Annotated in this window: 47 protein-coding genes, 1 tRNA gene and 1 pseudogene (1 of these 49 running past the window's edge); 16 read left to right on the forward strand and 33 right to left on the reverse strand. The window is 45.7% G+C overall.

Annotated features, from left to right (window positions below; genetic code table 11):
• Positions 1 to 99 precede the first annotated feature (99 nt).
• Positions 100 to 585, reverse strand: a complete 486-nt coding sequence (locus RDN79_RS12330; RefSeq protein WP_298552987.1) for a glucosaminidase domain-containing protein — start codon at positions 583 to 585, stop codon at positions 100 to 102.
• Positions 586 to 658: 73 nt separating this feature from the next.
• Here RDN79_RS12330 and RDN79_RS12335 point away from each other — a divergent pair, with 73 nt between their 5' ends.
• Positions 659 to 883 carry a DUF4248 domain-containing protein gene (locus RDN79_RS12335; protein ID WP_298552988.1) on the forward strand — a complete coding sequence of 75 codons (225 nt, stop codon included), beginning with the start codon at positions 659 to 661 and terminating at the stop codon, positions 881 to 883.
• Here RDN79_RS12335 and RDN79_RS12340 read toward each other — a convergent pair.
• The 5 genes from RDN79_RS12340 to RDN79_RS12360 form a co-directional block, all read right to left on the reverse strand.
• Positions 880 to 1,326, reverse strand: a complete 447-nt coding sequence (locus RDN79_RS12340; protein ID WP_298552989.1) for an HU family DNA-binding protein — start codon at positions 1,324 to 1,326, stop codon at positions 880 to 882. The genes RDN79_RS12335 and RDN79_RS12340 overlap by 4 nt on opposite strands.
• Positions 1,327 to 1,470: 144 nt before the next feature.
• Positions 1,471 to 1,779 carry a helix-turn-helix domain-containing protein gene (locus RDN79_RS12345; protein WP_298552991.1) on the reverse strand — a complete coding sequence of 103 codons (309 nt, stop codon included), beginning with the start codon at positions 1,777 to 1,779 and terminating at the stop codon, positions 1,471 to 1,473.
• 390 nt (positions 1,780 to 2,169) lie between these two features.
• Positions 2,170 to 4,434 carry a DUF3987 domain-containing protein gene (locus RDN79_RS12350; protein ID WP_298552992.1) on the reverse strand — a complete coding sequence of 755 codons (2,265 nt, stop codon included), beginning with the start codon at positions 4,432 to 4,434 and terminating at the stop codon, positions 2,170 to 2,172.
• Positions 4,435 to 4,552: 118 nt separating this feature from the next.
• Positions 4,553 to 4,963, reverse strand: a complete 411-nt coding sequence (locus RDN79_RS12355) for a hypothetical protein (RefSeq protein WP_298552993.1) — start codon at positions 4,961 to 4,963, stop codon at positions 4,553 to 4,555.
• A gap of 330 nt (positions 4,964 to 5,293) precedes the next feature.
• Positions 5,294 to 8,935, reverse strand: a complete 3,642-nt coding sequence (locus tag RDN79_RS12360) for a DUF6383 domain-containing protein (protein WP_298552994.1) — start codon at positions 8,933 to 8,935, stop codon at positions 5,294 to 5,296.
• Between the two features lie 684 nt (positions 8,936 to 9,619).
• Between RDN79_RS12360 and RDN79_RS12365 the strand changes: the two genes are divergently transcribed.
• The 7 genes from RDN79_RS12365 to RDN79_RS12395 all read left to right on the forward strand — a co-directional run bounded on the left by RDN79_RS12365 (position 9,620) and on the right by RDN79_RS12395 (position 16,792).
• Positions 9,620 to 9,823, forward strand: a complete 204-nt coding sequence (locus RDN79_RS12365; RefSeq protein WP_298552995.1) for a hypothetical protein — start codon at positions 9,620 to 9,622, stop codon at positions 9,821 to 9,823.
• Positions 9,820 to 10,221: a putative toxin-antitoxin system toxin component, PIN family gene (locus tag RDN79_RS12370; RefSeq protein WP_298552996.1), complete on the forward strand. Its 402-nt coding sequence runs from the start codon at positions 9,820 to 9,822 to the stop codon at positions 10,219 to 10,221. Before RDN79_RS12365 ends, RDN79_RS12370 begins: the two co-directional genes overlap by 4 nt.
• 189 nt (positions 10,222 to 10,410) lie before the next feature.
• Entirely contained in the window at positions 10,411 to 11,175 is a 765-nt protein-coding gene (locus RDN79_RS12375) for a ParA family protein (RefSeq protein WP_298552997.1), read from the forward strand.
• A gap of 79 nt (positions 11,176 to 11,254) precedes the next feature.
• Positions 11,255 to 12,142, forward strand: coding sequence for a ParB/RepB/Spo0J family partition protein (locus tag RDN79_RS12380; RefSeq protein WP_298552998.1), 888 nt, complete (start codon positions 11,255 to 11,257; stop codon positions 12,140 to 12,142).
• Complete coding sequence (locus RDN79_RS12385) at positions 12,139 to 12,855, forward strand: DUF5683 domain-containing protein (protein ID WP_298553000.1); 717 nt, start codon at positions 12,139 to 12,141, stop codon at positions 12,853 to 12,855. Before RDN79_RS12380 ends, RDN79_RS12385 begins: the two co-directional genes overlap by 4 nt.
• Positions 12,856 to 12,859: 4 nt before the next feature.
• The gene (locus RDN79_RS12390) at positions 12,860 to 14,410 is read left to right on the forward strand and encodes a lytic transglycosylase domain-containing protein (protein ID WP_298553001.1); all 1,551 of its coding nucleotides are present in this window, start codon (positions 12,860 to 12,862) and stop codon (positions 14,408 to 14,410) included.
• Positions 14,411 to 14,497: 87 nt separating this feature from the next.
• The gene (locus RDN79_RS12395; protein ID WP_298553002.1) at positions 14,498 to 16,792 is read left to right on the forward strand and encodes a bifunctional (p)ppGpp synthetase/guanosine-3',5'-bis(diphosphate) 3'-pyrophosphohydrolase; all 2,295 of its coding nucleotides are present in this window, start codon (positions 14,498 to 14,500) and stop codon (positions 16,790 to 16,792) included.
• Positions 16,793 to 16,798: 6 nt separating this feature from the next.
• On the opposite strand, the gene rnr is transcribed toward RDN79_RS12395, so the two are convergent.
• From rnr to RDN79_RS12420, 5 genes are all read right to left on the reverse strand, one after another.
• Positions 16,799 to 18,922: a ribonuclease R gene (gene rnr, locus RDN79_RS12400; protein WP_298553003.1), complete on the reverse strand. Its 2,124-nt coding sequence runs from the start codon at positions 18,920 to 18,922 to the stop codon at positions 16,799 to 16,801.
• Positions 18,923 to 19,148: 226 nt separating this feature from the next.
• The gene (locus RDN79_RS12405; RefSeq protein WP_298553004.1) at positions 19,149 to 20,102 is read right to left on the reverse strand and encodes a calcium/sodium antiporter; all 954 of its coding nucleotides are present in this window, start codon (positions 20,100 to 20,102) and stop codon (positions 19,149 to 19,151) included.
• A complete protein-coding gene (locus tag RDN79_RS12410) occupies positions 20,102 to 20,497 on the reverse strand; it encodes a DUF3127 domain-containing protein (protein ID WP_298553005.1) in 396 nt (131 codons plus the stop codon). Before RDN79_RS12410 ends, RDN79_RS12405 begins: the two co-directional genes overlap by 1 nt.
• Before the next feature lie 87 nt (positions 20,498 to 20,584).
• A complete protein-coding gene (locus RDN79_RS12415) occupies positions 20,585 to 20,941 on the reverse strand; it encodes a MerR family transcriptional regulator (RefSeq protein WP_298553006.1) in 357 nt (118 codons plus the stop codon).
• 15 nt (positions 20,942 to 20,956) lie between these two features.
• Positions 20,957 to 21,940 (reverse strand): M23 family metallopeptidase, encoded by a 984-nt coding sequence (locus tag RDN79_RS12420; protein ID WP_298553008.1) that lies wholly within the window; start codon positions 21,938 to 21,940, stop codon positions 20,957 to 20,959.
• 97 nt (positions 21,941 to 22,037) lie between these two features.
• Here RDN79_RS12420 and alaS point away from each other — a divergent pair, with 97 nt between their 5' ends.
• The 3 genes from alaS to RDN79_RS12435 all read left to right on the forward strand — a co-directional run bounded on the left by alaS (position 22,038) and on the right by RDN79_RS12435 (position 26,119).
• Positions 22,038 to 24,665: an alanine--tRNA ligase gene (gene alaS, locus RDN79_RS12425; RefSeq protein WP_298553009.1), complete on the forward strand. Its 2,628-nt coding sequence runs from the start codon at positions 22,038 to 22,040 to the stop codon at positions 24,663 to 24,665.
• A gap of 278 nt (positions 24,666 to 24,943) precedes the next feature.
• Positions 24,944 to 26,008: a 3-dehydroquinate synthase gene (gene aroB, locus RDN79_RS12430; protein WP_298551405.1), complete on the forward strand. Its 1,065-nt coding sequence runs from the start codon at positions 24,944 to 24,946 to the stop codon at positions 26,006 to 26,008.
• Positions 26,009 to 26,044: 36 nt separating this feature from the next.
• Positions 26,045 to 26,119, forward strand: a tRNA-Pro gene (locus RDN79_RS12435).
• A 108-nt stretch (positions 26,120 to 26,227) separates the two neighbouring features.
• On the opposite strand, the gene RDN79_RS12440 is transcribed toward RDN79_RS12435, so the two are convergent.
• The 9 genes and pseudogenes from RDN79_RS12440 to RDN79_RS12480 all read right to left on the reverse strand — a co-directional run bounded on the left by RDN79_RS12440 (position 26,228) and on the right by RDN79_RS12480 (position 34,328).
• The gene (locus tag RDN79_RS12440) at positions 26,228 to 27,064 is read right to left on the reverse strand and encodes a hypothetical protein (RefSeq protein ID WP_298551403.1); all 837 of its coding nucleotides are present in this window, start codon (positions 27,062 to 27,064) and stop codon (positions 26,228 to 26,230) included.
• A 55-nt stretch (positions 27,065 to 27,119) separates the two neighbouring features.
• Positions 27,120 to 28,022 (reverse strand): hypothetical protein, encoded by a 903-nt coding sequence (locus RDN79_RS12445; RefSeq protein WP_298551401.1) that lies wholly within the window; start codon positions 28,020 to 28,022, stop codon positions 27,120 to 27,122.
• A gap of 543 nt (positions 28,023 to 28,565) precedes the next feature.
• On the reverse strand, positions 28,566 to 29,552 hold the full coding sequence (locus RDN79_RS12450; RefSeq protein ID WP_298551399.1) for a BT4734/BF3469 family protein: 987 nt from the start codon (positions 29,550 to 29,552) through the stop codon (positions 28,566 to 28,568).
• A gap of 48 nt (positions 29,553 to 29,600) precedes the next feature.
• The gene (locus RDN79_RS12455; protein ID WP_298551397.1) at positions 29,601 to 29,960 is read right to left on the reverse strand and encodes a DUF6291 domain-containing protein; all 360 of its coding nucleotides are present in this window, start codon (positions 29,958 to 29,960) and stop codon (positions 29,601 to 29,603) included.
• Between the two features lie 44 nt (positions 29,961 to 30,004).
• The gene (locus RDN79_RS12460) at positions 30,005 to 30,316 is read right to left on the reverse strand and encodes an AlpA family transcriptional regulator (RefSeq protein ID WP_298551395.1); all 312 of its coding nucleotides are present in this window, start codon (positions 30,314 to 30,316) and stop codon (positions 30,005 to 30,007) included.
• A 360-nt stretch (positions 30,317 to 30,676) separates the two neighbouring features.
• A complete protein-coding gene (locus RDN79_RS12465; RefSeq protein WP_308573232.1) occupies positions 30,677 to 31,972 on the reverse strand; it encodes a site-specific integrase in 1,296 nt (431 codons plus the stop codon).
• A 391-nt stretch (positions 31,973 to 32,363) separates the two neighbouring features.
• Positions 32,364 to 32,639, reverse strand: coding sequence for an HU family DNA-binding protein (locus RDN79_RS12470; protein WP_298551393.1), 276 nt, complete (start codon positions 32,637 to 32,639; stop codon positions 32,364 to 32,366).
• Between the two features lie 87 nt (positions 32,640 to 32,726).
• Positions 32,727 to 33,599 carry a helix-turn-helix domain-containing protein gene (locus RDN79_RS12475; protein WP_298551391.1) on the reverse strand — a complete coding sequence of 291 codons (873 nt, stop codon included), beginning with the start codon at positions 33,597 to 33,599 and terminating at the stop codon, positions 32,727 to 32,729.
• 338 nt (positions 33,600 to 33,937) lie between these two features.
• Positions 33,938 to 34,328, reverse strand: a pseudogene (locus RDN79_RS12480) (response regulator).
• A 287-nt stretch (positions 34,329 to 34,615) separates the two neighbouring features.
• On the opposite strand from RDN79_RS12480, the gene RDN79_RS12485 reads away from it, so the two are divergent.
• Positions 34,616 to 34,879: a hypothetical protein gene (locus RDN79_RS12485; protein WP_298551389.1), complete on the forward strand. Its 264-nt coding sequence runs from the start codon at positions 34,616 to 34,618 to the stop codon at positions 34,877 to 34,879.
• An 86-nt stretch (positions 34,880 to 34,965) separates the two neighbouring features.
• Here the strand turns inward: RDN79_RS12485 and rpsA are convergent, their stop codons facing one another.
• From rpsA to RDN79_RS12510, 5 genes are all read right to left on the reverse strand, one after another.
• The gene (gene rpsA / locus RDN79_RS12490) at positions 34,966 to 36,759 is read right to left on the reverse strand and encodes a 30S ribosomal protein S1 (RefSeq protein ID WP_298551387.1); all 1,794 of its coding nucleotides are present in this window, start codon (positions 36,757 to 36,759) and stop codon (positions 34,966 to 34,968) included.
• A gap of 152 nt (positions 36,760 to 36,911) precedes the next feature.
• Positions 36,912 to 37,271 carry a hypothetical protein gene (locus RDN79_RS12495; protein ID WP_298551385.1) on the reverse strand — a complete coding sequence of 120 codons (360 nt, stop codon included), beginning with the start codon at positions 37,269 to 37,271 and terminating at the stop codon, positions 36,912 to 36,914.
• 1 nt (position 37,272) lies between these two features.
• Complete coding sequence (locus RDN79_RS12500) at positions 37,273 to 37,830, reverse strand: RNA polymerase sigma factor (protein ID WP_298551383.1); 558 nt, start codon at positions 37,828 to 37,830, stop codon at positions 37,273 to 37,275.
• 33 nt (positions 37,831 to 37,863) lie between these two features.
• Positions 37,864 to 38,235: a hypothetical protein gene (locus RDN79_RS12505; RefSeq protein ID WP_298551381.1), complete on the reverse strand. Its 372-nt coding sequence runs from the start codon at positions 38,233 to 38,235 to the stop codon at positions 37,864 to 37,866.
• Positions 38,228 to 38,842: a hypothetical protein gene (locus RDN79_RS12510; protein ID WP_298551379.1), complete on the reverse strand. Its 615-nt coding sequence runs from the start codon at positions 38,840 to 38,842 to the stop codon at positions 38,228 to 38,230. Before RDN79_RS12510 ends, RDN79_RS12505 begins: the two co-directional genes overlap by 8 nt.
• Positions 38,843 to 39,026: 184 nt before the next feature.
• On the opposite strand from RDN79_RS12510, the gene RDN79_RS12515 reads away from it, so the two are divergent.
• Positions 39,027 to 39,440, forward strand: a complete 414-nt coding sequence (locus tag RDN79_RS12515; RefSeq protein WP_298551378.1) for a DUF6249 domain-containing protein — start codon at positions 39,027 to 39,029, stop codon at positions 39,438 to 39,440.
• 126 nt (positions 39,441 to 39,566) lie between these two features.
• On the opposite strand, the gene RDN79_RS12520 is transcribed toward RDN79_RS12515, so the two are convergent.
• The 7 genes from RDN79_RS12520 to RDN79_RS12550 all read right to left on the reverse strand — a co-directional run bounded on the left by RDN79_RS12520 (position 39,567) and on the right by RDN79_RS12550 (position 53,445).
• Positions 39,567 to 40,655: a nitronate monooxygenase family protein gene (locus RDN79_RS12520; protein WP_298551376.1), complete on the reverse strand. Its 1,089-nt coding sequence runs from the start codon at positions 40,653 to 40,655 to the stop codon at positions 39,567 to 39,569.
• Positions 40,656 to 40,770: 115 nt separating this feature from the next.
• Complete coding sequence (locus RDN79_RS12525; protein WP_298551374.1) at positions 40,771 to 41,589, reverse strand: phosphate ABC transporter substrate-binding protein; 819 nt, start codon at positions 41,587 to 41,589, stop codon at positions 40,771 to 40,773.
• An 81-nt stretch (positions 41,590 to 41,670) separates the two neighbouring features.
• A complete protein-coding gene (locus RDN79_RS12530) occupies positions 41,671 to 42,966 on the reverse strand; it encodes a hypothetical protein (RefSeq protein WP_298551372.1) in 1,296 nt (431 codons plus the stop codon).
• 106 nt (positions 42,967 to 43,072) lie between these two features.
• Complete coding sequence (locus RDN79_RS12535) at positions 43,073 to 44,974, reverse strand: beta-N-acetylhexosaminidase (protein WP_298551370.1); 1,902 nt, start codon at positions 44,972 to 44,974, stop codon at positions 43,073 to 43,075.
• 45 nt (positions 44,975 to 45,019) lie between these two features.
• Entirely contained in the window at positions 45,020 to 45,583 is a 564-nt protein-coding gene (locus RDN79_RS12540; RefSeq protein WP_298551368.1) for an ORF6N domain-containing protein, read from the reverse strand.
• Positions 45,584 to 45,733: 150 nt separating this feature from the next.
• Positions 45,734 to 49,426 carry a phosphoribosylformylglycinamidine synthase gene (gene purL, locus RDN79_RS12545; RefSeq protein WP_298551367.1) on the reverse strand — a complete coding sequence of 1,231 codons (3,693 nt, stop codon included), beginning with the start codon at positions 49,424 to 49,426 and terminating at the stop codon, positions 45,734 to 45,736.
• A 329-nt stretch (positions 49,427 to 49,755) separates the two neighbouring features.
• Entirely contained in the window at positions 49,756 to 53,445 is a 3,690-nt protein-coding gene (locus RDN79_RS12550) for a DUF6383 domain-containing protein (protein WP_298551366.1), read from the reverse strand.
• A gap of 729 nt (positions 53,446 to 54,174) precedes the next feature.
• Between RDN79_RS12550 and RDN79_RS12555 the strand changes: the two genes are divergently transcribed.
• Positions 54,175 to 54,315: a hypothetical protein gene (locus tag RDN79_RS12555; RefSeq protein ID WP_298551365.1), complete on the forward strand. Its 141-nt coding sequence runs from the start codon at positions 54,175 to 54,177 to the stop codon at positions 54,313 to 54,315.
• A 338-nt stretch (positions 54,316 to 54,653) separates the two neighbouring features.
• Here RDN79_RS12555 and RDN79_RS12560 read toward each other — a convergent pair whose 3' ends face one another.
• On the reverse strand, positions 54,654 to 55,295 hold the full coding sequence (locus RDN79_RS12560; RefSeq protein WP_298551364.1) for an RNA polymerase sigma-70 factor: 642 nt from the start codon (positions 55,293 to 55,295) through the stop codon (positions 54,654 to 54,656).
• Between the two features lie 76 nt (positions 55,296 to 55,371).
• On the opposite strand from RDN79_RS12560, the gene RDN79_RS12565 reads away from it, so the two are divergent.
• Both RDN79_RS12565 and RDN79_RS12570 read left to right on the forward strand, forming a co-directional pair.
• Positions 55,372 to 56,364: a FecR family protein gene (locus RDN79_RS12565; RefSeq protein ID WP_298551363.1), complete on the forward strand. Its 993-nt coding sequence runs from the start codon at positions 55,372 to 55,374 to the stop codon at positions 56,362 to 56,364.
• Between the two features lie 218 nt (positions 56,365 to 56,582).
• A protein-coding gene (locus RDN79_RS12570; RefSeq protein WP_298551361.1) for a TonB-dependent receptor crosses the window boundary here: on the forward strand, positions 56,583 to 57,671 show its beginning. It continues 2,208 nt past the right edge of the window; the window shows 1,089 of its 3,297 coding nt (coding positions 1–1,089); the start codon lies at positions 56,583 to 56,585; its stop codon lies off the right edge, out of view.

Raw genomic sequence — 57,671 nt, forward strand, 5'->3', positions numbered from 1 at the left:
AGCGTCCGGAGCCTGCGCTGTTTGAGCGAAGCGAGTTTCGCAGGCGACAGCGTAGCCTTTCCCCGGAGTAGACCGGACGGTTCAGCCTTGATCTTTTGGTTACTTTTGGATCAAGCCAAAAGTAACAGATAAGTCCAGTTGCCTCCCTACCTCCGCCTCGAGCGCAATGATGTTGCGGCGGTACAGGTCGCGGTTGTCGCCGTTTTGTTCGCTGATGTAGGGGCTGTAGGCGATCTCCTTGGCATAGGCTTCGGGTTGGAAGCTGAAGTGATAGGCGCGGGGATAGGCGGAGCGGATCAGGCGGGCGAAGTCGAGGAAAGAGAGGAGCGTGGACTCGTAATGCCTGAAATGGTGTGTGCCGTAGGCCGTCTCGAATGTGGCCCGTTGTCCGTGCCAATACGCGTTGGAAGCGCCATACCCCATCAGTCCGAAGAAATTATGATGTTCCGTCGCAAGCATGGAGGTCCCCCAGCCGCTTTCGAGCGCACCCTGCGCAAGGATGATCCGGGCGTTTAAGCCGAACAGCTTTTCCGCCTCGGCGGCAGCCTCCCGGCAAGAGTGTAGAAAGTTGATTTTTTTATCCATTATATGTTGATATTTGTTTGTATTTCAGGTTGATAATGCCTATATTTACATATCATAATCAAGAAGAAACACGATGGAAAATTCACTGAATCAAAACAAAGTCTGGGGATGGGGCGAACTGGCCCTGATGTATTTCCCGAATATCTCGCAGAAGAGCGCGACCATGCAACTGTTGAAATGGATACGCGTCAGCGACGATCTGGTCGGCCAACTGGAAAAATCGGGCTGGCATCCGGGCAAGAAATACCTCACCCCCAGGCAAAAGGACTACATTGTGAACCACCTCGGAGAACCTTAAAGTTCTCCCGGCCGTTCCTCTTCGCCCCCTCCTCCGCCTTCGACCGGCGTCCCGGAGGTGATCTTTTCGAAGGTGTAGTTCTTGACCGCTTCCTTCAGCAACTTGCCGGGGCGGAAGACGATGCGGCGGCTTTTGATAAGCGCCTGGTTGAACTCCTTCTCGGTCACTGTGCCGGTACTGCCGAACTGCAACTGGAAGCTGCCGAGTTCACCCACCTTGACCACCTCGCCTTTGCCGAGGTTGCGGCGCATCACGTTGACCAATTCGTCGAGGATCAGTTTCACGTCGCCCGAAGAGGCGGTGGACTGGGCCGAGATCAGGTCGCACAATTCATACACATCGCACGTGCCGGTCGTATTGGCACTGGCGTAATACAGCTTCGAACCTTCGGCTGCATCCTTGCGCATATCTTTGCGCTGGATCAATTTGTACTTGGCTGGCATAACATCTGGATTTTAAGGTAAAACATCTGTTTCTTAATCACATAACAAAGATACGACCGTCCCCGACGCCCCTGCGGAATGTGGCGGAACGGTGCGGAAAGAGGGGAAGGAGAGGGGAAAAACGGGGAAAGTGAGGGTGGGTTCCTACAAAATCGTAAAGCTGATTTTTCGTCCGAGGCCTTGGAATATCTTGAACAAGGTGGATAGTTGGATGTCTGCATGTCCGTTCTCGATACGGGAGATGTAACTTTTCTTTGTTCCGATCTTAGCGGCAAGCTGCTCTTGCGTCATGCCAGCTTTCAAGCGTTCCGCTTTCAATTGTTCGCCAATGATAAAAGCCTCGCAGTTGCTCTCGAACTCATCTCGTTGAGGCGTACCCGGTGCACCGAAATCCTCAGTGATCAGATCCTCGATAGGGGTGCATCCTATTGCTTCCAAATCTTTTTTATTCATTGTTTGTTCCTCCTTTCGTCTTTTTGACGGAAAAATATTCGTTCATAATCCGCTTGGCTCGTTCTATTTCGCCCAAAGGCGTCTTCTGCGTTTCCGGGGCAAGGTCTTTTTGAAATCCTTGAAATAGTTGCCAAAAGCTACTATCTGGCGGATATATTTTCTTTTCTCTTCCATAGTTCAGGATTTATTTTGCCAAAGATAACGAATTGGTGAACACAAACAATGCTTTTCAGATTTATTTTTTCTTTTCACCGCCTATACCTTATCAACAAAAACCCTATACCCTTTTCCCTCGAAAGTTATAGCTTTTTGGGGGAAAAGGTATAGGGTTTGTTCCTTCTTGGAATTGCTTTCGGGGAGAAAAGGACAAAAAGGGGCAGAAAAGGCATCCTATGTTTTTTCAGGGTCGGGGGTACCCGTTCTCTTGTACTCACCATGAGCTATCCGTCTGAAATATAAAGGAGTGAGCTTGCAAATAAAACGTCTCACCTCCCGCTGTCCCATGCCTTCGGCCTCGCCTAACCGGTAAGCCTCCTGCAAAGTGAATTCGGGTGGCAGCTTGTCTAACAGGCTGCGTGCCTTGCGGGGGCAGGAAAGCTCCGGCGCGTCCTCGTCGTGGTGGAGCGAGGTCAGCAACAGGCGGCTGTGTTCGAGGCAGGTTTCGGTGATGGCGAGAGCCGCCCGGAAATGCTCGTCCGTGCAATATTGCTTGTCCATCCCATAGCCTGCCGTACCGCAGCGCAGTGCGGTGAAGACCATGCAGAGGCGGAACGTGATCAGCCCGTAGCGCTTCACGACGCTGAGGAACTCCTCGCTTCCGAAAAGATCCGCTTCGCGCAGCCACGTCCTGAAACGGCAGTTCAGCAGGGTCCATTGTTGTGTCGACAGGCCTATCTGCAACGGACGTTTACGGAGCGTCAGGGCTGCCTCCATCACCTGCTCGGACAGTTCGGCCAGCTTCTTTTCCATCTCCATCCCGTCACCATCGGGCGAGACATCCTGCCAGACCGCCTCGTTGCGGCACGTGTAGAGCAACAGGCGGCTCACAAGGCCGCTTTCCCGGTCGGGGACCAAGCGGGGGAATTGTCCGGGCGTGCCGGCCAGGAGCAATGCCAGGCGCGGACGTTCGATGCGGATCAGTTCGTTGTCCGTCTTGCGCGACGAAGCGACCGGCTCGTGGTGGAACGCCTTGCGGAGCAGGTCGTCGAACATCCCGAAGTCCAGCTTGCTCGCCGATACGATCGTGTCGATCTCGCTGTCGGACATCAACCCGCCGATGCTGCCATTGTCGCGCAGGTGGACCAGCAGCTTCGCCTTGGTGATCTGTGTCGGGATGTTCAGGTAGGCCGTGGCGGCGGGTTTCGGGGCGTCCTTCACCGAGACGGCCCGGTGGTTCTTGTGCGCCTCCGCTTTCTTCAGTTCCCAATCCTCCAGCGCCTGCCGGTATTCTTCTTCGGCACGCCCCGTTTCCGCCTCGATCACCCCCGCATAGCGGTCGGCCAGGTGGCGCATGTCGTTGATGCACCCCTTCCCGTTCGCGGCAGGGGCGATCTCGACCGTGAACAGGTGGGGATAGACGCGCTTGCGGTGGTAGAAGCCGAATACCTCCGGCAGGCAGGCGCTCAACACCGTGCAAGCCCCCAAGAGCGCCATGTCGCGTTCGCGACGCTGCGAGTAGTAGGAGACGGCATCGCGGAGCAGCGGCGGGAGCAGTCCGTACAGCTCCTCAGGCAGGAAAGGCGTCTGTTCGCGAAGCCTTTCGCCCGACATTTCGGGGTCCGGTTCATACCCGTCCGTTCCCGGAATTGTAGCGGATGCCTTTTCTGCCCTTTTTTGTCCTTTTCTCTCGGTGAAGGTAGCATGTTCGTTTCTATTCCCTTGAAAGGCAGAAGATAACGCCTGCCCGATTTCTGCCGCCGTGAAATCCGAGGCTTGCAGGCGCAGGGTGCAGCAAGCGGCCGTTTCGGCATACGAAAAGCCCCTTCGGTTCGCCTCGCAGCCGAGGCGGTAGACCGTCTCGTTGCGCGATCCCGGCATCGCCGGGTTACGGCCGAGGAAGGCATCGACAAAGGCATCGACGCCTACCTTGGCCGCGGGCTGTTCGGGGACGTGGAAGGCTTCCGCCTTCGGATTGTAGTACGCCTCCTCGTCGTCGCTCACATAACAGCAGCGGCTGATATCCTTGCATTTGACATCGCTTGCCACCCCGCCTGCCTTCTCGTAGAAGGCGGCGACGGCCCGGTAGGCTTCACGGTGCCGGCCGGCGTCGCTGTCGACCCGGACGAATACCTTCAGCCCGTGGCCGCCGGGGCTGACGAACATCGCCAGCGTGCAGCTTAGCATCCGGAAGGCGGCGATCAACGCCGTGAGGTCTTTCACATGATCGAAATCCAGTCCGATGATCTTGCTGTATTCCTGCAACCCATCTGCCTTATGTCCGCCCTTGAAGACGCCCGAAGGGGTGAAACCCGGCAATCCGCCCTTCAACTTGCGGGCCTCTTCGGCCTTGCCTGCCGTGAAAGCGGTGCGGTAGGCGATGATTTCATTCTTCCAGTGGCGGCGCCGGATCAGGATGATGATTTCTTCGAGGGTTAACACTTGGCACTCGGCCTGGTACAAACTGGGGTAAAAGGAAACATGTTCTTGTTGTTCCATGTCATATTCTATTTAAGGCAAAAAAGATTGCCGGTTGTTTTATACGTCAAAGGTAAGCGTATAGAAACATGCCGGCAACCCTATTTTTAATGTTAAAATGAAACGATATGTTGCTGTTCTATAGATATATAAGAATTATAATTCCGATAGAACATCTTATTTTCTGACCTGTGTTATTTAAGAAATTTAACAGATAAGGCAATTCCTTGTCTTTCGAATAGAAATACTTGGCCAGCGTCTTGACCGATACGTTGAATTTGAAAATGGCCTGCATCGCCTTGAAGACCATAGCTGCCTTTTCCGGCTTTCCTGAGAATTCGGGCAGTTCGCGTATGCCGCTGAAATACTCGGCAAGCGGACGCGCGTCTTCTACCGGAATCCGCGTATCTTTGATCCCCCCGACCTCTTCGAGCAATTCGTGTATCCTGTTGCGGCAGGCCTGGACGGATTGCTCCGCGTAGTGGGTCGCTTCTTTCCCTTTTCCCTGTTTCAACTTGTAGTTCTCCATGCGGGTGTACAACTCCGCCATTTCCTGTGCTTTCGCTGAAAGCTCCTGTTTTTTTTCATTATGTGTTTGTTCTATTTTATCGTCTGTTTCAGCAGACGGTAGATGATTTATCCGGTTTTGCGGGTTCCTTTGTGGAGCTTCGCAAAATCAACGAAGCCCCGAAGATAGCAATTATCTCCGGGGCTTGTTTTGTGTATGCCTTCGTCCTTCGCAGGGGAAAGGCTACTTGAACTTTTAAATTCAATATACTTTAGTATTATTAATATTAAATCTGACCGCTTGTTCGCCTTTCGCAGGGTACTTGGGAATATCCTTCCCGCGCGATCGAATTATTTGATTATAATTTCAATCTTATTTCACGATAGCCTTGACAGCTTCTTCGCCTTCAACAGCTACAACGACTACGCCCTGAGGAGCAGCGATCGGAGCATTGTCGGAAGTGATGACCGTATTGGTGATAACTTGACCTAAAACATTGGTTACAACAACTTTCTTACCCTGAGCACCAGCGATCGTTACCTGGCCTTCGCCAGCGATAACGGTTACTTCGGATGTTGCGATCTTTTCGTTGTCTGTCGGAGTCAAGTCTGTTGAATTTACGTTGAACAGCTGAGCCTGTTCTCTGTTACCCAATACCAGGATGCCGTTCAGGTAGCTTACGTACTTGTTACCGTTAGCATCTGCAGCAGTTTCAATTCTGTAAGTGCCGTCGCTTTCGATTGCGAATGCCCAAGTAGCAGGAGTTACACCCTTGTTGTTACCTGCAACATAGATTGTGTCTGTTGCAACCGGTTTCACTTTAGAGATAGCCAAAGAATCGTTTTCGCCGAATTCAACACGCTGTGCGTGAACGAAGCCGATGCGAGTCAGGTTATCCTGTTCATATTTAACAGTATCGTTACTGCGTTTTGCAACAATAGAGTCATTGTAGCTAACCATGTATGCTTTTTTATCGAATGAACCGGTCTTTTCTACGTCGATCGGTTTTGTGATGTAGTAAGCGTAGCGGATGTTGTTCTTGCGATTTACATAAGCAGTGTCCAGACCCAGAACGAAATCATTGTCTGTTGCAGCAGCTTTCAGATCCAAACCTGTACGTTTGATTACTGCGAACGGTTTAACAGCTGTTACTTTTGAAGCCTCGTCACCATCAATAGAAATGATTACGCTTGTCGGTTCTGTGATTTCGAAGTTCTTGTAGATGTCGGTTGAATTGTCAGTCAAATCATAGACAAATGCAGTTGCTTCATCCAAATTAACGGCAACAGCCTGTCCATTCTGGTTGTAAGAAACTTTCTTGTTTGTCTGATAAGTCTTAGAAGATGCATCGTAAGCACCGATCAATACTTCGTATTCGTTAGCTTCGTTGTTTACATTTCTGAATTGGAGCAGCAGGTTAGTCGGAACCTTTGTTACAACCAGTTCGTTATCTTCATTTACATCGATATACAAAGTGTCCTTTCCATCTTTAGCATACAGTTGATAATACTGTTTTTCCAGATTCTTGTCGTTCATGTCATAAGCAGAAGTTACTTCTTTCTTATTTTCATCCAACATAGCCTTCAAACCTAAAGCTTTTGTCTGGTCTTTAGCAGCAATCAATGTAGAATCTGCATTGCCATCGAATGTCAGGAAGAACGGAACTTCAGGATTTGCATAGTTGATAGCAGACAATACATAGTCAGAGATCTGCTGGATCGGTTCTGTGATGAACTTATAACCCAAGTGTTCGTCTTTTGCATCAGCGATTTCTACCAACTGGAATGTATCACGTGCAGATGTAGTGTAGATCATATCTTTTTCTTCACCTACAACATACAGTTTCTGGCCTTTGACTACACTTGCAGCGAAGTCGCGGTTGTCCAAAGAATAGATATTGCCATTCTTAGTTGCAACGAACTGGGTTCCCGGAACATTTTCATAAGCTACTTTAGCCCATGTTGTAAAGTCTGCCGGAGTTGATACGCGATATTTGCCTTCTTTTTCAGAAGCCTTTGTCTTTTCAACTACGAAATAGATAGCGCCATCTTTTACCAGAGTAGCCAACTTCGGTTCTGTGAAAGAGATCTTCGTGTTCTTAACGGCATCTGTATTTTCGCCAGTTGCAAGAAGAATCGAAGCCTCACGGGAGTTACCTAATGTACGGATAACAACGTTCTTATCTGGTTCAAAAGAAGCCACAGCATCTGTTGCATCACTGTAATATTTTGCACTCCCTGTCGGTTCTTTCCAAGCGTTTGCATAAATCAAGATAGAGTCACCCTGTTCCACATTTTTGATTGCAACATCCATCTTGAATAAAGCCGGAGTTGCCCAGCTGCCCAGGTTCGGGACAAGGATTTTTTCCATAGTTGATTCATCAAATTCATAATCATCATCAGTTACATCAACGGCTGCCTTACCTGATTTTAAAACAACGACTTCATTCAACTTGGTTGTGCCTAAAGACATGTACTTTTCTTTAGATGCTACATAAGCAGTATCGACTACTACATAAGTGTCTTTTTCTCCTACAACTGCATAGGGATAATAAGAATTAGCTGTAATGGCAGCAGAAGGCGTAACCGTAACAACATTTTCCGCAACCAGTGCTTCCAATGTAGTTTTATGAGCGTCGGCATAACCGGCAGCTATAGCTTTCAATGCAGCATCAGCAGTCTTATCACTTACTTTGTAATCAGTGTAGTCAACCTTCTCGTCTGCAATACGATAAATACCTGTTGCAAAATTAGCAACAGCAGCCTTTACCTTTGTGATAGCAGCTGAAGCAGCCAATTTGTCGATTTCTTTAACGGCAGCATCGCGGGCATCTGTTACTTTTTTAAGTTTAGCAGCAGCATCCTTTACCTTATATACTTCGGGAGCATCGGCAGCAGCTACATTTTCGTATTTGTTATCTTTATCAGCAGCTTGAGTTAAAAGAGCAGCAACTTTTTTTGCAACATCACCATCTGTTTTAAATAATTTCTTTACTTCATCTGAAGCTAGAGGTGTTGCAGTCGCTGTAATGTCTGCTTTGTTCGGAGCTTTCTCGGCAATAGCTCCTGCTGCAGTAGCCGTTTCGTTCATAGCTGTTGTAATTTCAGCTACATAAGCATTGATAGCACCTTTGAAGTCTGCAACTTCCGATACGACTTCATTTGCAGCTTCTACAGCGTCGTTGAAATCGGATAGATCGTATTTTGCAGCAGAATATACGGCATTCTCAACAGCCTGTAGTTCATTTGCAGAGAACGGGTTTGTAAACTTCGCATTGTCCGTGATGTCCTTGCTGAAGAACAACTGGAATGCTTCGTTACCGATTGCGTTCAACATAGAGGCCTTCATTGTGACAGGAGATGCTGCTAATGCAGCAACTGTAGCTGTAGCCTTTGTTCCTGTAAACGTTAATTTTTTAACAGCTTCAGCTAACTCCGCAGAAGTCTTAATATCCTTCGCGTCTACTGTCGCACACATCAATTTGATTACATCGCCAGCTGTATTCAGCTGGTAGCCTACCACTTTCTTTGCAGCAGCATCATAATAAGCGGCAGGAGTAAAATCAATGTCATCCAGAGTTACTTTACCTTCCGCATATTTGTCTGCACCAACAGTCGCAATATACTGAACACCCGGTGCAACCACTGCGCCCGGTGCATAGTATTCAGACTTATTGGCAGCAGCATCAGCCTTTGTCAAGGTTACCGGTCCATTCACCTTATTTTCAACGCTTACATAATAGCCTTCAATCAAACCATTAGCGTCTTTGTAAGGAGTCAAATTCAGTTTCCACAAAGTCTTGTTGTACTTTTCCAAAGTCGGTACTGTTTCTTTAGCCGGATCAGTAGCCAAAGCCAAGCTGTCGCGAGTAACGCCTTCGCCAACAGTCAAGAACTTCTCACCTACCTTAATTTGGATATACTCTCCAACAGGATAAGCATCAGCCATCGCGTTGAAAGAGAACCCACCTGCTACCAGTGCGGCAGCCAAAAGAGTAGAAAATCTCTTGTTCATAATTCTAAAATGTTTAATTAATAAATAGTATATCTATATGTATATCGTCTCTTTCGATAACCCTTGTTTTACAAGCGTTAACTAAAATCCTGTATAATGACTAATGAAAACGTACGTTTTTTTTAGTCATTTTTTCGGAGGTATGAAGGGAGTTCGTATCGGAAAGAAGGTTTTTCGTACAGGTAAGGCTATCTAATTGATAAGAAAGAATATAGAAAAGGAAAATTTATAGGGAGAAAGGATTGCAGGTTTAAAAAGTAGTTGTATTTTTGTAGCTGAAAAATGACGAATTTAAACGTACGTTTTCATTAGTCATTTTGAAAATCACCTCTATCTTTTTTATATCCAATCACTTACAACTATAAAAACAACCTAAAACAGGCCTGAAATCCGGCTTTTTTATATAATGTACATATGTACCTATATTTGCATATAAATCAAAGTCTATCAGCGATATACATAATATCCGCGAACAACCCGTCCCCACTTCCAGAATAGCCAAAGTCGGCCATTTTCAGGAATACTTCACTTTGTATTGCTTCCTTGTTGTTAACAAAGCCTAAGCATAAGTGGGTGAAAACCGCTCAGGGCAACCGCGCCCAATTTGATACGTTTGTATTTTTAACTTTAAACTATTGGTTATCTGTTTGAAAGTATTTATCTTTGTGGAAATGGAATTTTATTATGGATACAACAATACAAGGCTTTTATTTGAACATTCCTAAAGCTGATGTTAAGTTTTTTCAGCAATTAGTAAAAAAAATGGGATGGTCTGTGTCTACTAAAGAAAGTATGTTGGACCGGTATGTCAAGTCTCGTCCTAAAGATGTCGAACTGTCTGACGATGATATTTTATCGGAGTTGAATGCCGTAAGATATAGCAAATGAAAATAATTGTAGACACGAATATTTGGATATCGTTTACTATTGGAAAGAAACTGTCTACTTTGAAAACTCTGCTAAACAGTAAACAAGTAGAGATTTATGTGTGCGAAGAATTGATAGGGGAATATAAAGCCGTGGTTCAAAGACCGAAGCTGAGGAAGTATATTGGAGAGAAAGATATCCTCGACACGTTAGAATTGATGAGCTTGTATTGTTTTTGTGTTGATATAGAAAAGCAGGCGGAATCTCCTATCAGAGATATAAAAGATTTATATTTATTGTCATTAGCCGATACGATTCCAGCCGACTATATCGTATCGGGCGATAAGGATTTGCTTGTATTAGGTAAGCATAATGAAACACGCATCTTGGATTATAACTCTTTCCTTTCTTTATTATAGGATTCGTTATCATTCCTAAAAAATACCCTCCATCTCGCTCATTTGAAACAAGTTATTAAATATTTTGTTTATATTTGCAAGTTATCAACAGATAAGGTGACTTTTCAACAAAACAGGCATTGTTTTGCTTGAACTGATTTGTGTTAGGTTTTTAATGTTTAGTTTTGCCCCCGAATAAATAGACAAAGTATGGGAAAGATTATCGCTTTAGCAAATCAGAAAGGTGGGGTAGGTAAGACTACCACTACGATTAATCTGGCTGCATCGCTGGCGGCGCTTGAGAAAAAGGTGCTGGTGGTCGATGCGGATCCGCAGGCTAACGCTTCGTCGGGATTGGGCGTGGATATCCGGAATGTGGAATTGTCCATCTACGAATGCCTGGTGAATGGCGACGAACCGAAAGGCGCCATTGCCAATACGGAAGTGGAGGGGCTGGATATTATCCCTTCACATATCGACCTGGTAGGTGCGGAGATTGAAATGCTGAACATGGAGAACCGGGAACTGATATTGAAACATATACTGGTCCCGTTGAAGGATCAGTACGATTTTATCCTGATCGACTGTTCTCCCTCTTTGGGACTGATCACGGTGAATGCCTTGACGGCGGCCGACTCGGTGATGATACCCGTGCAATGCGAGTACTTCGCGCTGGAAGGCATCAGCAAACTGTTGAACACGATAAAGATCATCAAGTCGAAGCTGAATCCCGCTTTGGAAATCGAAGGTTTCCTGTTGACAATGTACGACTCGCGTCTTCGCCTGGCCAACCAGATATACGAAGAAGTGAAGCGTCCGTTCCGGGACCTGGTTTTCACGACCGTTATTCAGCGTAATGTCAAATTGAGCGAAGCTTCCAGCTACGGCAAGCCCGTGTTGCTTTACGATGCCGAGTCGAAGGGGGCTCTTAATCACATGCAGCTTGCACAGGAGCTGATAGATAAAAACAAATAGATTTATGATTTATGATTTATGATTTGAAAAGACAAACAAATCATAAATCATAAATCATAAATCATAAATTCGAAAGTTTATGGTAATGAAAAGATCGGCTCTTGGCCGCGGATTGGATGCTTTGATAACGATGGACGACCTCAAAACGGGCGGTTCATCGTCTATTAGTGAAATAGAGCTGAGTAAAATCCAGCCCAATCCGGATCAACCCCGTTCTGTTTTTGAGGAAGAGACGCTTGAGGAGCTGGCGACTTCCATCCGTTCATTAGGCGTCATCCAGCCGATCACGCTGAAAGAGGCCGGGACGGACAAATATATGATTATCTCCGGCGAACGCCGGTATCGGGCCTCCCTGATGGCGGGACTGGAACGCATCCCTGCCTATATCAAAACCGCGGCTGACGAGAATGTGGTCGAAATGGCTCTGATCGAGAATATCCAGCGTGAAGACCTGAACTCGATTGAAATAGCCTTGGCTTACCAGAAGCTGATCGACAGCTACGGACTGACGCAGGAAAAGCTGAGCGAACGTGTCGGCAAGAAGCGGGCGACGATTGCCAATTACCTCCGCCTCTTGAAGCTCCCGGCCGAGATACAGGTGGGGCTGAAGGATAAGAAGATCGACATGGGGCATGCGCGTGCGTTGCTTCCGGTCGAGGACCCGGAGGTGCAGTTGGCGCTTTACGAACAGATCCTGGCGGAAGGCTTGTCCGTACGCAACGTCGAAGAGATAGTACGCGGCGGAGTGGATGCGGCGGCGCTCGAACAGGCGAAGAAGGAAAAGCCCGCCCCGCGGAAACCGAAACTTCCCGAGGAGTTCAACTTGCTGAAGGATCATCTGTCCAGCTTCTTCAATACGAAAGTACAGTTGGTATGCAACGAAAAAGGAAAAGGTAAAATAACGATCCCCTTTGCATCTGAAGATGAATTGGAAAAACTGATCGGCTTGTTGGATAAGTTGAAATGAGAAACGGGAAAGCGATTTTATGGATAATAGTCCTGCTCTGCGGTTCGATATGGTCCGGCTATGCGCAGAGGGCGATAACGGCAAAGCAGGATACGGTGATATCTTCCGATTCGACCGTCAGGGCTGTCCTTTCGGCTGCCGACTCGCTTCCCCAGCCGAAGGTGAAGCTGAAGGAATTCAAACCTGATCCGAACAAAGCGTTGCTTTACGCGTTGGTGCCGGGCTTGGGACAGATCTATAACAGGAAGTATTGGAAGCTCCCGTTGGTTTACGGGGCCTTTATGGGCTGTATGTATGCCATCACCTGGAACAATAAGAATTATAGTGATTATTCGAATGCCTATTTCAATATCATGGAGGATTATCAAAAGGTGTTGGAAGGGCAACAGGAAGGGCATACACCGTACACCGGGCCGTGGAGCGAGAGCTGGACGATCTTTGTGCCGAGCGGGCAGGAGAGTTCCTATGTCTCGAATGCCCAGTTCCAGGAAAACCTGAAGCGACGGAAAGATTACTTCCGCCGTTACAGGGATTTGAGTATTATCATTACCGTGGGGGTATATGCGATCACTATTATCGACGCGTATGTGGATGCCCAGCTGTTCGACTTTGACATCTCTCCGGACCTGAGTTTGCACTGGTCGCCGGAGGTAACCCCGAAGACCCGCTATACGCCGGGTTCGTATGGATTGAATTGCAGTTTTAAGTTCTAACATCATGAATAAAAACCTACTTATCCTATTCTGCCTGTTCTGCCTGATGCAGGTCTCCCGTGCACAGGACCCTATATTCGGCGAACCGCAGCATTCGACATTATCGGCAGACTCGCTGTCTGACGTAGTGGGCCTGATACCTGAAAGCCTCGATGCAAACGTGGATAGTTTGCTCCATTCCTGGCACGTGCAATACTTTTCGAAGGTAGACGAGTATTGTCACGATGATGCGGAGAATGTCTATTTCCCCGATTCTGTTTATGAAGAGCGGCTGGAACGTCTGCCGAGTGTGATCCGTCTGCCTTATAACGAGGTGGTGAGGGATTGCATCGACCTGTATGCCGGACGCAAGCGTGATCTGGTACGTTATATGTTGGGCATGGCGGATTTCTATTTCCCCATTATCGAACAGGTGCTCGACAAGCATGACCTGCCTTTGGAACTGAAGTATCTGGCTGTCGTCGAAAGCGCCTTGAATCCGGTTGCCCTTTCCCGTGTGGGGGCTTGCGGGTTATGGCAGTTCATGCTTCCGACCGGCAAGATATATGGTTTGGAGATCAACAGCCTGTTGGACGAACGGCGGGATCCGGAAAAGGCGACTGAGGCGGCCTGCAAGTATTTCAAAGACATGTATGCCATCTATGGCGACTGGAACCTGGTGCTGGCTTCCTATAACTGTGGTCCGGGCAATGTGAACAAGGCGATCCGCCGTTCCGGAGGCAAGACCGATTTCTGGGAGATCTTCCGCTTCCTGCCCCGTGAAACCCGTTCGTATGTGCCGTTGTTTATCGCTGCCAATTATATCATGAATTACTATTGCGATCATAATATTTGCCCGATGCAGACCAGCCTGCCGTTGGCGACCGATACGGTTATGGTGAGCAGCATGCTTCACCTGCAACAGGTTTCCGATGTGCTGGGGATCGACATCGAACAGCTTCGTGCGCTCAACCCGCAATATAAACGGGATATCATTCCGGGAAATACGGAACCTTCCGTATTGAAACTTCCGGCATCGCAGACCTATGCGTTTGTCGACAAGGAGGATTCGGTCTATACGCATCGTATAGAGGAGCTGCTGGCCAACTGCGTACCGGTCCATGCCGCCGACGGATCGAAGAATCTCACGCTTGAGAAAATAACTCATGTGGTGGCTTCGGGCGAGAACATCTATACCATCGCGAACCGCTACGGCGTTACTCCGAAGGATATCCGCAAATGGAACGGGCTCGGTTCCAACCGTGTTGCCAAAGGCCGCCGCCTGCGTCTGCATGTCGATAACGGAGGGGTCGCATTTGCTTCCGCCAAGACAAAGAAGACCGAAAAGGCCGGAGCCGCAAAAGCGGAACAGAAGGCGACTCCTGTCGTTGCCAAGAGCCATCAGACGGCCCGCGTATCAGGCAAAAGTTTGACATATAAAGTGCAGTCCGGCGATTCGCTTTACTCCATTGCGAAGAAGTATCCGGGAGTTTCCACAGACGACTTGCAGAGAGCCAACGGGCTGACAAGTGCCGATATCCGGCCGGGGCAAGTCTTGAAAATTCCGGTCGTTTAACTTTTTCTGTCGCTTTCGGGAATATATCGCAAATATTTATATATATTTGCCTACCGACATATTAAAAAATACGGAAGGGCATTCGATATGAGCGACATAAATGATACAAAAGACACAACAGACATGCAGCCTGACCAGGTGGCGAAACCTGTCCTCTCGGCTGACGAGCAGATGATTCAGGACGGCTTTGATGCGCTGTTACAGGATTACCTCAAGTCCAACCATCGCCGCAAGGTGGAACGTATAACCAAGGCGTTCAACTTTGCCAATCAGGCGCATGCCGGCGTAAAGCGTCGTTCGGGAGAACCTTACATCATGCACCCGATAGCCGTGGCGCGTATTGTCTGCCGTGAGATGGGACTGGGTTCCACTTCCATCTGTTCGGCCTTGTTGCACGATGTGGTGGAAGATACCGAGTACACGGTCGAGGATATTAAGGATATGTTCGGAGAGAAGATCGCCCAGATCGTGGACGGCCTGACAAAGATCTCCGGAGGAATCTTCGGCGAGCAGGCGTCGGCGCAGGCGGAGAATTTCCGTAAGCTGTTGCTGACGATGAGCGACGATATCCGGGTGATCCTGATCAAGATTGCCGACCGTCTCCATAACATGCGTACGCTGGGTTCCATGTTGCCTGCCAAGCAGTTCAAAATAGCCGGTGAGACGCTTTACCTCTATGCCCCTTTGGCACACCGTCTGGGGCTTTTCTCCATCAAGACGGAACTGGAAGACCTGAGCTTCAAGTATGAGCATCCGCAGGAATATGCCTTTATCAATCTGAAACTGAAGTCTACGGAAGCCGCCCGCAACACTTTGTTCGAGCACTTTGCCGTGCCGGTGGACAAGAAGTTGAAGGAGATGGGGCTCAACTACGAGATGCGTGCCCGTGTGAAATCCGCCTATTCCATCTGGAACAAGATGGAGAACAAAGGCGTCAGCTTTGAAGATATCTACGATATATATGCCGTCCGTATCATCTTCGACCCGCTGCCGGGTGTGGATGAGAAGAACCAGTGTTGGGATATCTATTCCGCCATCACGGATATCTACCGTATTCGTCCGGACCGTATCCGCGACTGGGTGAGCCGTCCGAAAGCCAACGGTTATCAGGCGTTGCACCTGACCGTGATGGGGCCTGACGGACAATGGGTGGAGATACAGATCCGCAGCCGCCGTATGGACGAGATTGCCGAGAAAGGCTTTGCCGCCCATTGGAAGTACAAGGAGCATAACATCGAAGAAGATACGGAGCTCGACAAATGGTTGCAGACCATTACCGAGATACTGGAAAGCCCGGACCCGAACGCTTTGGACTTCCTCGATACGATCAAGCTGAACCTCTTTACCTCCGAGATATTCGTCTTTACCCCGAAAGGCGACATCAAGACGTTGCCCCAGGGAGCTACGGCTCTGGACTTCGGATATGCCCTTCACTCGGATATCGGAAACAAATGTATCGGCGCCAAAGTCAACCATCGTCTGGTTCCGCTCAGCCATCAGCTGGCAAGTGGCGACCAGGTGGAGATCCTGACCTCCCGTTCGCAGAACCCGCAACCGGAGTGGCTGAACTTCGTCACGACTGCAAGGGCGCGTGCGAGAATCGACGCTTACCTGAAAAAGGCCCGCAAGGAGGCTGCAAAAGAAGGCGAGAGCAAGGTGATAGACGCGTTCAAACGCAACAATTTGGAGGTAAACACGTCCAATATCGACAAACTGTGTATGTATTACGGCTTCTCCAAGCGTGAAGAGTTCTTCTATGCGGTAGAGAAAGGAGACGTGATCCTGCCTGAAAACATCCACAAGCTGTTGAAGGAGAAAACGGACAATGTCCTGTTCAAATACGTCAAGCAGGCGCTCCGGGTAGCAACGAAAGCGACTACCGGGAAGAAAGAGGAGGAGGAACAACCGAAAGAAAAGCCGAAATATGACAAGAAGAAGCCTTATATCCTGAAGGAGGAGGCTTTCGAACGCAATTACGTCATTGCCGATTGCTGTAAACCGATTCCGGGCGACGAGTCGTTGGGCTTTATCAATGACGATGGCAACGTGGTAGTCCACAAACGTTCCTGTCCGATCGCCATGCGCCTGAAAAGCAGCTTTGGCGAACGCATCCTGAACACGGAATGGAGCAGCCATCACTCTTCATTCGAGGCGACGCTTGAGATTAAGGGGATCGACTCGATTGGCGTGTTGAACACGATCACCCGCACGATTTCCGATGACTTCAATGTCAATATCATCCGCCTGCTGATCGAGGCGAAGGACGGCGTGTTCGAAGGAAGGGTAAAGATGAAAGTACACGATGTGGAGGATATCCAGCGGATGTGCGTAGTCCTTTCCAAGATAAAGAACATCCAGTCTGTAGCCCGTGTGGCGGACTGAATAGAATTAGGCTTGACATGGCTCCGCAAGTGAAAACTCGATCTCTTTTTGAACCGGACAGACATGGACTAACTTTACGTTGACCGGATCGCCTAAACGAAAGCGCTGTTTCGTCCTGCGTCCGGTCAACGTAAAGTTCTTTTCATTCCAGTCAAAATATTCATTCCCCAGTCTATGAACGGGGATCTGTCCTTCACATCGGATTTTGTCTAATTCGACAAGCAATCCCCAGGAAGACACATCGGAGATGATTCCGGTAAATACCCTTCCTTCTTTACCTTGCATAAACTCGGCTTGTTTATACCGCACGGAATCGCGTTCGGCGGCTTTCACGGACAACTCCATAGCCGAACAATGCTGGCATAGTTTCTCATATTTACTGCGCTGTGTGTTCGTATCACTGTCCAAATAAAGGGCCAATAAACGATGGACAAGCAGATCCGGATAACGCCGGATAGGTGAGGTGAAATGTGTATAATCATGAAACGCTAAACCAAAATGGCCACTATTGTCTGTCGTATATTTTGCTTTGCTCATCAAGCGGATCACCAATAAATCGATTTGACTCTTCTGTGCTTTATCCGTTATGCTTTCCAAAAACAGGTTAAGGCTCCGTGAAAAGCCGTTTCGTCCATTGCCTGTATCCAGTTTGTACCCGAAGCGGCGGGCTAATGCAACCAGTTTCTCCTGCCGGTCGATCACCGGAGCCGCATGAATACGATAAATAAACGTTTTCCCCTTTCCTGGAGCCTGCATGTTGCTGACAGCCTGGGCGACTGTCCGGTTTGTCAGCAACATGAATTCTTCAATGAGTTTATTCGCATCATTCAATTCTTCCACATAAACTTGCAAAGGTTTGTATTCAGGATCCATACAAAACTTGACCGATCCGCGGTTAAAAGCGATAGCTCCGTTCTTGAATCTTTTTTCACGCAGCTTTTTCGCCAATCGGTCCAGTATCCGGATTTCTTCCTTGTATTTTCCCTTACCTGTTTCCAGTATCTGTTGCACTTCTTGATAAGTAAAACGATAATTACTTTTTATGACGGTCCGGCAAATGTCAAAGTTCCTGACATGGCCGTCTGCATCCAACTCGAAAATGACGGAGAAACACAACCGGTCTTCTCCGGGACACAGCGAGCATAACCGATTGCACAAACGCTCCGGCAACATAGGAACCGTATGACCTACCAGATAGACCGACATGGCCCGCCGCTCGGCCTCCTTGTCTATCCCTGTATTCGGTTTTACATAATATCCCACATCGGCGATATGCACCCCGACTTCCCAATTCCCATTGTCCAGCCGGCGTGCAGAGAGGGCATCATCAAAATCTTTGGCATCTGCCGGATCGACGGTAAATGTTCTGATATGCCTGAAGTCTTTTCGCCTTGCGATTTCTTTTTCCGGTATGGCTGTGGCGATTCTTTGGACGGCCTTCTCCAGATGGTCCGGATACTTGTAAGGTAAGCCATGCTCGATCAGCAAGGCACGCATCTCTGCCACATGATCTCCAGCTTTTCCTAAAATCTCAATGACTTCTCCCGAAGGACATTTTTCACTCTCCGCCCAGGAGAGGATGCGCACAAGTGCTTTATCTCCCTTCTTTCCTCCTTTCAACAGGTGATTGCCGATAAAGACATTGATATAGCTGTTTTTGCTTTCGGTAATCAAGAAAGCGTGCTTGTCGGTGACTTGCAAACGGCCGGTGACCGTATGTTCTTTCCTTTCGAGTATTGCGATTACTTCCGCTTCCGGTGCAGGTCCCGTCCGTTTTGTCAGAAGTTTGACCCGTACCCGATCCCCGTCCAATGCATGCAAGGAGTTCAACCTGCTTACTGCAATAGGGGGACTTCCATCGTCTGGAACAAACAAGTTATTACCAGTCCTTCGTCCTGCGAAACATCCGACCAGCGTAGAACCTTTGTTATTATAACGGTAATGTCCGCAGTTCACCTCTACAATATAATTCTCGTCTGCCAGATCATAAAGAATCTCTACGACCTGTAGTTTCCGTACCGGGTCAACTATACCTATACACTTGCTTATCTGTTTATAGCTAAACAGTTTATGGGGCGAAGACTTAAAAATAAATATAATAACATGTTGTAATATATATCTTCTTTTCATGTATTTCGGCACAATTGTACTAAAGTATATTCTATCCCTCAAAAAGAAGGGTGGAAAACAAATTCTCAAAAAATATCCGTCAATTGGCAAGGTCCCAACAAACGTTTAAAAAGCATATAGGCTTTTCTGGAATAGGTTATACCCTTTTTGCCGATATCCTATATCTTTTTTACAAAAATGTTATAGGTTTCGATTAAATGTATTGGGGAAATTTCCCCGGTTTACATCAGGACAAGGAAATCAGATACCCCGTATAGCCGATATAGCAAGCTATCAAAATGATCCCTTCTATCCGTGTAATAGTCCGTTTCTTGAAGAACCAGCCGAAGATGTAAAGCAGCACGCAGGAGCCGATCAGTATGCCGAGATCCGTATTGGTGATTCCCTGTATGTTTAGCGGACTGATAGTCGCACTGCATCCCAAGACGAAGAATAGGTTGAAAAGGTTGGAACCGATCACGTTTCCGATCGCCATTTCGGGATTCTTCTTCAGGGCAGCCACGACCGATGTCGCCAGTTCGGGGAGCGATGTCCCTCCGGCAACCAGCGTCAGGCCGATGATCGATTCGCTGATTCCGAGGCCGCGGGCGATTCCTGAAGCGCCGTTCACGAAGAACTGTCCTCCGTAGATCAAGCCCGCCAGACCGCCTGCGATGAACAGGACGGACTTCCATACCGGCATCTCCTTTATCTCGGATTCGCCTTCGCCGCTGCCGTTGTGGGCAATGGCAAACGTGTAGCCTAAGAAGATAAGGAAAAAGCACAATAACAACATCCCGTCGCTACTGCTGATCGTGTTGGTCGCGGCCTTGTTGATCAACACATCGTTCGCACAGATGAACAGGACGATGGAGGCCAGTATGCAAAGCGGTATTTCCTTGCTTAACGTCCCTTTCGTGACGCGGATCGGAACGATGGCTGCCGTACAGCCTACGATCATCAATGTATTGAAGATATTGCTTCCGACCACATTCCCGATTGCCAGGTCGGCACTCCCTTTCAGGGCGGAGACGAGGCTGACGGTCAGTTCGGGAGCCGATGTCCCGAAAGCGACGATCGTCAGTCCGATCACCAGGCTGGAGATGTGGAAGCGCTTGGCTATCGAAGCAGCCCCGTCGGTCAGTGCGTTTGCACCGACCAGGATCAGGAGCAATCCGCCGATCAAAAGAACGATGTCCATTAGAAAGGCAGATCGTCGATCGGGTTGGCCGGACCGAAGTCAGGAACGGCAGATACGGCCGGGGCTGATGCCGGTATGACGTTCTCCGGAGTCATGGCTCCCGGTGCCGACTGGGGAGCGGCGGCCATCGGGCGTTCCACTTTCCAGGCGCTGATATTCGTGAACCAACGTCCCTGATATTCGCGGCTGTCTATGTCGAAAAATACTGTGAGTTCTTCTCCGGGCTGTATGGCTGCCTGGTCGATGCGGTCTGCACCGAAAATCTGGAAGCATACTTTCTTAGGGTATTGGTCATGTGTTTCCAGGACATATTCCTGCTTTTTCCACTCGTTTCCGTTTTTGCTGATACCGCCTTGAACCGGCAGTACGGCGATGATTCTTCCCGTAATTTCCATGTTTCTTGTTTTTATTAAATTGCTGCGAAGGTACGATTTTCCTATGTAACAAGCTAATTCTTTAAAGTTGTTTTTATAGGCGGAGAACTATTTGGGAGTTTCCAACACTTCGAATGCCTCCTTCATGGCGAGCAGTTCTTCCTTGATCTGTTTCAACCTGTTTACAATCTCTTCGTGGCGGATCGTCGTTTCGGGGTTCTCTTTCAGCTTTTGCCGGGCGCCGGCCAGCGTCATGCCCCTTTCTTTCACCAAGTGGTAGACCAGGCGTATCGCGTCGATGTCTTCCTGCCGGTAAGAGCGGGTCCCTTTGCCTGTCTTGCGCGGGTTGATCTGGTCGAACTCCTTCTCCCAGAAGCGCAGGGTCGATTCGTTGACGTCGAACATCTGCGCCACCTCGCTGATGGAGAAATAGAGCTTTAGATTTTTATCTTTATTTAATGCCATCGTATTAAACAATGTTTAATCCATAACCTGGCCGTGATTTTCGGCAATCTGTATCATGCGGTCGTATTCTTCCGGAGTCAGGTCCATGTAGTAGTATTTGGACGGGTTGTCGTGTTTGCCGCGGACAATCACCTCGTAGTGGAGGTGCGGGCCGGTCGATTTCCCTGTATTGCCCACTTCCCCGATCACTTCTCCGCGCTTTACTTTCTGCCCGACACGCGCCCGGAACTTGCTCATGTGGCCGTAAAGCGTCTGGAATCCGTGTCCGTGATCGATCATCAGACAATTTCCGTATCCCTGTTTCCAGGCGGCAAAGGTAACGACTCCGTCGCCGGTCGCATAGATTTCCGTACCCACTTTGGCGGAAAAGTCCATGCCGGAGTGGAAGCGGGGAGTACGGTAGATCGGGTCGATACGCACGCCGTAACCGGACGCCGTACGTTTCAGGTCCTTATTGGCAATCGGCTGTATGGCGGGAATGCACTTGCTTCGTTCTTCCTGGTTCTTGCCCAATGTGATCAGCTCTTCCAGCGAGTTGGACTGGACATAGAGTTGTTTGCTCAGCATGTCCATCTTCCGGGTGGTCGAGACGACCAGTTCGGGGTTGGACAGGCTCATCAGGTGTTCATACCGGTTGGTCCCGCCGAAGCCGGACTTGCGGACGGATTCGGGGATCGATTCCGCCTGGAAGATCGCCCGGTAGAGGTTTTCGTCGCGTTGCTGCATGTCATCCAAGACCTCCAGCGCATTGGTCAGGCGCAACGAAAGCACTTCGTATTGCGTCTGCAACAGCTTGTTCTCCTTCTTTAGAAGCGATTCGACCGGCGAATCGAACGTGCGGGAAAAGATAAAGAAAATGCCTACGCCGATCACGATACCGATGCTCAGGTGGCGGAGCACACCGAAAAAACGGTCTTTGGCGGAGGGGTAAACGCGCTCGTAACTGAGCGTGTTGGGGTTATATAAGTAATATGTTTTTCTGCTTTTAAATAGTTTCATCAAATATTTTCTTGCTTGGATACGTGCAAAAATAATAATTTGCTGTACTTTTGCAAATTGTTTTTCAGAATATTAACGAGACTATATAGAATAGATTATGTTGACAGCAAAAGAAATCCGTGAATCATTTAAAGACTTCTTCGCTTCCAAGCAGCACCAGATTGTGCCTTCTGCTCCGATGGTGGTGAAGGGCGACCCTACATTGATGTTTACCAATGCAGGCATGAACCAGTTCAAAGATATAATCCTGGGGAACGTACCCCGTAAATATCCACGTGTCGCGGATTCACAAAAGTGTCTTCGTGTGAGTGGCAAGCACAACGACCTGGAAGAGGTCGGACACGATACGTACCACCACACCATGTTCGAAATGTTGGGAAACTGGTCGTTCGGCGACTATTTCAAACAGGAAGCGATCAACTGGGCATGGGAATACTTGGTTGAAGTGTTGAAACTGAATCCCGACCGTTTGTATGCCACCGTGTTCGAAGGAAGTCCTGCCGAAGGCCTTTCGCGCGACGACGAGGCTGCCGGCTATTGGGAGAAGTTCCTGCCGAAAGACCATATCATCAATGGCAACAAACACGATAACTTCTGGGAGATGGGCGATACGGGTCCTTGCGGCCCTTGCTCCGAAATCCATATCGACCTCCGTCCGGAAGAAGAACGTGCCGCTGTCCCCGGCCAGGAGATGGTGAACAAAGACCATCCGCAGGTGATCGAAATCTGGAACCTGGTGTTCATGCAGTACAACCGCAAGGCCGACGGCTCGCTCGAACCGCTGCCTGCCCGCGTGATCGATACCGGTATGGGATTCGAACGCCTCTGCATGGCTTTGCAGGGCAAGACGTCCAACTACGATACGGATGTTTTCCAGCCGATCATCAAAGTGATTGCCGATATGGCGGGTACTGCTTACGGCAAGGACAAACATCAGGACGTGGCTATGCGTGTAATCGCCGACCATATCCGTACGATCGCTTTCGCGATTACGGACGGTCAGTTGCCTTCCAATGCAAAGGCCGGTTATGTCATCCGCCGGATCCTGCGTCGTGCCGTCCGTTACGGCTATACGTTCCTGGATCGCAAAGAGTCCTTCATGTATAAGCTGCTGCCCGTACTGATCGAAACAATGGGGGATGCCTATCCCGAACTGATCGCGCAGAAGACGTTGATCGGGAAGGTGATCAAGGAAGAGGAAGAATCTTTCCTGCGTACGTTGGAAACCGGTATCCGCTTGCTGGATAAGAAGATGGAAGAGACTAAGGCTGCCGGAAAGAACGTGATCAGCGGTGTAGATGCCTTTACATTATATGATACATACGGATTCCCGTTGGATTTGACCGAGCTGATCCTGCGTGAAAACGGCATGGAAGCCGACATCGACGAGTTCAACGTCGAGATGCAGAAGCAGAAGGACCGCGCCCGCAACGCTGCCGCCATCGAAACCGGCGACTGGGTGGTGCTGAAAGAGGGCGGATCGGGCTTCGTGGGCTACGACCTGTTCGAATGTGATGCCGAAATCCTGCGTTACCGCCAGATCAAGCAGAAGAACAAGGTATTATATCAGATCGTTCTGGACCAGACTCCGTTCTACGCGGAGATGGGTGGACAGGTCGGCGACACCGGTTGGCTGATTGCCGACGACGAGACGGTCGACGTGATCGATACGAAGCGCGAAAACAACCTCCCTGTACATCTGGTAACAAAATTGCCGAAAGATGTGACGGCGACTTTTACCGCCAAGATCAATGAGAAGAAACGTATCCAGTGCGAATGCAACCACTCTGCCACTCACCTGTTGCACGAGGCGTTGCGTGAGGTGCTGGGAACGCATGTCGAACAGAAAGGCTCCTATGTCTCTCCCGACTCCCTGCGTTTTGACTTCTCCCACTTCCAGAAGGTGACGGACGAAGAAATCCGTCAGGTGGAAAAGCTGGTGAGCGAAAAGATCCGTGCCAACTATCCGCTGGAAGAGCATCGCAATATGCCGATTGCCGAAGCGAAAGCATTGGGCGCGATGGCTCTGTTCGGTGAAAAGTATGGCGATGAAGTCCGCGTGGTCAAATATGGCAACTCTATCGAGTTGTGCGGCGGTACGCATATCCCGGCGACCGGCATGATCGGTTCCCTGCGTGTGGTCGGCGAAAGCTCCATCGCGGCAGGTGTGCGCCGTATCGAAGCGGTAACGGCCGAAGGGGCTGAAAACTACACTTTCATGTTGCAAGATTCCCTCCGCGAACTGCGTGCGATGTTCAACAATGTGCCGAACCTGTCCCAGACCATCAAGAAGGCCATCGAGGAGAATGCCGAACTGAAAAAGCAGGTAAGCGACTACGTGAAAGAGAAAGTGCAGTTGCTCAAGAAAGAACTGGTGGCAAAAGCCGTTGAGCGCAATGGTGTCAAAGTGATCGTCTTCCGTGGCGAAGCCAACGTGGACGCTATCAAGGACCTGGCTTTCCAGATCAAGGGGGAAAGCAATACGGAGGAAAAGGTCTGCTTCGTGGCAGGCATCCAGGACGGCGAGAAGTGCGCGTTGATGGTCATGCTGAGCGAACCGCTGGTAGCCGAAGGCTTGAATGCCGGCAAACTGGTGAAAGAGGCCGCCAAACTGATACAAGGCGGCGGAGGCGGCCAACCTCATTTTGCAACAGCCGGAGGCAAGAACGTGGCCGGACTGGGCGAAGCCGTCGAACACATCCTGGACGCAGCCGGTCTGAAATAAGAAGAAAGAGACGTTCCCCCTGCAAGGAATGATAGTTTCATGCAGGGGAAACTTTTGTGGCGGTGTGTCAAAACTCCTTTATCACGATCTTTAAGGCACGGATTTCACGGATTTACACGGATAAATTTATTATCTTTCCGTGTAATCCGCGTAATCCGTGCCTAAATTGTGTCTATTGTAAGCAGGATTTTCTTTTTGACACATTTTCTTTTCCCCGTTTTGATAATCGAATAACATATAATACCTTTGCCGCAACGATTATAATAAAAAAGGACAGTATGGCCGCTCAAAAAGTAGTAATCAGCAAGGATCTCAAAGCCGATTTGCAGGCGTTCCTTGCTTCCATGAGTTATGATAAACTCTTTATCCTGACCGATACGAATACGCAAGAAAAATGTTACCCGCTGATACACGATATTCCGGCCTTGCAGGAGGCTCCGGTCATTACCGTGCAGGCGGGCGATACCCATAAAGACATCGAACAGGTCGCTTACATCTGGTCGCGCCTCTCGAACGAGGGGGCTTCCCGCAACTCGGTTTTAGTCAATCTGGGCGGCGGTATGATTACCGATATGGGAGGCTTCGCCGGTGCGACTTTCAAACGCGGGCTGCGGACCGTCAATATCCCGACTACCCTGATGGCCTCTGTCGATGCGGCCGTGGGAGGAAAGACCGGGGTTAACTTCAACGGCCTGAAGAACGAGGTCGGTTCTTTCTATCCGCCCGAATGTGTCTTTATCGATTGTGAGTTCCTGCGTACGCTCGACCGCGACAACCTGCTTTCCGGCTATGCCGAAATGATCAAGCATGCGCTTATCAGTTCGATGGATATTTACGCCTCCGTCCTGTTGTTCGACCTCGATGCGAAGATCGATTATGCCTTCCTGAACAGGATGGTCGCCCAATCCGTAGCCGTAAAAGAACGTATCGTGGAGGAAGACCCGAAAGAGCATGGCATCCGTAAGGCGTTGAACTTCGGCCATACGATCGGCCATGCCTACGAAAGCCTCTCCTTTAAGAAGAACCGCCCTTTGCTGCACGGCCATGCTGTTGCCGCCGGCATTGTCAGCGAATTGTATCTGTCTCATAAAGTATGCGGCTTCCCGATGGAGAAATTGAGCCAGGTTGTCTATTATCTGAAGGAGTATTATCCGGCTTTCGTGTTCGATTGCAAGGATTATGAAACCTTATACGAGTTGATGACGCACGATAAGAAGAATGAAGCGGGAATCATCAACTTCACCCTGCTTTCCCAAGTGGGTGACGTCCAGATAAACCGGCAGGTAAGCAAGGAGAAAATACTCGAATCGTTGGATTTTTATCGTGAAAGCTTTGGAGTATAACGAAAAATAGTTACCTTTGCAGCCGTAAAACAAAAGCGGGGTGTAGCTCAGCCCGGTTAGAGTACGCGTCTGGGGGGCGTGTGGTCGGAAGTTCGAATCTTCTCACCCCGACATTGATTTACAAAGGCTTATAGTTATCGCTATAAGCCTTTATTTATTTACTGGAACACAAATGGAACACAGACTCAAATAAGACACGGAGTACTTGCTATTGAAAAGCTACCATTTAAATTCTGTGTAAATATTATTCCGAAGAAAGAATTCTCCAGATATTGAATTAATATCCTTGAAATTTAGAACATCAGAACGCTTGTAAAGTGTACCTGGGTATTGATGTTCAAATGTGCTAACAATTCCTTGAATAGTAGGTAGTAAGATGCTCAATGATGAAACGATGTGTTCAAACCCATCAGTCGGTTTGTTGTAAATTTTGCAATAAAGGTAATTGGCAACACATTTGATTCCTGCAACATTAATACCATAATTTTTGATGTCATTAGATGAATAGCCTAAGTCGGAGAGAACCGTTAAGACTCTGGGATTATCAAGGGCGTTGCAACTTAATATTTTCCATCTGCTTTGAGAATCTAAATCATAGAAAGAATTACCAATAGCAAGATAAAACACTGCTTCTGATTTAGATTTCCTTGTTTGATAAAGCATTGTTTGAGCGGTAAGATTGTCAAATGATTCGTTTTCAAGTGCTTCTAAAGCAGGTGCAATCAATTCAATAGCATAGCAGTGCATTAAATGTTGTAAAACTGGTGAAATATAATAATTGAGTAATAAATCTTCTGTGACACAGGGAATAAGCTCATAAGACTGTGTAAGATTAGATACTTTGGAAAGACGTGATTTAAAATATTGAATATCCTCTTTAGTATAACCGATCTCTGTTGATAGCTCATTTAAGAATCTTGTGTCAAGATTAAGGGGCTTTTCTGATTGGGATACAGAACATGTTTTATATCCATTTAAAACTGATTGGTAATCAGCCTGTGGAAAAACAGGTATTGCGAATAGAAGCAAATATGTGGTAATGAGTCTTTTTAACATACTGATGTGATTTAAATAGATTTAATGTTGAGTGGAGTTTTTTTGTCTTGATGTCTTATAAATATCTTTCTGTCAGATAGTCACAGTAACGTTCGTTCCCTGTATAAAATTCTTTTGATAATTTGATAATTATCTCTTGATAGGTTGTATGACTGAATTTTATATTGTCTTTTTGGGCTATTCCTGCAAATTCTTCTATTTCTTTCCTATGCTCTGCACCTTCAGTGCCGATTACATCGTACCAGAGATATAAAAGGTGGAAATTCTTGCAGTTCTTTTTTAACCCTAATATGTGTTTAAGTAACTGTGCTGCATCTAAGTATTGATATTTGTTATCATCTGGAGATATTTCTTTTGCCAATTGGTATAGGTGTGGTATATTGTTCCAGAAAGAGTCGTTTTCAACATATTTAGTTTTTAGTCCTCCATGTCTTTTACAATATGGTTCGGTGAATTTTGACTCAATAGCAAAGACTTTCGGTCTAAAGTTTTCTATAATAACGTCAATATTGGGTGTGTATGGGAATAAATCCTTGTCTTCACTAATTTCGAATTGTTCCTCAAATTTGATTTTGTAGTCAAAAGGTGTTTGGGATATGGATTGATTGGATTTTTCCTGTACTAAATAAGATGAGTCTTTAGCACACAAGTTACAAGCCCTCATGATTGGATAAATATTCTTCCCTTGCCAATATTGAAACAAGTTTACTACAATGGCGGAAGATGAATGGATCGCTTTCATTTTAGCTAATCGAGTTTTACTGTCTCTTGTCTCATGTCCGTCCCCCGAATTGTAATAAGTTAAGTTCTGGGGTGTTAATTGTTCGAATAGGTTATTTGCTAAGGAATGCAGATAATTTGTTTCTCCTTTGTTGTTTTTTGTACCTCCGATTAATTCAAAGTTGTTTCTTTGAGCCCAACTTTGTTGTTTTGATTTAATGAATTCTAATCCTCTCATAAAGTCATAATTGTGCCATTCGACTCCCTAATGACTGGATTTAGAAAAAGAAAGTGTGGAGCCATTCGTTTATTGTGTAGGAGGTTCTGACAAAACCCAGAAACAAATAAACAATACTCCACACCTGTTTAGTATATGTTTTGAGAACATATATCTACACAAGTGATGAATGTTATTGCTATCCCTGTTTCTTTGAAACTGTCAGATTTCCTACACAGGATAAAGCGAAACACTTTCACTACAATTTGCCACTATGTGTGACCACCGCAAAGATAGTAAAGTTTGCTCAAAATAACATTCTGGTTAGAGAATATTGTTTTCTTTGCTCTGGGCTTTACTATAATACGATAATTAAAATGAGATAGAAAAAACGATGCAATGTTTTTTTACATTTGAGGGGTTCGTCTATCTTTTTGTTTTAATACGTAGTCGTTGATTATTAGTTTATTATGATATTTACTCATTTGAGAAGTGAAAGAGTAGGTTGTTTTTGTTTACATGAGATTTTGGTTATTTAACTTTTTTAGAGGCTATGAATTTTTTTTATTGATATTTGATATTGAAACGTTTGCAGATGTAAAAGAAAGTGGCGATTTTAACTCCATCTTCTTTTTTGTATTTTAGACATCGATTATATTGCATATCACAATCACCTTCGTTGTATTTGGGGTATATACGACTAATCAGATGAAACCAGTATCTTCCTTCTTCCCCAAATTCATAAGCCAATGCACAGCCTATTTTGAACCAATCTTGATATTGCTTAGTTATGTCAATTCTATTTTTCCGAATGATTGAAACTATCTTTTCTACCTGTTTGCGGATTTCTTCTCTTTGGGTTATTGTTCTTATAATCTGTTCGGATTTATTGTTTGTGTCTATTGTGTATTGAAAGGGAATTGGATTTTCGTTAAAATAAGGATTTTCATCATAACTTGCAACTCTTAAACTAACAGGGCTTTTGACACTTTTGTCAACTTGCAATTTGAATTTTCTATTCAGATACATTGCAAGTGCTTCAAAGTGCTGTTTATGATATTCTGGATTTTGTATTCTGAATATTAGAAATATTCCTTCTCCACTTAGTGATAATCCTGCATAGTATAAATAGGGACAGTGTAAACCAATTACATTTTTACAATCTGCTAAGTCAATATTTGGGTTGTCTTTGGAGTCAATATCAATGCACAATAATCCCGTGTGTTTAATTATATTGGATTCTCGTCTTTGGCTAAATGTGCCACTTGGTGTGATACACATAAGATTTCCTTTGATTCTCTCTCTTGTTTTCTTATCTGTGTTTGCCCTGTACTTTTCAACTTGTTTTCTGAACTTATCAGATAATAGGAATTTACTTAATCTTATTGTCTTGATAGGTTCTGTGCTAAAGATGCTTTCAAATAATGACACTAAAGGTTCTTCAAAGGGAGTGAAGATTCTGCCACTCCCTTTGAAATTAGTATTTTCTTTTTCTTCTTCTTTTTCTTTCCCTTTGAAATTTTCATTAGGAGTGTATTTAAAAAAAGTCATACTGCTTTAAATCAATTATTTAATGTTTGAATTTTACTCAAAAGTTGTTCAGTTTTGATTCAATATTGAATCAAAATCAGATTCGTTTAGATCATCTTCTGTAATACAATTGCTCAGTGTTGATTTGTTTTTCTTTTTAGGCAATGGTATTTTTTCTTGAATTTCGTCTTCAAAATCAGAGGATAATTTCTGTTTTTGAATTTTTGCACAATACTTTTTATGGTTTGCTTTTATTTGTGCTATAGCCATTTCTTGTACAATTGATGCTCCTGTAGGTAGATTTTCTACCATTTCTTGATTAAGACCGTACTTGACAACAGCTTCATATGCAATTAACTTATTTCTTTTACTTAATTTTTCTATCGCATTGAAAAATGAACGATAGAAAATAAAACTTTCTTTTTTCATCTTTTCTTTGTTTTTTAATAATTAATCCCTTATTGTTTAACTTGTTAAAAAAAATCTTCGTGGGTTTCAATATGGTTGGATTGTAACCATTGATTGATTTCATCTTTTTTAAAGAAGATTCTTCTACCGCCATGTGCGGGTTTGTGATAAGGAATTTTTCGCTCGTGTGTGAGCTTGTAAATCGTAGCTTTTTTGTAGCCAGTTAATTCAGAAACCTCTTCAATTGAAAGAATTTCCGATTGTTTTTGTTGAATTGATAATGATTCTTGAAACACACTTTTGATAAGAGCCTTTACCTGACAAACATTTAAGTGCATAAGCAAGTCATTATCATGAATAACATTATTTGTATTCATAGATACATAATTTTTATTGTTTAGAATGTGAAATTTAATTCTAAACATTATTACACAATTTTTTGATTGTCTTGATTTGCAAAAATCAAGGAAAGGCATTTTTTGAAAGAATAGTGTGTATGCTTCACACCTAAAATGTAGTTTTCAAAAAGCGCAACAGATTTTTCTTTCGCTTCGTCGGAATGAAGATGAACAAAACAAAGCAACGATATTGGCTACTCTATACGTCCTTCTTAGATTCGCTGCAAAAGTATGAATAATATTTTTATGAAGCAAATTTTTTATGAAAAGCTATTTTTGTTGTTTGTTATTTTTATAACCATCGGTTTTAATAATTACGAATACCGTTCAAATGTTATACTAATCGTAGAGAGCTTTTGCGGCTTCATCTATTACAGTTGTGTCGAAACTGTCCAGATAGGTGTTAGTTGTTTCCAAATCTGCATGTCCTAACATTTGGGAGATTTGTTCACGTGCTACATCATTACGTTGCAACATCATTGCCATTGTGTGACGACTTACATATGTGGTTAATTTGATATCGGTTATCTGTAACTCTTCGGCTAAGTCAGCCAAATAGTTATTATATTTTTTATACCTGTATCGAATATGATTATATAGCCTTTCTCCGGCATATCCACTAATAGAAACTATGGGAACGATGAAATTGTCGACAGTAGGATTGCTTTCATTTAGACTATCTAATAGCGATTGTATTTCTGCCGTTATTTTAATCTTAATGGGTTTTACACTTTTCTGATGTTGTATTTTATGGCGTTTATAAACAATGTACTCTCCTGTGTTGAGGTTTAGAATATTGTTCTTTGTCAGATATGCCATGTCAATAAATGATATTCCATAGCAATAGTATGACAATAGGAATAGCTTACGGGCATATTCTCGTTGAGGGTTATTGGATTTGGAGTTTTTTATTTTATTGAAAGATTCTACAGTCAAGTAGCGTTTTTCTGTTTCTTCATCTAATTTGGCTATTTGAAATCCTCCTTTACCGAAAGGATAAGTTTTGTCGGTAGCTTCTTTTTCTTGGATAGCTCTGTTTAATATGCTCCGAAGAGCTTTAAAGTAGTATTTTCTTGTATTTCCTTTACATCCTCTTTTTTGCAAGAAGATGTCAAAGCCGTTTACAAATTTGATGTCTATTTCTGAAAATATTCTTGTATCAAACTTGTTATCATAATGTGTAAGCATATTTAATGTTGCAGCATAACAGTTCGCATTGCCGATATGTCCAGTTTCTCGTAGTATATTAATATGGTTCTCTAAGTACGCTTTTACTTTGCCTTGTTTTGATTTGTTCAAAAAGGCTTCCTCAAATTGGTTTAGAGTCCAGTCTACGTGCTCTCTGTGGAAATTATCTATTATTTCCTGTGCTTGTACTCTGTATTTACTAAGTAAAAAATTGTACTGTTTGCGTTTTTCGTTTTCTTCCTTTTCTTTTTTATCTCTTACATTTTTAAGAATAACGAAACATTCATTATCTGCGTCCCAATATTTGTTGTCGGCGAATATCTTTAGCGTAAAGTATTTGCGTTGACGTTCTTTGCATATCCGTAGGCGGATAGCATATAGTCCTTTTGTATTGGGAGTATCGTTTCTTTTTACAAAACTTATCGTTTCTGTTATTGTTTTCATCATGAAATATCTGTAATCAAAATAAATCAAATTAGATAAAAGATAATACGTTGATTGTCAAGCAAATATAGTAATTTTGTGATTAATGTTAAATAAAAGAACGGAGAATTTTGTTTTTGTTATTTTATTTGAATCTGATTCTATGGTTAAGAGTGATCGTGTTATTTAGTGGAACACATTTGGAACACACATAGTCTAAATAGGGTAAACTTAATCAAAGTATTAATGTTGATTATCAGGTAGATGTCAAGTAAATACTAATAGAGGAAAATAAAAGATTTACCACGAAATACCTCTGGGGGGCGTGTGGTCGGAAGTTCGAATCTTCTCACCCCGACAATAGCTGAGTAAAAAAAGAGACTTACTTGTAAAGGTAAGTCTCTTTTTTTACTCTTTATTTGTTTACCTGCTCCAACAGGTGGGGAGCGCATTTGAAATGAATAATGGTCCTGGGAGACAGTTGCACGGCTGTCCCGCTTCTCGGGTTTCGTGCTGGACGGCTGGATTGAAAACGGGGTTTGAATGAGCCGAAACCATGCAGGCAGATTCTTTGACCGCCTTTGACTTCCTGGACAATTAGTTTTTGCATTTCATCGATTGTCCGTTTGACATCTTTCTTGTCTAATCCTGTTTTCTTGGACAGGATGTTGATAAGCTGACTTCTGTTCATATTCGTATTATATTGCTAATTAGTGGATCTTATCCGGTTGATTTGCTATTCTAATTCTTTTTTGTTGAATTGATTATCTGTTTGTTCTTAATTCTGTTTCCTGTAGTCCGAAGGAGACAATCCCGTGTGTTGCCTGAAAAACCTCCCAAGGGATGTCTGGTTGGAGAAATGTGTCCGGATAGCGATCTCCTGGACATTCAGGGACGAGTTCTTTAACAGGTACTTGATCTCCTGCAGGATATATTCGGTTATCCAGTCTTTGGCCGACATCCCGCTCACTTCCTTGACTACCATTGTGAGATATTTGGGAGTGATGTGCAGCTTGTCGGCATAGAACGCCACGCTTCTGTTCTCCTTGTAAAACTTCATGATGAGCAGGAAGAAGACGTGGGCCAGTTCTTTCTTATGGTTGTCAAATGTTTGCTTTCCCGTGTGCGAACTTACTTTATATACATTGTAAAGGTCCAGATAGAAAATCCGCATGAGGAGGACGACCGAATCCTTACGGTATAAGTTCTCAGGAGCATTCACCTTGCTGTAAATCAATTGGAAGAAATTGATATACTTGGATATTTCCAAGTCCGAAAGCTTGTAATGATAATGGCTTCTCATATAAAAGAAGAAGTGGGGTGAAAAGCGGCGTAGGCCGCTAAGCACGTCGTTATAAAGATTAAGAGACAATGAAAAATAGCTGACTGTGAAATCTTGGCTGATTTCAGACAGAGAGACCAGCTGACCCGGAAAAATGACCACCAGTTCCCCTTTCGTAAACAGATGTTCATACCCATGCACATCCACTTTCGCCCTTCCCTCCGTGCAAAAGGCGACAACAGCCCTACGGGAATAAGAAGGATATAAGGGAATGGGAAATTTCGTTGAATTCCTGATGATCTTGAAATCGTTTCCTAAAGAATGAGAAATCTCCTTGTGATCAGATGTCCTTTTATTTTTGTCTGACATGTTCATTTTAGTTTCGTTTGTAAAAGTATAATTTCGTTTTATATGAAAACCCATTAGTGCCGGTTTGGTATAGTTTTCCAGAAATATGAACCCTAATCACGGTCACTTTTTTGCAAAAAATGATTTTATCCACCTCTTAAACCGAAGGTTTAATGTTTTGTTTAGGCGAAGTTTATAAAGAAAATTAATGCGGATAGTTTCGCAAAATGAAAGGCTTTTGGGAAAAACGGGAGAGAGGTTTTGCCGGTTAAGATGTGTGTGAAAAAGCAAAAAGCGGAACAGCCATAATGATTGTTATAGCTATTCCACTTTTTTATAATATGTCGTCTTTCTACCTCTTACCAGGTAATCTGCGGTAGGAATTTGGAAATCGTTTTCTTCAGTTCGACGATATTGATGGGCTTGGTGATGAATCCGTTGCTTCCGGCAGCGCGGGCGGCTTCCATGTCATTTTCGAAGGCATAGGCAGACTGCATGATAATCGGGATGCTCGTGTCTTTCTTTCTAATCTCCTTTCAGCGCTTCTATACCATTCATTTCCGGCATTTTTATATCCAGCAGAATCAAGTCGGCTCCCTTTTCTTCAAAAACTTTCAATAGCTCCAATCCTGTCCTGGCTTGTAACACGTTACAGTGTCTTTTTAAAATGGTTTTTAATAGCAGGAAATTGCTTTCCTCGTCTTCTGCGATCAGAATAGTTACATTGTAGTTGTCTTCGTTCGTGCCCATATCTTTTATATTATCTGTGAACAAATTTCAGCATTAATTTTTACATAACCAAATAGAATAGAACTTATTCTATGTTTAGCGGCTCGATTATCTTTGCCCATCATGAAATATCGTGAAACCGGGATTGGATTTATTTTTCATGTTTATTGAAAATAAAAGCTCCTAAAGGTTGAAAGATCCGAGGATGTTTGTATATTTAGTGCATTAAACGAAGCGGCGGGATTAAACTTCCCGCTTTCGGGAATAGTTATTAACGAAGAACAAGTATAACTTTAAAATCAAACATCATGGGAAAGAGTCAATTAATTCACAACAATGAGTTTCATTTGATTAATAAAGCTGAAATTCGCAAGGCTACAGGTAAATTGGTAGAATCGTTGAACCTGGCAGCAGGTTCTACGGACGGATTTGATATTTATAAGGTAGTGGACGCCTATTTTACGGACCTGGACAAGCGTCATGAAATTAATGCTTTGTTGGGTATCGGCGAAAGTTGCCAATATTACGGTGAACAGGAACAGGTAGAGGAAGTGATCAAGGAGGTAGACTAAGAGCGCTTTCTCTATTTTTTTCGGGCAATAAAAAAGGAGATATCCTCTGCGGACATCTCCTTTTATTTTATCTGAAAAGGCGGTAATTACTTACCAGCCAATTTTTCTTTCAGGGCTGCGAGTTCTTCAATGTCACCCAGTGTAGTCTTTTCAACCGGACCGGTTACCATTGCAGATTCTTCTTCTTTCTTGCCACCGCGTTTTGCAGACGATTTCTTTTCGCCGGCTTCTTTCTTGGCGCCTTTCTGTTCATCTTCGAAGATACGGCTGTGAGAAAGGATGATTCTCTTGGCTTCCTTGTTGAATTCGATTACCTTGAACTGCAGTTTCTCGTCTACGGCAGCCTGAGAACCGTCTTCTTTTACCAGGTGTTTCGGAGTTGCGAAACCTTCTACGCCGTAAGGCAGAGAGATGACAGCACCCTTATCCAGTACTTCGATGATTGTTCCTTCGTGGATGGAACCTACCGTGAAGATGGTTTCGAATACATCCCAAGGATTTTCTTCCAGCTGTTTGTGGCCTAAGCTCAAACGGCGGTTTTCTTTGTCGATTTCCAGAACCTGGACTTCGATTTCAGCACCGATCTGAGTGAATTCCGACGGGTGTTTGATTTTCTTTGTCCAAGACAGGTCGGAGATGTGGATCAAGCCGTCTACGCCTTCTTCGATTTCTACGAATACACCGAAGTTAGTGAAGTTGCGAACTTTAGCCATGTGGCGAGAACCTACCGGGAAACGAGATTCGATATCTTCCCACGGATCGGCTTTCAGCTGTTTGATGCCCAGAGACATCTTACGTTCGTCGCGGTCCAGAGTCAGGATGACTGCTTCGATTTCGTCACCTACCTTCATGAAGTCCTGAGCAGAACGCAAGTGCTGTGTCCACGACATTTCGGAAACGTGGATCAGGCCTTCTACGCCCGGAGCGATTTCGATGAATGCACCGTAGTCAGCCATAACGACAACTTTGCCTTTTACTTTGTCGCCGACTTTCAAGTCCGGATCCAAAGCATCCCAAGGATGCGGAGTCAGTTGCTTCAAGCCGAGAGCGATACGTTTCTTTTCGTCATCGAAGTCAAGGATCACCACGTTGATCTTCTGATCCAGCTGAACGATTTCTTCCGGATGAGAAACGCGGCCCCAAGACAGGTCTGTGATGTGAATCAAACCGTCTACGCCACCCAGGTCGATGAATACGCCGTAGGAAGTGATATTCTTGACCGTACCTTCCAGTACCTGGCCTTTTTCAAGTTTGGAGATGATGTCTTTCTTCTGCTGTTCGAGTTCAGCTTCGATAAGAGCTTTATGAGATACAACAACGTTCTTGAATTCCTGGTTGATCTTGACGATCTTGAATTCCATTGTCTTACCTACAAATACATCGTAGTCGCGGATCGGTTTGACATCGATCTGAGAACCCGGCAAGAAGGCTTCGATGCCGAATACGTCGACGATCATACCGCCCTTGGTACGACATTTAATGTAACCTTTGATGATTTCGTCTTTTTCAAGCGCTTCGTTGACACGATCCCAAGAGCGTGTAGCGCGTGCTTTCTTGTGAGACAGGATCAACTGTCCTTTTTTGTCTTCCTGGTTTTCGATGTAGACTTCTACTTCGTCACCAATTTTCAGATCCGGGTTGTAACGGAATTCTGCCATAGATACAACGCCGTCTGATTTGAAACCGATGTTCACTACGACTTCACGTTTGTTCATTGCAGTCACGGTTCCCATAACGACTTCTTTGTCCTTTACCGTGTTCAAAGTCTCGTCATACGTTTTTACAAGATCGTCCTTGCTTACTTCACCGTAAGAATCGCCCTTTTCAAGAGCTTCCCAGTTGAAATCTTCAATGGGCTGAATGTTCTTTAAATTTTCCATTCTCTAATTGTTAATACTTAAGTTTGTTTTAATTAGTAAGTTAGACATTATGTTGTCATCTCTCAAAAATCGGGGGCAAAGGTAATGCTTTTTTCTGACTTGCAAGACTTTTTATATGGAAAAACAATCTTTTTGGCTTGTAATACCGCTACTTACATCTTTTCTTTCTGAGACATCTGCCTCCTTTTGAATAGTTGCCTGAATTTGTAATCCGCTCCTAACAGGATGAGGGCGAGCATCCCGATATAGGTATAGAAAGGCAGTGTGCTCATATCGGGCATCTGCACGGATATTTTGGGGATGCCCATATAAAGGAACGAGGCGATCGCGATGCCGATCATAGACAGCGAGGCGGTGATGACGGCGATCCATCCCCAGCGTTCGTTGCGCTTGCGTATCCGTTCGGCTTCGGCCATGATCTGCCTCATCACGTTGGCACGGAACGAAGCGGGAAGCTCTTCTTCCGGCATCCGGCTAAACAGATCTTTTAATATGTCATTCTTTTCGGTCATTTTATTGTTCCTCCATTCCTTTTAATACGACAAACAGTTTCTTTCGTATGCGATGTAATTTTACTTTTATGTTAGAAGCGGTCAATCCGGTGATCGTCGCCACTTCGTCGATCGTTTTCTCTTTCATGTAAAAGAGCAGGATGATCGCCCGTTCGTCGGGCGGCAATTGGGCGAGGGCGGCATCGAGCATCCGGATCCGTCCGGAATCGTCCGTCCTGCCCAGCGCCTCGGCCACCTCTTGTTCCGATACATTATTGATAACCGATTCCTCTATCGCCAGAAACTCGTGTTTCTTTTTCCGTGTCTCCGAGATGGCAGTGTTGTAGGCGATCCGGTAGATCCAGGTGGAGAAACTGCATTCCCCTTTGAACGAAGAGAGGTGCTTGAACACCTTCATAAACACATCCTGCGCCAGCTCCTCCGCATCTTCCCGGTTTCTGACCACCTTTAAGATTAACGAATGAACAGGACGGCTGTATTTATCCAGAAGGCAGGCGAAGCATGCCGTATCTCCCGCTTGTATCCTTTGTATATAATATATATCGGTGTACAACTCCATCGTATTATAATGGACGCAAGCCGGGCGAATAGGTTACAACTTATTCTTTGTTTTTTTTGTTCCGGCATACACATAATTACGGAAAAGCCAATCTTCGTTTTTGCTGGAAGGCTTCAGATCAACTGATTGGAGCTGTGATACCGCTATCAAGTTGTTGGAATAACGAGTAAGATAGTTTATTGTTTCGGCAGAGCTTATGTTGTTGTTTTTCGATAATGCGCGCAATACTTTGACGATAAACCGATATTCATGTGAAGATAATAGATATTGGAGTGCATTTAACTTCTTTTGCGAGTAACGTATGTTTATTTTGTCTCCATTCACAAAGATGAGACCCAAGCTCAAGCGTTCTGCTATTTCTGAGCGGATTACGCCATAGATGATACTATATTTTAAATTATTCATGACTAATATTATCGTTTACACATATTAAAAAATTCGACCATACGTTTTCAACCCATTCCCGCTGGAAAAGTTGTTGCAGTTTTTCGGTTATGACATCTTTGTGGATGTTCCATTCTTGCGGTATCGAATCAACAATTTGATCGGTTAGCATACCGCTCTCATTTACGCAGTGATTATAATGGGGCTTTAACTCTTCCGCGAGTTTCCAAATTGAATCAGATGTGTACTTCTGTATTAAATGATGAAATATTTCTGCATATCTTTTTTTTTGTGTCACATATCTGCTTGTGGAAGGGGTGATATCTGCTACACCCTCCAAAAAATAGTAACCGAGCGCAGGACCGGACAGACTGCGAGGAGTTAAAACATGCCCCCAATGTTCTTGTTTTATTTTTACAAAAGCGTATTTAGGTGAATTGATTTTCCAAACAGATGCAAATTGTGCACCGATAAGTTCACTCGCCAATTTGAATGCACGAGTAGACGAGCGCATATATTTGCAGATATACCAATTTTTATCCGAACAAGCAACCAGGACAGGTCTTTCTCCTGTGTCATATAGTTTTTCTATCGCCTTGATACTGTCTAAAATGGGTATAGGTGCCATTTGAAATTACTTTTTATTCTGTTTGTAAATATACATAACTTTCGTCGAACGGCAAAAACATTACGGGTAATTACTGGTAATCGCGGTCTAAGTTGCAATTTTTTCTTCCCGATCTGTAACCTTTCGGAAAGAGGTGCGTCAAAAGTAGCAAAGAAATTAATTAATCATTTAAAACAGTACAGTTATGATGGATTTTATTGTTGTTCCGTTGACTACCGGAATCGTATTTGCTGCTATTTATGGCTTGTTTGAATTGTTCGTGCGTAGAAAAGAGCGGTTGGCCATTATCGAAAAGATCGGTGAAAGAGTGGATATGACTGATTTTGGGAAAAAGCTCTGCCTTCCTTCGTATAGTTTACCCCGTTTTTCATTTAGTTCTTTAAAGGCGGGATGTCTGTTGATGGGAATCGGTTTCGGAGTGCTTGTGGGTTTTATCTGTGATGTGGTGCTTGCCGCCAATAGACATTCGTTGGATTTTCGTAATGAATATGAAGCTATTACTTCTGCTTATGGCGCATCCGTCCTTTTGTTCGGCGGTTTGGGGTTGATTGTCGCATTCGTTATCGAGACGAATATGAAGAAGAAAGAGGATAAATGATAAAGTTTTCACTTTTTTCTCAGGGTGAAAATTTATTTTCCCGCAAGTGAAAATAAATTTTCATCGGCATGGAACAAAAGTTTCATCGGCGGGAAACAAAAGTTCCGTGCCGATGAAACTTTTTGTTTATCGGGAGGAAAGAGACGGTTGGTCGGAACGTTTCCACTCGTTGATCAGCTCGCTGATCGTTTCCTTCACCGACATGATGCGGGTGGTCCGCCAGGCATTGCTTCCGGCAAAGGCATAACCGTTCTCGAAGTTCCCTTTGAAAGCGTTATACAAGGCGGTCACGATGCAATAGGGACTTCGCGAGATGTCGCAAGTCTTGATGCAGTTGAAAGGACAAGCCTTCGGCTGCTTCAAGCCCTCTTTCACTTTCTGCAAGAAATTGCAGTGGATGGCTCGTCCCGGCATACCGACAGGACTCTTGATAATCTCGATATCCTTTTCTTCCGCTTTGATGTAGCTTTCTTTGAAAGCATCGGAAGCGTCGCACTCGGTGGTGGTGACGAAACGGGTTCCTAATTGAACGCCCGATGCTCCCAGGTCCATCACGCGTTTGATGTCTTCACCCGTGTAAATGCCTCCTGCTGCGATTACCGGGATTCTCTTGTTGTATTTTTCTTCGAAGTGTGAAACTTCTTCCACTACCTGGGGCAGCAGTTCTTCCAGTGAGAAATGCTCGTCTTCCAGCTGGTTCTCCTTATATCCTAAGTGGCCGCCTGCTTTCGGGCCTTCCAGCACGACAGCGTCGGGAAGGTAGTCGTAGTTGTTTTTCCATTTCTCACAGATGATGCGGACGGCACGCGCACTGGAAACGATGGGAACCAGTTTCGTCACGCTGTCTTTCTTCAGGAAAGACGGCAGGTCCAGCGGAAGCCCGGCGCCACTGAAAATGATGTCTACCTTTTCCGCAATACTGGTTTTCACCAGTTCGGCGAAGTCTGAAAGGGCGACCATCACGTTCACGCCGATAATGCCTTTGGCCTTTTCACGGGCTTTGCGGATCTCGGCTGCAAGGCCCAGATTGCCGGCTTCGGTGTAGTTGGGAGAAAGTTTCTTATATAAGAGACCGAGACCGGCGGCGGAGATAACGCCAATCCCACCTTCATTTGCAACGGCTGAGGCTAAGCCGGAGAGAGATATTCCTACGCCCATTCCACCCTGGATGATTGGAATGCGGGCTTTCAGATCCCCGATTGTTAATGTCTTCATGTAAATAAAATATGTAAATAAAAAATATATCCCGCAAAGGTAGCACAATAAACCAAAGGATGTGCAAAAAGAGCCAATATTATTGCACAAATTATTTGCCATTGTGCAATAAAGCTTATTTGACCGGGATATAACCGACCTGTTTAACCGTTGCCTGCCCTTCTGCCGACAGGATATAATCGATAAAAGGTTTCACTTTGCCTTCCTTCTTTACATCGTAGTAATAGAATAGCGGACGGACGATCGGGTATGCCTTGTTTTTCGCATTCTCGAAGGATGGTTCGGTGAATGTCTTGCCTGCATCGTAAGAGACATGGATCGGTTTTACTTCTTTGTTGACGTAAGCCAGGCCGACATAACCGATCGCTCCTTTGGTCTGGCTGACAGACTGGATGATCGCTCCGGTTGCGGGCATGCTGAGGATGCCGTTCATATAGTTCTTGTTCTTCAGGACGCTTTCTTTGAAGAACTCGTATGTCCCGGAGGATGTTTCGCGCGAATAGGCTACGATCTTCATGTCGGCGCCGCCCACTTCTTTCCAGTTCTTGATCTTCCCGGTGAAAATGCCTTCCAACTGTTCACGCGTCAGGTTGGATACCTGATTGGACGGGTGTACGACTACTGCCAGCGCATCGTAGGCGATCACCACTTCTTTGGCGCTTTTCTTCGCTTCCTGCAGTTTGACTTTTTCGTCGAATTTCATCTTACGGGAAGACATGGCGATATCGGTTGTTCCTTCCATCAAGGCTGAAATACCGACGCCGGAACCGCCTCCCGTCACCGTTATCTTGGCCGATTTGTTTTTGTTGATGAAGTTTTCCGCTTCCGTCTGGCTTAAGGGAAGGCAAGTGTCGCTTCCTTTGATTTTCTGCGCAAACGCGTTCGATACCAACATACTGGCGGCTACTGCGGCCATAACAATTGTCTTTTTCATTACTTTGTCTTGAATTAATTTTCTGTATGCAAAGTAAGTACAGGCGTATTGCAGGCGTGTGAAACAGATGTTACGTTTCTATTAAAACTTATATTGCAGGCGCAAGGTGAAGACGTCGTCTTTCCTGTCCTTTTCATATCCCTTTACGAAGTCGCTCTTTTCGTTGAAGTTGAATTCGTAGTAGGCTTGCACGCGGATATGTTTGTTGAAACGGTACAAGGCGCCGATGCCGAGTGTGCTCTGGGCGAGGTCGGTCTTGGAGGTGAGGCTGTTTTCAACGCCGATCTCATTCCCTTTCAACTTGGTGTTGGGATCATAAGCGTCGTATTTCAGGACGGCGGAGAATGGAGTGGTTCCGATATCGTGCACCAAATAGAAGAAGTAGCCGATGAAAGGACGCTTGAACAGGGAGTTTTCCGGTTCGTTGGCCGGACGTGTCCCTGTGTTGGGACTTTTGCTGCTGCCGGCAATGCCCGGCTGTGTGCCTAACAGTCCTTCACCGCGCAGGGTGGTCGTTCCCCAACCGTTTTTGAATGAGAACTGCGCGTCCAAGCCGATGTACTCGCGTTTCATGTATGTACCGGTTTCTCCTTTGTCTATTGCTATGAACTTTTTGCCTTGAAGTTCGTAGGCCGTGGTGGTCGGATTGTAAACGCCGCCATTGTAGTAGGAGGCGCCTAATCCCCATTTTCCCCAGTTGCTTATTTCCTTTTCGGCTCCCAGGCGGCCGATGAAGTCTTTGCGGCTGTCGGTCTCGCGGTTGATGCTGTTACCGGCGAACAGTCCGGCGTCAAGGCGTAGAAAACCGATCGGGCTTGTCTCTTTGGCTCGTAGCGTCAGCATGGCGCCTAAGTCGCGTTCGTCCGGAAAGAAGTATTGGATGATGGCGGCACGTTCGGGAGATTCCAACCCGCTTGTCGAGTAGCCGATTTCGTGGCCGAAAGGACGGTTGAAAACCCCCGCCATCAGTTGGCTGCGTTTTGTCCAGGGATCTTTTATGCCGATGTAAAGGTCGCGGAAGCTGACGCCTTTGTCGTTGGCTTCGATCTGCACGGCGCCGGTTCCGATGCCATCGTCATATTCGAATTTCAACCGTCCGCGGCGGATGCCGAAACGGTTGAAACCTTTATCTTCATGTTCGTTCTTGTCGCCTACTTTCAAGGTGGCATCTTCCTGGCCATATTGGAATTGCCCTTGGATATAGGCCGATACTTTGAACTTGCTGAGTTTCCGGACGATTTTATCCAGAGTCGTCGTCTCTTGCGTGAGTGAATCGACGCGAGCGTTCAGCTTCTCTATTTCCTGAGCTTCCTGTGCTTTCATGGCAAACGGAAGCAGCGCTAACAGACCGAGCGCGATAATCTTTCCTGATTTCATTCCTGACTTTTTGGGTTGTGGGGGATAAATACCACATCACTGTTTTTCCGTTTGCAAAGGAACAAGAATGCTGTTTCGCAATTACGACATATATGTTACATTTATGTTACAAGTTGCCCACAACATGGCGCGTACTTTCCGCACGCTTTTCAAGTTCTTTGATTGTTAATGTTATAACTTTTCCAACCGGCTTATTGTTCCGGTAAGTGACAATACGCAGCCAGGTCGCATTCTTGGGTATCCGGAGCGGAGCCTCATACTTCGGAGTGAAGTTGTCGGGATCCGTGTTGTCGAATGTATAATGGATGTCGAGGTTGCCCGGTTCGCTGTCCAGCTTGATTTCCAGTCCGCCGTCTTCTGCGTAATAAGGGGTGACGATGGCGTTATACATGCTGCGGGCGTAGTTGACTTGCGCCTGGTCCGCACGTGCGAAATGTTGTTCGACACGTGGCCAGAACTCATCCCAGTCCGCTTTGGCCGGTCCGGTCCATAGAACTTCGGCAAGTGCCCATCCGCGTGGCCAGGTCATATATTCGGCATGGCGGAAAGTCGGGACGGATTCTGCCCAGAGGTTGCCTTGTCCTCCTAATACCATCTCGGCCGGCACACTGTCGGGAACGGGGTTGAAACTATAGGAATCTTTCAGCCGGCACATGGAATAAGTATCCGGTTCGACAGACGGTTCACCTTGCCAGAGGTCGATATAGCAATGTTCGGTCGGTGTCATAATCACATGATGCCCGGCTTTTGCCGATTTGATTCCGCCTTCCATCCCGCGCCAACTCATAACGGTGGCATCGGGAGCCAGTCCGCCGTCGATAATCTCGTCCCAGCCGATCAGCTTTTTCCCTTTTTCTTTCAGGATGCTTTCCATACGGTGGATGAAGTAACTCTGCAGTTCATTCTCGTCCTTCAGTTTCTCCGCTTTCATGCGGGCCTGGCAACGCGGGCATTTGTGCCAGAAACCTTTGAAACACTCGTCGCCCCCGATATGGACATATTCGTCGGGGAAAAGGGCTGCCACTTCCGTCAATACCTTGTCCATAAACTCGAAAGTAGCGTCTTTGCCGACACAGAGCGTGTTTTCGTCTTCGCCGTAAAACTTGTTGCCGACCCCGACAGCCGACGGTGCTTTCATACAGGCCAGGTCAGGATAGGCGACGAGGGCCGCCAAGCTATGTCCCGGCACGTCTATTTCCGGAATGACGCGCACGTAGCGTTCTGCTGCATAGGCCAGCACTTCCTTTACGTCCTCCTGCGTGTAGAACCCTCCATAGGTCGCTTCTTCTCCCGGTTGCTGTGGTTCGCGTTGCCACCATTGCCCGACCCGCGGAGCACGCCAGGCGCCAACTTCCGTCAGACGCGGCAGTGATTTTATTTCCAGACGCCATCCTTGATCGTCGGTCAAGTGCCAGTGGAATACATTCATTTTGTATTCTGCCAGTTCGTCGATGTATTTCTTCACTTCCTCTTTTGTGAACCAGTGGCGGCTGACGTCAAGCATCAGTCCGCGCCAGGCAAACTGAGGTTTGTCGGTGATATCGGCACAGGGGATCGTCCAGTCGATGCCTTTTTGTTCCCGGCTGCTTTTTATTTCGGGAGGAAGCATCTGCAATAAAGTTTGTACCCCGTAGAAGATGCCGGCCGGCTGGTTGGCAGTGATGATGATCTCGCCTTGTTTTACCAGCAAGCGATATCCTTCTGCGCCGAGAGCGGCATCGTCGGTCAGTTTAAATTCGATGTTGCCGTGTTTCTCAACCGGAACTTCTAAGCCTGTTGCGGGTGCGACCTTATTGCTGAAGTAGCGTGCTATCCCTATCAACTGAGGATTGGAAGTGTCGAGCGTGATAGCTGCCCGGCGAGTCAGTTTGAAGTGATCCGCTCCGACCTTCATTTCTTGGGGCTGTGGGATCAATGCCAATGCATTATCCGGAATGCCTTTGTGGGAACAAGAGCTGAATCCCAGTATAAGGCTTGCTGTAGTGAGGATAAATAGCAACTTTTTCATGAAGCAGTGTACTTGTTTATTGTTTAGGCAGCGAAGATAGAGATTCTATTTCACAAAGCCAATCCGGGGACGTGGTTTATCGCTGATTGATTTTTTACTTTGCAACTCGGCAAGTGTTTGGTTGATCAATTCCAGTTGCACGCGCGTATCTTCGTTGATGTCGTTGTAGTCGGCAAAAGCTTCTTCGATATATTCTTTGAGTTCTTTTATTTCCTGCCGGATTTCTGTTATCTTGTCTGTTGGCGGGTTGGATACAAGTTTCCGGATGGCGACAAAAGCGCGGGTAATTAAAATGCTGGTTTGCACGGCAATCTCGCTTCTCAATACACTTGCCAGCATGACAACACCATGTTCCGTAAAAGCGAACGGTAGAGCCGATTTGGGACGTTTGGTTTTTAATGTCATCACAAAATGTGATGACATAGGATCTAACTCTTCTTTTGTCAATTGAAACATGAAATCTTCCGGGAATCGTGCAATATTGCGTTTCACAGCTTGATTCAGTACGCGAGTTTCTACTTGGTACATTTCTGCCAGATCGAAATCCAACATGACTTTCATGCCTCTGATTTCATAGATCTTACTTTGGATAACTTGTAATTCTTCCATCTGTCGTAAATTTCAATAAAGGTTTCTATTTTTTGCGAAGATAGAGATTAATACGGAAGAAATGCATGAAAGGAGGCTTAAATGCTATTTCGGGCATGAAAATAAAAAAAGTTGCGCTATATTGTAATAACGCAACTTTCTATTTAAATATTATTTCTTATGCTCTTCTATCCACTTCCGTGCGTTCACGAAACCTTCGATCCACGGAGTGACTTCGTCGCTGCCCCGGCGATCTTCGGGGTAGTAACCGCACTGCCACGGGAACATCGCACGTTCCAAGTGAGGCATCATAGCCAGATGGCGTCCGTCGTGCGAGCAGACACCGGCAACCGACCAGGGCGAACCGTTCGGGTTGGCGGGATAGCCTTCGTAGTTGTATTTAAGTGCGATATGGTATTCTTTTTCTTCATACGGGAAAGAGAACTTGCCTTCGCCGTGAGCCACCCAGATCCCTAATTTGGAACCGCTTAACGAACCGAGCATGACGGAATGGTTTTTGGGGATCTCGACCGAGATGAAGTTCGATTCGAACTTGTGCGAATCGTTGTGCAACATCTTGTGCTTCTTCTCATGTTCCGGATAAACGACTCCTAACTCAGCCATCAGCTGGCAACCGTTGCAGATACCCAAACTCAAGGTGTCGGGACGTGCATAGAAATTGTCCAGTGCCTTCTTGGCTTTCTCGTTATATAAGAAACCGCCGGCCCAGCCTTTGGCAGAGCCCAAAACGTCGGAATTGGAGAAACCGCCGCAGAATACGATCATGTTTACGTCTTCCAATGTTTCGCGTCCGGATGCCAAATCGGTCATGTGAACGTCTTTCACATCGAAACCTGCCAGATACAGTGCATAAGACGTTTCACGTTCGCACTGGCAACCCTTTTCACGGATTACGGCGGCACGGATTCCGCTCTTTCCTTTGCGATCGGCAGTCAGGCCGTAAGAAGACAGCTTGCCGGTGAAGTTCTTCGGGTATTTGAATTCCAGCGGTTGCATCTTGTAGTTCTCGAAACGGTTGCCTGCGCATACGCTACCGCTCTGCTTGATGTCCAGTTTATAAGAAGATTCGTACCATACGTCGCGCATGTAGTCGATGCCGAAGTGGTACTGGATGCCTTCTTTGGAAACCAGGATGTGACGTTCGGAAGTCGGCTTGGCGATAACGGCAAAACCTACGCCTGCGTCTTCCATCAGCTTCTCGAATGCTTTCTTGTCTTTCACCTGAACCAGGATACCCGGATTTTCAGCGAACAGGATCTTGATGATGTCCTGTTCGGCCAACTTGTCGAGGTTTACTTCCAGGCCGCCTTCCACATTGGCGAAGCACATTTCGAGCAATGCCGTGATCATACCGCCGGCTGAAATATCATGTCCGGCGAGAACCAGTCCTTTTTCGATAGCATCCTGGATTGCATTGAAAGCATCGGCAAAATACTCGCTGTCCTTTACCGTCGGGACTTCATCGCCCAACTTGTTCAGAACCTGCGCAAGAGCGGAACCGCCCAACTTCATCGTGTCAAACGAGAAGTCTATATAATATATGTAAGAATTCTTTTCATGGGCCAATGCCGGAGAAACGATCTTTCGGATGTCGCTGACTTCCGCACCGGCGGAAATAATCACCGTACCCGGAGCAATCACTTTGTCGTCGCCATATTTCTGCGTCATGGACAGAGAGTCTTTACCGGTCGGGATATTGATCCCCAATGCACAAGCGAAATCGGAAGCAGCCTGGACCGCCTTGTACAGACGGGCATCCTCGCCTTCGTTACGGCACGGCCACATCCAGTTGGCACTCAAAGATACGCCTGTCAGCTTATCGGACAGCGGAGCGAAAACGATATTTGTCAACGATTCGGCGATCGCCATGACTGAACCGGCAGCCGGGTCGATCATCGCCACCTGCGGGGCATGGCCGATAGAAGTAGCGATACCCGCTTTCCCTCGATAATCCAAAGCTACTGCACCCAAGTCACTCAACGGCAACTGCAATTCACCCTGGCATTGCTGGCGGGCAACCTTGCCTGTCACCGAACGGTCCACCTTGTTGGTCAACCAGTCCTTACATGCAACGGCTTCCAGTTGAAGCACGTTTTCGAGGTAGTGATGCAGTTCGGATTCCTTATAAACGACCGGAGCGTATGTCTCTTCAACCGTATGGTCCTTCATGATCGTTCTTGGCGGTTTACCGAACATATATTCCAACTTGATGTCGATCGGCTTCACGCCGTCGGCTTGTTCGAAGACGAACTTCATATCGTTGGTCGTTTCACCCACCACATACATCGGGGAGCGTTCGCGGTCGGCAATGCGCTGTACGCGGGCTACATCTTCTTCTTTCATCAGCAAGCCCATACGTTCCTGGCTTTCGTTGCCCACGATTTCCTTCGCGGAAAGTGTCGGGTCGCCTACGGGCAGTTGGCTCATGTCGATATGTCCGCCGGTCGCTTCCACCAATTCGGAGAGACAGTTCAGGTGACCGCCTGCGCCGTGGTCGTGGATGGAGATCACCGGGTTGTTGTCCGATTCGGCAATCGCACGGATCACGTTGGAAACACGTTTCTGCATTTCCGGATTGGCACGCTGTACGGCGTTCAACTCGATACCGCTGGTGTACTGGCCCGTGTTTACCGATGAAACAGCACCGCCGCCCATGCCGATGCGGTAGTTGTCACCGCCTAACAAGACTACTTTCTCGCCCGGTGCGGGATCGCCCTTCAACGCGTCGCGCATATTGGCATAACCGACGCCGCCGGCCAACATGATCACTTTGTCGTAAGCATATTTCTTTTTGTTCTCTTCGTGTTCGAAGGTCAGGACCGAACCGCAGATCAGCGGCTGTCCGAACTTGTTACCGAAATCGGATGCACCGTTGGAGGCCTTGATCAGGATCTGCTCCGGAGTCTGGTACAACCAAGGGCGCGGATCGAGGATCTTTTCCCATTCGCGTGCACCTTCCGTACGCGGATAAGATGTCATATAAACGGCTGTTCCTGCAATCGGCAGAGATGATTTTCCACCCCCCAGACGGTCGCGGATCTCGCCCCCCGATCCGGTAGCCGCACCGTTGAACGGTTCGACCGTTGTCGGGAAGTTGTGGGTTTCAGCTTTCAGCGAGATAACCGATTTGATTTCCTTCACTTCGTAGAAATCCGGTTTGTCGCCGCTGGCCGGAGCGAACTGTTCGATCACCGGGCCTTCGTTGAAAGCCACATTATCTTTATAGGCGGAAACCAATTTGTTCGGGTTTTCCGCCGATGTTTTCTTGATCAGGTTAAAGAGAGAACTTTCTTTCTCTTCTCCGTCGATAATAAATGTACCGCCGAAGATTTTGTGACGGCAGTGTTCCGAGTTCACCTGTGCAAAACCGTACACTTCGCTGTCGGTCAGCCGGCGTTCCAGCTTCTGGCTTACTTCGTTGAGGTAAGCTACTTCTTCATCGCTCAACGCCAGTCCTTCCTGCTTGTTGTAGGCTTCGATATCCTCGATATAAACAATCGGGTCCGGTTGTTTGCTGATCGTGAAGATGTCTTGGTTCAGACCGTTGTAGATACGCTGCAACATCGGGTCATGTTCTGCTTCGGCGGAAGAAACGGGGAAGTATTCCTCGATGCGTGAGATACCGGTGAGTCCCATGTTCTGGGTGATTTCCACGGCATTCGTACTCCACGGGGTGATCATTTCCCGGCGTGGACCAACATACCAGCCTTCCAATGTTTCAGCCTGGAGAGGTTTTGCCTCGCTAAAAGCCCAAACTAATTTTTCTACATCTTCAGGTGAGAAAGCGTGTGCAGCCTCCACAGCTAACACCGTCTTTGTTGGAGATTGAAAGAATAGAATCATATCGTCGATTTATTAATGGTATTCCGTTCATACGGGGGTAATAAAGGATACCCTCGTTTACAGTGTGCAAAGATAGTGCTTACTAACCGAATTTCCCCTAAATCTGTTGAAGAAAATAAATTAGAAAAAACGAAGCCCCGGCAGTACGAATACCGCCGGGACTTGTTTTGTGTCTGCATCCGGTCTTCACAGAGGGAGATGCAGAAGAACTTTTAATTTCATTACTTTAGTATTATTAATATTAAATCCGGTTGCTTGTTCGCCTGTCGCAGGGTAGTTGCCGTTTAACGGGCACGCAGCCGAAGAATTATTTGATTATAATTTCAAATTTATTTTACGATAGCCTTAACAGCTTCTTCGCCTTCGACAGCTACTACGACTACACCCTGAGGAGCAGCGATCACGGCGTTGTCGGAAGTGATAACTGTGTTAGCGATTACTTGGCCAAGAACGTTGCTTACAACAACTTTCTTGCCGGCAGCACCTGCAACTGTTACCTGGCCTTCGCCTGCGATAACTGTTACTTCAGATGTTGCGATCTTTTCGTTGTCTGTCGGAGTCAGGTCTGTATCGTTGATTGCGAACAACTGAGCCTGTTCTTTATTGCCCAATACCAATACACCGTTCAGGTAGCTTACATAGGTCTTGTCGGTCTTGCTATCAGCAGGAGCTACTTCGATTCTGTAATAACCTTCGTTGTCTTCGTCGATCGGGAATGCCCAAGTTGCAGGAGTGATACCCTTCTTACCAACGATATTCAATGTATCAGCAGCTTTAGCACCCGGTTTAGCGATAGCCAGAGAATCGTTGTTGCCGAATTCTACACGGTTAGCGTGAACGAAACCGATGCGAGTCAGGCCATCCTGATTGTATTTGACTGTATCGCTGTTATGAGCAATAGAGTCGGCATAGCTTACCATATAAGCCTTTGTATCGAATGCGCCAACCTTAGCCGTATCAACCGGTTTTGTAATATAATAAGCATAGCGGTAGTTATCCGGACGGTTCACATAGGCAGTATCCAAACCAAGAACGAAATCGTTGTCTGTTGCAGCAGCTTTCAATTCCAAACCTGTACGTTTGATTACAGCGAACGGTTTAACAGCTGTTACCTTAGAAGCCTCGTCACCCATCAGAGAAATTGTAACGTTCTTCGGAGCGTCTGTGATATTCAGATAAGTTTCTGTTACAGCAGATTCCAGGTTGAATGCCCAGTTGGTGATTTCATCTTCTGCAACAACAGCAGCTTTACCGTTCTGGTCGATAGCAATCTTGGATGATTTCAGATTGGCAGCAACTTTAGGATCACCAGTCTCTTTTACATTCCATAACAGTTCGTACTGGTTTGCGTTATCGTTTACACGACGCAATTTAACTGTATTATCAGCATGCTGTTTATCTTTTGTCAATAGCAGATCGCTTTGATCGTCATTGAAATACAACGTATCGTTACCCAAATACAGCTCAAAACCGTAAGAAGCAGCGCTCAAGTTAGCATCGTTCAGTTTTACAAGTGTGCCACCATTCTTAGCTTTCAGTTCCAGAGCCTTGTCTGCATCAGCAGTAGCAACTACAGAAGAGTCTGCATCCATTGTCAAATAGAACTTAGCTTCCGGATTAACGAAGTTAGTAGCAGTCAACTTGAATGTCAGATGATCTTTATCTGCATCGTTGATGTGCTTGTAACCCAAGTATTCGTCTTTCTGGTCAGGAACGGCTGTGATTTCCAATGTATCTTTGTTAGTAGTTGCAGCTACATAGATGTTCTTTTCAGCATCTTTAACGATGATCTTAGCAGTAGTAGTGGTAAAGAAGTTTTTATTTGCATCACGGTTAGCCAACTGATATGTGCCTTCCAATTTGTTTGCAGCAGTCACAATCCACTGAGTAGCCGGAACACTGTTGTAAACAGCAGTAGCACCTACAATTTCATCACCTGTTGTAGAAGTCATCACCTGATACGGCTTTCTTGCATCAACTTTCTTCAAGCTCTTGATGAAGAATACATCGCCTACTTCAAATGCCGGTTTCGGACCTTCGATTGATTTGAACGTGATCTTAGTATTCTTTGTGGCAGGATCATCTGATGCTGCTACAGATACTTCACGGTGAGTATTGTTAGCTAAAGAGCGGATAACAACTTGAGCAGCCTTTGGTATAAAGCCTTCAGAATACCATTTGCCTGCAGCAGTTGCTGTCGGCATGAAAGTTTTAATAGTCACTTCATCACCGGCGATCAGTTCAGGATCAACAGTCAATTGGAAAGCAAACAGATTTGCGTGCTGTCCTAATGCTGGAACAACTTTTGTACCTTCTTCATTTACTGCATGTAATGTATCTGCTCTAAATGTAAAGTACTGTTCTTTTTCTGCCACGTAATTAGTATCGACACAAAGATAGGCTTGCTTACCTTCAATCAATGAATCGACAATGGCGATTGCGTAATGTTTTTTAGCCTCTGCAAATTCAGTAGATGCCGGATTTTCAGATAAGATATCTTTTGATGTAACAAAATTTGTAGCAGAAGCAGAAGTATGGATAGCGGTCAAAAGGCCTTGAATGTTTTCTGAATTTAATTTTCCACTGTTTCCATTATCAATAGTAGTTGCTGCACCTGTCTGGAACTGGTCAAATACCAAGTTTCCTGCATCTGCTGTTGCGAACAGTGCCTTCGCAGCCTTGCCTTTTTCAGTGCCAAATTTCGGAGCTTCACTTGTTTCCAAATACGGCTTCACCATATAGTCATTCATGATTGAATCGACATCATGATAAGCCTGCTTTGTCTCTTTCTTTACTTTTGCAAGCATGCTTTTTACTTGAGCTGCAGCGGCGTTATAATCAGCCAACAGTTTTGAAGTTTTAGGCAGTTTGCCTGCTTTAGTAAATGTCGTGTCAGCCAAAGCCTTCAATTTGGCATTTGCCGCATTCAAAGAATCCTGGACAGTTCCATTTGTTGTTGAATTTGGATTAAAATACAACTGTTTTGCTTTGTCAAGTTCTGCAACTGCACCAGCCAAATCAACTGAATTCGGAATAGCAGCGCTCAACTTTGAATCAGCCGGAACCTCATTGTTCTGAACGTAATCGATAGCTGTCTTGATTTCTGCTTCACAAGCCTTGATGGCAGCGTCCATTTCTGTAAACGCCTTATCTGTCAACTTCTTTGCAGCAGCCAAATCGGCTTTAAATGTGCTTGTTGAAGTGGCAGATGTATAAATGGCCTCAAAGCCGACAGCACGCAATTTGTTTGCTGTAAACGGATTTTCGAATGCGTTATTCTTTACGTCATTGGAAAACTTCAATTCGAAAGAATCGTTGACATCTTTGTTTAAATCGGCTACAGCCAAGTCATAAGGTTTTGTCGCATTAGCAGTAGCATCGATCAAATACAAACTCATAACGTTGCCATCAGCAGGAGTTACAGTCGGAACTTCAGCCGGAGTACCTTCTGCCATCATCACTTTAACAGCATTGCCTTTTACAACCAATGCGTACTGGTACATTTTACCTGCTGTCGCATCATAAATATTGGTACGAGCTTCAGGACCTTTCAGGAAAGTGATTTTTCCGTCTTTGTCGATTGAAACAACTGATTCATCAACCCCCATTTTCCCAATACCATCCGTAGAAGAGATATAAGCATACTTTGCTTTATAGAAAGAGGTTTGAGATGCTTTCACATCCTTTTTGGAAACAGACAATTCTTGTCCGTCTTTGTTAACCAACTTGATTTCATAATAAACGCCACCAGCAGCATTCACTTTCTGTTCTACAGTCGGTTTCCACAATGTAGCATTGAAATCTTCATAAGACTTAACATTATCAGTCTTTACAATAGCAACAGAGTCTCTCTTGCCATCTTCGCTATGACCGATAATTACACGGCTGTTTGCATCTCCAGACAATGCTACATGATAATACTTGGTTGTGTCCAAGAGTTTACCTGCAGCCATCGCTGTCGAAGACAATCCACCAGCTACCAGAACAGTAGCCAAAAGAGTAGAAAATCTTTTGTTCATAATCTAAAATGTTTAATTAATAATAATGTATATTGAATCTATAATGTCGTTCTCTGAAACGGCTGGCTTTCAGCCGTTTTTATTAATCCTTGTAAAATGACGAGCTAAAACGTACGTTTTTTTTAGTCATTTTTTTTGTCGTTCTTTGTGCTTCGTAATGAGAAAGGTAATTTTTGTCCTCGTTTCGCTATCGTATTGATAAGAAAGGATATAGAAATGGAAAATTTCTTGGTGGAAATAGTTGGAGGTTAAAAAGGAATGCCTATTTTTGTAGCTGAAAAATGACGAATTTAAACGTACGTTTTCGTTAGTCATTTTTCCTGCCTTCCCAACTTGCTATTTATCAATAATTTATAATCATATTTCCCCGATTTTGGCAATGTAAGAATAATAATTTTTAAGATTGGTCAGTTTCAGCCATTCCGTTATTATTCAGTGTGTTAAGTTTTTTTGTTTCGACTGATGAAAAGGCTGTTTTCGGGTATTTTTCGAGCAAGGTAACCCCTCGTGTCTTTTTTTGTTAATTTCCTACGCTTCCATTTGCTTATTTTTGTATTGTCGTTTTCCGTTACTATTGGATAATCAAGTTATATCGGGATAAAATCTTCCCTTCCTATGCTGATCCGGCAAGGGGGTTATTGTAGAATATTGTTTCGTTAACAACAAAACACATTCTTTGCAAATAACTGCAAATACCGGTTCTTTATCAGGCAAAAAGGTTTTTTTACTATGAGGTGCGCGGTTTTTTGCCGCAAAGACGGTCGTCATCGCCGTGAGTTGCCGGGGGTATATGCCATGAAGACGGTCGTCATGGTAGTGAAGACGGTCGTCGCGGTGATGAAGACGGTCGTCATGCCGGCAAAGAGGTAAATTTCTTTTGAAATATTAGGATCTGCCGGTAACATTCGTTTGCTACAGACGATTCTCCGGGAGTTTAGCTTTTCCATAATGTCAGGATTTTTTACTTTTCAGTGACAATGAGACTTCGTTTTTTCTATTTCCTGCCGACCTCTTTTTATCTGCTGCTTATTAATTCCGGTCAAAAAGAGGGAAACGTCAAACACGAATTGTCCGGAATTTCATTCCAAATAGAAAAACGTCCCAATAAGGGTTATTGTCTGTTTTTTTAATAACCAGATTTAGGAGATTTATTTTATTATTCATTGATTTGGCAACGAACTCATAGAACTTGTGCAAAATCTCAAAAACTACTGGCAGGAAGAATTCCCGATCAGGCAAGCCAGTATGGAAAGGATATCGAGGCGCACCAAGTGGTTGCGTATCTCGCTCAATGCTTTGGATATATGTTTTTCTACCGCCTTTTCGCTGATTTCCAGTTGGGCGGCTATTTCTTTATTCCGCAGGTTCTTTTCGCGGCTCAGCTTATAGACTGTCCGGCATTGGGGCGGAAGAGTGTCGACAAACCGGTTGATCTCGTCGGTGATCTCTTTCAGCAAGAGCGTGTCATGTTGGTTGTAGCCGAGAATCTCCTGGTTGATCAGCTCGTCTATCGTATCGATGCCTTCGATGCGCTTTTGCATCAGGGCTGAATTCAGGTAATTAATGGAACGGTTATAGACGGCGCGGTAAAGGTAGGGCTTGATCGGATCGTTGAAGTCGATGTTCTCCTTCTTCTCCCAAAGTGACATGAAAACATCTTGGGTGATATCTTCGGCGGCTTGCCAGTCGCCCACGAAGCGGTAGGCGTAAGTGACTGAAATTTTGAAATAGGCCTCAAACAGTTCCCGGAATAGCGACAGGTCATTTGCTCTGTCGTGTCTTTTTTTCAGACTGTATTCTTCCGGTACTTTCATGATATTCTGCTTCTCTCTCTGGATATTTTTTAGCAAAAATATAATTTTTTTCAATTCGGAGGTAGGGATGTCCGCTTTTGTTTTGTGATAAGTATAGAGAATGTAATCAAAAATGAACGATATAATACTAAAATATTTACAAGGAAATGCTTCGGAAAAGGAGAAGGATGTTCTTCTTGGCTGGCTGAGGGCCGGTGAGGAGAATAAGAAAGTCTTTTCCGAAATAAGAGATCGGTGGCTGGAAAGCGGTGCAGCCCCGGTGTCGGATCCTGAATGGGTGAAGCGGGCTTTCGGGCGTTTCATGGCCGGGATCGAGGCGAAAGAGAGAGTACGGAAACAGATACGCCTCTCTTATTTCGTGAAAGTTGCCGCATCTGTCGCCCTACTGTTGGCTTGCTCGCTGGGTGGGTATTTTGCCGGACAAAATCGGTTTTTCGATTCTTCAACTCAAGAGCAGTTGGTGATGAACCGTGTCATTATGGGAAAAGACAGCAAAGGGCCTGTGAGCTTGCCGGACGGGACGACCGTCTGGCTGAATGCCAACAGCAGGTTGATCTATCCGGAACGTTTCTCTGAAGATAAGCGCTTTGTGAAGTTGGAAGGAGAAGGTTATTTCGAAGTCGTACGCAATGAAAAGGCGCCTTTCTTTGTGGAGACGGACGGGATGGTTGTCAACGTGTTGGGCACTCATTTCAATGTTAACAATTATGAGAATAAGGAAACGATCGAAACAACCTTGCTTTCAGGTAAGGTGGAAGTCCTTTTGTCCGGTATGAGCAAAGGGATCATCCTGAAACCGAACCAACGGATTTCCTGCAACAGGCAGAACGGGACCTATAGTCTGGCTGAGGTGGATGCCTCCGATTATATCATCTGGATCGGTGACAGATTGGTCTGTACGAACGAAAAGCTGTCGACCATCCTGCACCGGATGAAGCACTGGTATAATATGGATATAGAATGCAGGAAAGGAGTTCCGCTCGATCATCGCTTGTCGTTGACCATCCGGAAAGAGTCGCCGGAAGAAATCTTGAAGTTGTTGACTTTGATCAGCCCGATCCGCTACACGATCAAGGGAGATAAAATAATAATCAGTCCTAAATAGTAATCGATAAATAAATTGCCTATGATCTAAGATTCAGAAAAACATCAAAAAAATCAGGCAGATGTTACCAGCATCCGCCTGATGTAAAACTAAACAAACTGCTCTCAAAGGTAAGAGCGTGAGAGCAAAATGTAAAACTTTAAACATTCAAATGTATGAAAAAAAAGTCCACGAATGGGATAGCTATCCCCATTCTTAACATTAATTTATTCAGGAAAATGAAGCTAATACTTTTATTTGTTGCCATTTCCTTTTTCCAACTGTCCGCAGTGGAAAGTTATGCCCAGAACGCGAAGATAAATCTGAGCCTGTCTGATGTGACGCTTGCAGAAGCGATCCGATCCATTGAAGCGAATACGCAGTTCGTGTTTTTCTTCAATAACTCCGCCATTGATATGACGAAACATGTTAACCTGAATGTCAAGAACGGAAATATCAAAGAGGTTTTGAACCAGATTCTTTCTTCTTATACCTATCGTATAGAAGACAATAAGATCGTCCTGTTGGGCGAAGTGCAGCAGGATGGCAAGATCACGGGTGTCGTTTCGGATGCTTTCGGCCCGATCGCAGGCGCCAACGTGGTGGTGAAGGGCACGACAAACGGAACGATCACCGACATGAACGGAAACTTCTCCCTTGACGTTCCGAAAGGATCCAAACTACAGATTTCATATATCGGCTACATCACGAAGGAACTGACTGTGGGCGATAAAACAAACTATTCCATACAACTGGCCGAAGACTCGCAGGCGTTGGACGAAGTGGTCGTTGTCGGCTACGGTACGGAAAAGAAGGTCAACGTGATCGGTTCGATCGCCCAGATCGGTAGCGAGAAACTCGAAAACCGTTCGACCCCGCAGTTGTCGAATGCCTTGACCGGACAGATGGCGGGTGTGACCGTCATCCAGCGTTCGGGACGTCCGGGTAATAGCGGCGGTGAGATCCGTGTGCGTGGTGTCGGTTCTTTTGGCGGTGAAAGCAACAAATCGGATGCTTTGGTCCTGATCGACGGTATCCCCGGCAAGCTGAACGATGTCAGCTCGGAAGATGTAGAATCCATTTCCGTATTGAAGGATGCTTCGACGGCAGCCATCTACGGTTCGCGTGCTGCAAACGGCGTTATCCTGGTGACGACGAAAACGGGTAAGGAAGGGAAGGTTTCTGTCGGTTATAACGGATATGTCGGTTTCAACACGCCTACGGCATTGCCGGAATTTGTCGATACCTGGCAATATGCGACTCTCTACAATGAAGCGGTAGGCCGTGAGGCTTATACGCAGGAGGAAATCCAGAAGTTCAGAGACGGC

It is taken from the genome of uncultured Parabacteroides sp. (genome assembly GCF_902493135.1).
GTDB lineage: Bacteria > Bacteroidota > Bacteroidia > Bacteroidales > Tannerellaceae > Parabacteroides.

Coding starts and splice junctions, on each gene's coding strand:
- RDN79_RS12330 (WP_298552987.1), bottom strand. CDS start 585: ATGGATAAAAAAATCAACTTTCTACACTCTTGCCGGGAGGCTGCCGCC.
- RDN79_RS12335 (WP_298552988.1), top strand. CDS start 659: ATGGAAAATTCACTGAATCAAAACAAAGTCTGGGGATGGGGCGAACTG.
- RDN79_RS12340 (WP_298552989.1), bottom strand. CDS start 1,326: ATGCCAGCCAAGTACAAATTGATCCAGCGCAAAGATATGCGCAAGGAT.
- RDN79_RS12345 (WP_298552991.1), bottom strand. CDS start 1,779: ATGAATAAAAAAGATTTGGAAGCAATAGGATGCACCCCTATCGAGGAT.
- RDN79_RS12350 (WP_298552992.1), bottom strand. CDS start 4,434: ATGGAACAACAAGAACATGTTTCCTTTTACCCCAGTTTGTACCAGGCC.
- RDN79_RS12355 (WP_298552993.1), bottom strand. CDS start 4,963: ATGGCGGAGTTGTACACCCGCATGGAGAACTACAAGTTGAAACAGGGA.
- RDN79_RS12360 (WP_298552994.1), bottom strand. CDS start 8,935: ATGAACAAGAGATTTTCTACTCTTTTGGCTGCCGCACTGGTAGCAGGT.
- RDN79_RS12365 (WP_298552995.1), top strand. CDS start 9,620: ATGGATACAACAATACAAGGCTTTTATTTGAACATTCCTAAAGCTGAT.
- RDN79_RS12370 (WP_298552996.1), top strand. CDS start 9,820: ATGAAAATAATTGTAGACACGAATATTTGGATATCGTTTACTATTGGA.
- RDN79_RS12375 (WP_298552997.1), top strand. CDS start 10,411: ATGGGAAAGATTATCGCTTTAGCAAATCAGAAAGGTGGGGTAGGTAAG.
- RDN79_RS12380 (WP_298552998.1), top strand. CDS start 11,255: ATGGTAATGAAAAGATCGGCTCTTGGCCGCGGATTGGATGCTTTGATA.
- RDN79_RS12385 (WP_298553000.1), top strand. CDS start 12,139: ATGAGAAACGGGAAAGCGATTTTATGGATAATAGTCCTGCTCTGCGGT.
- RDN79_RS12390 (WP_298553001.1), top strand. CDS start 12,860: ATGAATAAAAACCTACTTATCCTATTCTGCCTGTTCTGCCTGATGCAG.
- RDN79_RS12395 (WP_298553002.1), top strand. CDS start 14,498: ATGAGCGACATAAATGATACAAAAGACACAACAGACATGCAGCCTGAC.
- rnr (WP_298553003.1), bottom strand. CDS start 18,922: ATGAAAAGAAGATATATATTACAACATGTTATTATATTTATTTTTAAG.
- RDN79_RS12405 (WP_298553004.1), bottom strand. CDS start 20,102: ATGGACATCGTTCTTTTGATCGGCGGATTGCTCCTGATCCTGGTCGGT.
- RDN79_RS12410 (WP_298553005.1), bottom strand. CDS start 20,497: ATGGAAATTACGGGAAGAATCATCGCCGTACTGCCGGTTCAAGGCGGT.
- RDN79_RS12415 (WP_298553006.1), bottom strand. CDS start 20,941: ATGGCATTAAATAAAGATAAAAATCTAAAGCTCTATTTCTCCATCAGC.
- RDN79_RS12420 (WP_298553008.1), bottom strand. CDS start 21,940: ATGAAACTATTTAAAAGCAGAAAAACATATTACTTATATAACCCCAAC.
- alaS (WP_298553009.1), top strand. CDS start 22,038: ATGTTGACAGCAAAAGAAATCCGTGAATCATTTAAAGACTTCTTCGCT.
- aroB (WP_298551405.1), top strand. CDS start 24,944: ATGGCCGCTCAAAAAGTAGTAATCAGCAAGGATCTCAAAGCCGATTTG.
- RDN79_RS12440 (WP_298551403.1), bottom strand. CDS start 27,064: ATGTTAAAAAGACTCATTACCACATATTTGCTTCTATTCGCAATACCT.
- RDN79_RS12445 (WP_298551401.1), bottom strand. CDS start 28,022: ATGAGAGGATTAGAATTCATTAAATCAAAACAACAAAGTTGGGCTCAA.
- RDN79_RS12450 (WP_298551399.1), bottom strand. CDS start 29,552: ATGACTTTTTTTAAATACACTCCTAATGAAAATTTCAAAGGGAAAGAA.
- RDN79_RS12455 (WP_298551397.1), bottom strand. CDS start 29,960: ATGAAAAAAGAAAGTTTTATTTTCTATCGTTCATTTTTCAATGCGATA.
- RDN79_RS12460 (WP_298551395.1), bottom strand. CDS start 30,316: ATGAATACAAATAATGTTATTCATGATAATGACTTGCTTATGCACTTA.
- RDN79_RS12465 (WP_308573232.1), bottom strand. CDS start 31,972: ATGATGAAAACAATAACAGAAACGATAAGTTTTGTAAAAAGAAACGAT.
- RDN79_RS12470 (WP_298551393.1), bottom strand. CDS start 32,639: ATGAACAGAAGTCAGCTTATCAACATCCTGTCCAAGAAAACAGGATTA.
- RDN79_RS12475 (WP_298551391.1), bottom strand. CDS start 33,599: ATGTCAGACAAAAATAAAAGGACATCTGATCACAAGGAGATTTCTCAT.
- RDN79_RS12485 (WP_298551389.1), top strand. CDS start 34,616: ATGGGAAAGAGTCAATTAATTCACAACAATGAGTTTCATTTGATTAAT.
- rpsA (WP_298551387.1), bottom strand. CDS start 36,759: ATGGAAAATTTAAAGAACATTCAGCCCATTGAAGATTTCAACTGGGAA.
- RDN79_RS12495 (WP_298551385.1), bottom strand. CDS start 37,271: ATGACCGAAAAGAATGACATATTAAAAGATCTGTTTAGCCGGATGCCG.
- RDN79_RS12500 (WP_298551383.1), bottom strand. CDS start 37,830: ATGGAGTTGTACACCGATATATATTATATACAAAGGATACAAGCGGGA.
- RDN79_RS12505 (WP_298551381.1), bottom strand. CDS start 38,235: ATGAATAATTTAAAATATAGTATCATCTATGGCGTAATCCGCTCAGAA.
- RDN79_RS12510 (WP_298551379.1), bottom strand. CDS start 38,842: ATGGCACCTATACCCATTTTAGACAGTATCAAGGCGATAGAAAAACTA.
- RDN79_RS12515 (WP_298551378.1), top strand. CDS start 39,027: ATGATGGATTTTATTGTTGTTCCGTTGACTACCGGAATCGTATTTGCT.
- RDN79_RS12520 (WP_298551376.1), bottom strand. CDS start 40,655: ATGAAGACATTAACAATCGGGGATCTGAAAGCCCGCATTCCAATCATC.
- RDN79_RS12525 (WP_298551374.1), bottom strand. CDS start 41,589: ATGAAAAAGACAATTGTTATGGCCGCAGTAGCCGCCAGTATGTTGGTA.
- RDN79_RS12530 (WP_298551372.1), bottom strand. CDS start 42,966: ATGAAATCAGGAAAGATTATCGCGCTCGGTCTGTTAGCGCTGCTTCCG.
- RDN79_RS12535 (WP_298551370.1), bottom strand. CDS start 44,974: ATGAAAAAGTTGCTATTTATCCTCACTACAGCAAGCCTTATACTGGGA.
- RDN79_RS12540 (WP_298551368.1), bottom strand. CDS start 45,583: ATGGAAGAATTACAAGTTATCCAAAGTAAGATCTATGAAATCAGAGGC.
- purL (WP_298551367.1), bottom strand. CDS start 49,426: ATGATTCTATTCTTTCAATCTCCAACAAAGACGGTGTTAGCTGTGGAG.
- RDN79_RS12550 (WP_298551366.1), bottom strand. CDS start 53,445: ATGAACAAAAGATTTTCTACTCTTTTGGCTACTGTTCTGGTAGCTGGT.
- RDN79_RS12555 (WP_298551365.1), top strand. CDS start 54,175: ATGAGGTGCGCGGTTTTTTGCCGCAAAGACGGTCGTCATCGCCGTGAG.
- RDN79_RS12565 (WP_298551363.1), top strand. CDS start 55,372: ATGAACGATATAATACTAAAATATTTACAAGGAAATGCTTCGGAAAAG.